Below are 56,182 nucleotides of genomic sequence, written 5' to 3'. Positions count from 1 at the left end.
GGGGTCGCCGCGACCATTCTCGCCAGCCTGGTGTGGGGCTGACCGCGGGCGGCACACCATGAATCTGGCGTCGCGCCCGCCGACGGCGCGGGCGATGCTGGCCCTGTCCCCAGGGGAAGCCCCTTCCATGCCCGTCCATCCACGCCCTGCCCGCCTCGCCCGCGTCCTGCCCGTGCTGCTGCTGTGCGCGCTGGTGGCCGGCTGCGCCAGCGTGCCGCGCTCCGAGCGCGAGCTCGCCCGGCTCGGCTTCTCAGGCGACCGCTCGGCGGAGCTGTTCGCGCGGATCGGGGCCGAGCCGACCAACGCCCGCCTGCACTACGACAACGGCCGCTACCTGCTCGACCGCGGCCGCCGCGGCGACCTCGAGGTGGCACGCGTGGCCTTCGCCAACGCGGCCCGGCTGGCTCCGGACTGGTGGCAGCCGCAGTTCGCGCTGGCGATCACCGACTACCGCCTCGGCAACCACCAGCAGGCGCTGGCCGGCTACGTGGACGCGATGGGCCTGCGCGGCGGCTGCGACCAGCTCTGCTACGGGCTCGCGCTCGTGGCCTGGCGCGCGGGCGAGTTCGGCCTCGCCGCGAACGCGCTCGCGGAGGCGCGCCGCACCGGCGCGCCCGCCGGCGACGCGGCGCGGGCCGCGGAGGCGTTCGTGTCGGCCGGGCTCGCCGACGGGCAAGGCGCCCGCCCGGCGGCGGAGGTGCGCGCGCGCCTGTATCCCGCGCCGCTGCCGGCCGAGGCCGACCACGCCGCCGGCAACGTCTCGATCGACGCCTACGTCATCCGCCAGAGCCGCGACAGCAACAGCCACGCAGGCATCAACCTGCTCAACGCGCTGGAGCTGCAGTTCGGCGGCACTCTGGTCAACACCTACGAACGCGACGACGACGGCGCGACCCACGCCACCGAGCGCAACATCGAGGTCACCGTCCCGAGCGTCAGCTACGCGCTCAACATGGCCTCGCTGGCGCGCGGTTCCTTCAGCATCGAGGCCAGCCCCAGCGTGGTCGCGGTCCCGGGCTCGACCTCGCGCTTCTTCGAGGGCAGCAGCGTGCTGATCGTGCCTGCCGGCGACGAGACCGAGCCGCTCGAGCGCGACGTCGGCGTGGACCTCAAGGTCACCCCGAACGAGGTCGGCGACGGTTACGTCGACCTGACCGCGATACTCGAGCTGTCCAACCTGTCGGCCAACACCGTCGGCGGCGTCAACGCCACCGTGCTGCAGACCGAGAAGACCTCGGCCGAGGCCACCGCGCGGATCCCGTTCGGGCGCGCGATCGCGCTCGGCTCCGGCGCGACCATGAGCGTGCGCGACGCCGACAGCGGCACGCCCGGGCTGTCGCGGATTCCGGGTATCGCGAAGCTGTTCGGCACCGAGCAGTCGAGCGCGCGCCGCAGCGACGTGCTGGTGCTGATCACCGCGCGCCGCGGGGTCGAGCCCGGCGCCGCCGCGGCCCCGGACGGCGATGCGCTGTCGCAGGCGCTGTTCGGCCGCCCGGCCGCCGACATCGCCCGGATCTCGCGTTTGCCGTCGCAAGCGCCGAAGATCGCGTTCGAGGCCTGGCTGTGAAGGGTGGCGCCATGGAAACGATCCGCATCCTGCTCGTCGAGGACGACCCGCCGACCCGGCGGCGCCTGCACGAGGCGCTGGCATCGGATCCCGGCTTCGATGTGGCGTCGGTGGACAACATCGCCGACGCGCGCGCGGCGATCGCGGCCGACCCGCCGAAGGTGCTGGTCACCGACCTGGAGCTGCCGGACGGCCACGGCACCGCGCTGACCGCTGAAGTGCGCGCGAACCACCCGGGGATCGAGGTGCTGGTGATCTCGGTGCTGTGCGACGAGCGCAACGTGGTCGCCGCGATCGCCGCCGGGGCCAGCGGCTACATCGTCAAGGACGCGCTGCCCGAGGACATCGGCGACACCGTGCGCCAGGTGCTGCAGGGCCATTCGCCGCTGTCGGCGGCGATCGCACGCTACATCCTGCGCCGCCTGCAGCCGGACACCCCGCGCGTGCAGGAAGGCAACGCGCAGCTCGGGCTGACCAGGCGCGAGATCGACATCCTGTGGGGCATCGCCAAGGGCCTGACCTACAACGAGATCGCCGACGGCCTGGGGATCTCGCGCAAGACCGTGCCCAACTACATCAAGAGCATCTACCGCAAGCTCGAGGTCAACAGCCGCGGCGAAGCGGTGTTCGAGGCGCTCACGCGGAACCTGATCCAGCTGTAGCCGCGCCCGCCTCGCCCGGCAGCCGCGGCGGCAGGTCGAGCAGCACGCGGGTGCCTTCCGCTCCGCTCTCCACCGACAGCGTCGCGCCCAGCGCGGCAGCGCGCTTGTGCATGTTGCCCATGCCGTAGCCGCCACGACGGGCGCTGGCGCCGCCGCGCCCGGAGTCGCGCACTTCCAGGCGCACGCCATGCCCCGGCAGTGGCGAGGCGCCGGCCACGAGCGCGATCGTCTCCGAGCCCGAGTGCTTGACCGCGTTGTTCACCGCCTCCTGCAGGATACGGTAGATCGCCAGCGTGGTCGCCGGCGCCAGCCCGGGCAGGTCGGGCAGGTTGCGCGCCTGCCAGTCCAGGAACACGCCGGCGCGCCGCAGTTGCGGTTCCACCCGATCGCGGAACGCCGTCAGCATCATCGCCAGGTCGTCGCCGACGTCCTCCATCGAGTCGATCACCAGGCGCAGGTCCGCGAGCGCGCGGCGGCTGGCCTGCGCCACCTCCTCGCTGGTGTCGCCAACATTGCCGTCGGCGCCCGGCCGCCGCTGCTCGCACAGCGAGATGATGGACACCAGGTGGCCGGCGATGCCGTCGTGCAGGTCGCCCATCAGGCGCATGCGCTCGGCCTCCAGCGTCGCCTTGCGCACGTGCGCCTGCTCGCGCTCGAACGCGGCCCGCAGCTCCATGCGCGCGGCCGCGACGTCGCGGTGCAGGCGCGCGTTGAAGGTTTCCAGCAGCGACAGCCCGTCCGAGAAGCGGCGCAGCAGGATCGCGCCCATGAGCATCACCAGCAGCGGCCCGTTGAAGCGCGCCAGCAGGACGTAGCCGCGGTCGAGCACGCCCGCGGTCACCAACTGGTCGCGGGTGGCCAGCGACAGCAGCACGGCGATGGTCGCGAGCAGGGCCAGCGCGCTGCGGTCGCCGCCGCGGATGCCCGCGCGCCACATCTCCCATAGCGCCACCGCACCCAGTCCCAGCGCAAGCGGCACGAACAACGCCGGGACCAGCAGCGTCGACCAGGCCGCCGGCAGGAGCTCGAAGCTCAGGTACATCAGCATGGCCGGGAGCAGGAACCAACGCGTGCGCACCGGCGGCGTGCGCCCCACCAGCCGCCAGGTGAACGGCAGCAGCAGGCAGGCGCCGAGGAAGCGCAGCACGTTCACCGGCAGCAGGAACTGCGCGCCGAAGGCGCCGGCGATCACCGGCGACAGCGAGGACAGCGCGAACCCGAGCGATATCGTCGCGCACAGCAGGTAGAGCTGGTCGTGGCGCCGGGTCAGCCAGATCATCAGCATGATCGCGCCGATCGCGAACAGCGCGCCGTCCATCAGCCGCGGCAACGCCACCACCAGGAAATGCGCCGCCTCGTGGTGGTCGCGCAGTTCCGCGTCCGGCCCGAAGTACACCGGCCCGACGGCACCGGCGCCCATCCTGCCGCCGAGCGCCAGCTCTAGGGTGTTCCCGCCCGGCCGCAGCATCTGCTCCGGCAACGGCACCAGCTGCGGCGCGCCCTGCCCGAGCCGCAGCGAGGTCTGGCCGCGGGTGCTGTCGATGACCGGCACCCCGTTGAGCGACACCTGCAGGCGTCCGGTGAACTGCGGGATGTACAGCGCCTGCAACGCGCCGCCTGCAGGGTCGTGCTGGAAGCGGATGCGGTAGAGGCGGGTGCATTCGCCGCGCGCGTGGCAGTTGCCCAGCAGCTGCATCGGCACCGGGCCGGATTCGCCGCCGTCGGCGGCGACCAGCATGGCGCCGTCGAAGCGTTGCACGCCGGGGCCGGCCACGTTCGCGCCGACGTCCATCAGGCGCCCGAATGCGAGCAGCAACAGGCAGGCGCCGAGCAGCAGCGCCGCCAGGTGCAGCCATGGCATGTTCGCCGGGGTTGGCGCACGCACGCCCACCGCGAACTCCGACATGCCTTCCCCCGTCCCCATCAGTGGCGACGATGATGGCGACCGGCGCCCGCCACTGCAACCCGCGTCGCCGCGGAAACCCCGACGCCTATTGCAGCAGGCGCGCGCGCAGCCAGTCGCCGCGCTCCGCCGGCGCGGTGCGGATGAGTTCGTCGCGCAGCGCGCCGCGCGCCTGTGGCGGCGTGCGTTGCGACAGCGTCGCGAGGTCGCGCACCTGCGCCGGCGGCAACGCGTGCAGGACCTGCAACAGCGGCTCGCGTTGCGCCGGCGGCACCTGCATCAACAGCGGCGCGAGCCCCTCCCACTCGGCGCCGAGCACCGGCCCGAGCAGCCAGCCGCGGCGGATGTCCGGCGGCAACGCGGCGAATTCATCGCGCAATGCCTGGCGCTGCTCCGCAGGCAGGCCTGCGAAGGTGCGCGCCGCGGAACGCACGAGCGCCTGCCGGTCCACCGGCATGGCGCGCCACGCCACCCAGGCTTCGCGCAGGCGCGCACGCTCGGCCGCGGGCAACGCTTCCCAGGCGTCCACGCGCGCGCGCAGCGCGAGCTGCCGGTCCGCAGGCATCGCACGCAGCCACTGCGCACGCGCCTGCAACTGCTGGCGCGCCTCGGGCGGCAGCGCCGCCATGCGCGACTGCACCGGCGGCGGCAAGACCGCGATCGCGACGCCTGCGAGCGTGCAGCACGCCAGCACGGCGATCAGCAGCAGCCAGCGACGTTCAGCGCCCACCGTCGCCCTCCCCGCCGCGGCTGCGCGCGTCCCGCGACAGCCGCGCCGCGTACCACGCGTACAGCCCGAGTTCGTCGACCACGGCCGCGTCCTCCGCGTTCGCCAGCTGCTCCAGGTCGGGGTGCGACAGCAGCACCAGGTCGGGCTCCAGCGGCACCGCCGGGGCCTGGCTGGGCGGAAGCGGATCGCTCTCGGCGCGCGCCAGGTCCGGCGGCCCGTCCGAGTCCGGCGACCCCGGCAGCCGGAGCGGCAGGAAGGTCGCGGCCAGCGCCAGCGCGCAGGCGGCGACGCCGGCCCAGAGCCAGGGCGTGGCCCGGTGGCTGCGAGCGGTGCGCGCGGGCGCCGGAGGTGCCGGGAGCGTCGGGAGCGCCGCCGCGGGCAGCGTGTCCAGCGCCTCGCGCAAGGCCTGTTGCCGGGCCTGCCAGGCGAGCGCGTCGTGGCGGCCGTCGGCCAGGCACGGCAAGGCCTCGCGCAATCCCGCGTGCGCGGCGGCCGGCGCCACGCCGAGCGCGGCCGCCACCGCGGCGGGCTCGAGCCCGCCGACCAGCCGCAGCAGCACCGCCGCGCGCGGCCCGTTGCCGAGCTCGCCCAGCCAGTCCAGCCCGGCGGGCCAGCGCGCGCCGGGCGCCGGCGCGCGCAACGCCGGGTGATCCACCAGCAACCCCCAGTAGCGCACCGGCCACTGTTCCATCGGCACGTCCGCGGACATCGGCAGGAAGGCGCGGGCGGCCGCCTCCGCGATTCCGGCCGCAGCCTCCTGGTCCCCGGCCTGCAGCCAGGCAACGAGCACGGCACGTCGCTGCACGCCGCGCAGGAAGGCGGCAGTGGCGGTGGAGGGTCGCGACGGGGGCGAGGGGTGACGCGCGGTCATCGGTGGGGCTTCATGGCCGGGGCATGATAGCCAGCCCCCCCGTCACGGCCGGTTTGACGCGGATCCGCGCCAGAATGGTTGTGCACAGCAGTAACGCGGCTCCGTAGACGAATCGTTCACCCTGTCGCCGGCGACCGGCCTTCACCATGTTCCACGCGCAAGCCATTGATTCTATTGCACTTTGATCGAATGGTAATTTTTTCGCCATCTTCACTTTCGTGCGGGAACAAAGCTGTTTGCAGACTGAACGGTGCCGGACATGCACAGGGTTATCCACATGCTGTGTGGATAAGGACAAAAGCCTTTGGCGGACAGGCGTTTGCGGCATTCTCCTAGTCGGAGACGGCAAGAGTTGAACGCAAGTCACACCCCGCGACCGGCGCTCGCGACGGCCCGCTAGACTCTTGCCGATGCTTCCGACCTGCCAGGTTGCGTTGCCGCTTCCGCTGCCGCAGCTGTTCGACTACGCCCTGCCCGATGCCGTCCGCGCCGACCCCGGCCTGGTCGGCCGGCGCGTGCGGGTGCCGTTCGGGAACGGCGAGAAGGTCGGGGTGGTGGCCGGCCTCGGCGGGCCGGCGGACGTGGCCCTGCGCGCGGGCGAACTGCGCAGGGTCTCCGAACTGCTCGACGATGCGCCGCTGCTGGACGGGGAACTGCTGGCCTCGCTGCGCTGGCTGGCGCGCTACCTGCACGCGCCGCTGGGCGAGGTCCTGGCCACGGCCTTGCCGGCGGCGCTGCGCCGCGGCAAGCCCGTGCCAGCGGCCGATGCCAGGCCGCGGCGGCGACGCTGCGCAGCCCCGGTCGAACCCGTGGAACAGGTAGCGGCACCGGTCCCCAACCCGGACCAGCAACGCGCGATCGAGGCGGTGCTGGCCGCCGCCGGCGGCTTCGCGCCGCTGCTGCTCGACGGCGTCACCGGCAGCGGCAAGACCGAGGTCTACCTGCACGCGATCGCCGACTGCCTGGCGCGCGGCCGCCAGGCGCTGGTGCTGGTGCCCGAAATCGGCCTGACCCCGCAGCTGCTGGCGCGCTTCCGCGCGCGGCTCGGGGTCGAGGTGCACGCGCTGCATTCGGGGCTCCCCGATGGCGAGCGCGCGCGCGTCTGGGCGGCGGCGCGCGGCGGAGTGGCGCGGGTGGTGGTGGGCACGCGCTCGGCCGTGTTCACGCCCCTCCCCGAGGCCGGGCTGCTGGTCGTGGACGAGGAGCACGACGGCAGCTACAAGCAGTTCGACGGCATCCGCTACCACGCGCGCGATTTCGCGCTGGTGCGCGGCAAGGCGCTCGGGGTCCCGGTGCTACTGGGCAGCGCCACGCCCTCGCTGGAATCGCTGCACAACGCGCGCCAGGGCCGCTACGCCCACCTGCGGCTGCCGCACCGGGCCGGGGCCGCGAAGCCCGCACCGGTGCGGGTGATGGACGTGCGCAAGCTGCCGCTGCAGGCTGGCCTGTCGCCGCGCCTGCTCGACGCGGTGCGCGCCGCGCTCGATGCCGGCGGCCAGGTGCTGGTGTTCCGCAACCGCCGCGGCTACGCCCCGGTGCTGCTGTGCCACGACTGCGGCTGGAGCGCGCATTGCCGGCGCTGCAGCACCGAAGAGAAGCCGACCGCGATGACCGTGCACGCCGGTGGCCGCCGCCTGCAGTGCCACCACTGCGGCGCGCGTCAGGCGGTGCCGCCGGCCTGCCCGGACTGCGGCGGCCTCGCGCTGCAGCCGCAGGGTGCGGGCACCGAGCGCATGGAGGAACTGCTGGCCGAGCGCTTCCCGGACGTGCCGGTGCTGCGCGTGGACCGCGGCAGCACCGGCAAGCGCGACGCCATGGAGACGCTGCTGGCCGGGCTCGGCGACCGCCCTGGAATCCTGGTCGGCACGCAGATGCTGGCCAAGGGCCACGACCTGCCCAACCTTACGCTGGTGGCGGTCGCCGGCATCGACGAGGGCCTGTTCTCGGCCGACTTCCGCGCCGGAGAGAAGCTGGCACAACTGCTGGTGCAGGTGGCCGGACGCGCCGGGCGCGCCGAGCGCGCCGGCGAGGTCCTGCTGCAGACCCACCACCCCGAGCACCCGTTGCTGCAGGTGCTGGTGCACGGCGGCTACCACGCGTTCGCCGAGGCCGAACTGGCGCAGCGCGAGGCCGCCGGCTTCCCGCCGTTCGCGCATCTCGCGCTGCTGCGCGCCGAGGGCAAGCACGCCGACCCGCCGATGCAGTTCCTGCATGCGGCCAAGGCCCTGCTGCGCGACGGCGAGGTCGCGGTGCAGGGCCCGTTGCCGGCGCCGATGCCGCGACGCGCCGGCTACCAGCGCGCGCAGCTGCTGCTGTCCTCGTCCTCGCGCCCCGCGCTGCACGCCGCCCTCGACGCGGCGCTGCCCGCGATCCGCGACTCGAAGGAGGCGCGCAAGGTGCGCTGGTCGCTCGACGTGGACCCGGTGGACCTCTACTGAGCGCGGGAGCGGGGCTCTACGCGGCGCGGTCCACGCGGCACGCGTAGCAGCCGCGACGCGCGTTGTGCACGTGCAGGAACGCGACCTCGGGGTCGGCGAAGAAACGCTCGATCAATGCCTCCAGGCGCGTGCCCTCGTCGACTTCGGCATCGCGCATCCAGCCGCCGGCGTCGTAGGCGCGCACCGACAGCAGGCGGCTGCGCTGCTGCTCCGGCACCCGGTTGCGGAACACCGCCGCACGGGTCGCCGCCTCGCGCACGAAGATCGGGCCGCCCGAACGGTAGGGCGTCGCCACGTCGAGGTGCGGCCAGTGCAGCAACAGCAGGGTCTCGCCGGGCGCGGCGTCCTCGAGGGTCACGCGGCAGGGATAGCCCGGGCTGGCATCGGCCACGACGCGGGAGGCGCCGCGCGCGCGCAGCGCTTCGTCGTCGAGTGCGAACAGGGGAAGGAAGGGTCCGGGCGGCAACCCGCTGACGAGGTAGTCCATGGCCGTGTCCATCAGTGGATGGACACAGGGTGCGCGCGGCGCGGCTAGCGCGATATCCGGTTCTTGCGGATCAGGCTGCGAACAGGGCCTTCATCTTCTTCAGCGCGTTGGCCTCGATCTGGCGGATGCGCTCGGCGCTCACGCCGTACTCGTCGGCCAGCTCCTGCAGGGTCGCCTTGTTGTCGGCGTCGAGCCAGCGGCGGCGGATGATGTCGCGCGAGCGCTCGTCGAGCGCGCGCAGTCCGTCGCGCAGCAGTTCGAGCTGGTTCTCTTCGTGGTCGGTGCGCTCGTAGGCCTGCGACGGATCCTCCTCCGGCGCGACCAGGTACGCGGCCGGTGCCGGCGGCGCGTGGTCGTCGCTGTCGTCGGCGGTCATGTCGAAGCCGATGTCGCGGCCGGACAGGCGCGACTCCATCTCCATCACCTCGCGCTCGGAGACGTTGAGGTCGGCGGCGACCGCGCGCACCTCTTCCGCGTTGAGCCAGCCCAGCCGCTGCTTGCTCTTGCGCAGGTTGAAGAACAGCTTGCGCTGCGCCTTGGTGGTGGCGACCTTGACGATGCGCCAGTTGCGCAGGATGAACTCGTGCATCTCGGCGCGGATCCAGTGCACCGCGAAGCTGACCAGGCGCACGCCGACATCCGGGTCGAAGCGCTTGACCGCCTTCATCAGGCCGATGTTGCCTTCCTGGATCAGGTCGCCGAGCGGCAGGCCGTAGCCGTTGTAGCCGCGCGCGACATGGACCACGAAACGCAGGTGCGACATCACCAGCTCGCGCGCCGCGTCGAGGTCGTCCTCGTCGCGGTAACGGCGCGCCAGCGCCTGCTCGTCCTCGGCCGAGAGCACCGGGATCCGGTACACCGCGCCGATGTAGGCGTCCAGCGAGCCGATCGCACCGGGGATCGGCAGGTTGTTCGCGACCAGGGCCTGGGACATGGAGGTTTCGCTCATGTGCTTGATTCTACCGTGGCCTTGTTGGACAGAGGGCAACGGAAATGGTTCCCGCCGTTTCGCCCATGGAACAACGGACTGGGGGCGCCCGGGTCAAGCTTCAAGGGCCCCCGCCGGGGGCAGGGCCCAGTCGATCGGGGCTTCGCCCCGGCGCGCCAGCCAGGCGTTGGCCGCCGAGAAGTGCCCGCAGCCGATGAATCCGCGGTGGGCGGACAGCGGCGAGGGGTGCGGGGCCCGCAGGACCCGGTGCCGCCGGGGGTCGATGCGGGCGCCCTTCTTCTGCGCGTAGCTGCCCCAGAGCAGGAACACCAGGCCCTCGCGCTCCTCGGCCAGGGCCTCGACCACGCGGTCGGTGAAGCCCTCCCAGCCCTTGCCGGCGTGGGCGCCGGCGCGGCCGTCCTCCACGGTCAGGACGGCGTTCAGCAACAGTACCCCCTGGCTGGCCCAGGGCAGCAGGCAGCCGTGGCCGGGCGGCGCGATCCCGAGGTCGCGCTGCAGCTCCTTGTAGATGTTCTGCAGCGACGGCGGCACCGGCACCCCGGGCCGCACCGAGAAGCACAGCCCGTGGGCCTGGCCCGCGCCGTGGTAGGGATCCTGGCCGAGGATCACGACCTTGGTGGCGTCGAACGGGGTGGCGTCGAGCGCGCCGAAGATCTGCGGGCCGGGCGGGTAGATGCGCGCGCCGGCGGCCTTGCGCTCGCGCAGGAACCCGGCCAGTTGCTGCATCTCCGGACCCTGCAGGTAGTCGCCCACCCGCGCCTTCCACGAGGGCTCCAGCCGGATGCGGTCGTCGGCCATGGCTCAGCCGGCGAAGTCGCGCTGCTCCGGCAACCGCGACACGCGCAGCTGGAACAACACCTTGGTCACCAGCAGGCGTTCCTCGATCGGCTTGAGCACGAGGTCGTTGGCGCCTTCCCGCAGGAGTTCGGACTGCTTCTCGCGGTTGTCGTCGCCGGTCATCACCAGCACCGGCAGCGCGCGCTTGCCGAAGCCGAGCGGTCCGCGCACCTGGGCCAGCAGGTCGCGGCCGCTGAGCTCGCCCTTGAGGTAGACGTCGGTGAGCACGATGTCGGTGCCGACCGCGCCGCGGGCGTGCGCCCCGCTCAGGTAGTCGAGCGCGCCCTCGGCGTCGGTGAAGTGCAGCACCTCGAGCTCCTGGCGCTCGAGCATGCGCTTGGTCGCGGCGGCGACCACGCGGCTGTCCTCCACGTAGAGCACGCGCGCGCCGGGCACCGGCTCGGGCTGCACGTAGCCGCGGATGAACGCGGCCAGCGCCTGGTGCCCGAGCGACTTGTCGAAATAGTCGGTGATGTCGTCGTTGAGGCTGCGCGCCTCCAGCCGCGACTGCACGTCGCCGGAGACCACGATCACCGGCACGTAGCTCTGCCCCGCCGCCTCGCGCACCGCATGCGCCAGCGCGGTACCGTCGCCGTCGGGCAACAGCAGTGAGGTCGTCACCAGGTCCACGGGGCCCTCGGCGAGCATCTCGCGCGCCTCCGCGAGGCCGCCGCAGGACAGCACCTGCGCGCCCGGGAGCTCCCTCAGCAGCACGTCGCCGATCAGCTTGCGCACCAGCCGGGACCCGTCAACCACCATCACCCGCGGGGCGTCGCTGACCACGTGGCGGAGGGTATCGGCTGCGTCGGCGTGGGCTTCCATCAGGTCTCGGTCGGTCGGGTCTGGCGCAGGTAGTGCCCGGTCACGATGCCGGCCCCGAGCCAGCCAAGCAAGGCCGCGCCGGCGACGACGGCGAGCGCGGTGGACGCATCGAAGCCACCGAGCGCGAAATTGCTGCCGTAGCTCGCGGCGAGTTCGGCCAGCGGCGCGCGCAGCGCCAGCGCCGCTGCGGTGAGCAACGCGATCGCGATCACGCCGGCGGCGACGCCGTACCACGCGCCCAGGTACAGGAACGGGCGCCGGATGAAGCCGTCGGTCGCACCGAGGTGCTGCAGCACCCCGATCTCCTCGCGCCGCGACTGGATGTCCAGGCGCACGGTGTTGCCCACCACCAGCAGCGCGCCGAGCCCGAGCAGCAGCGCCAGCACCAGCGCGACGCGGTTGCCGAAGCGCAGCCAGCCGTCCAGGCGCTGGCGCCAGACCGCGTCGTGCTGCACCAGTTCGGCCTCGGGAAGCTGCGCCAGCGAATCGGCGAGCAGGGCTTCGTCGCCGCGCGGGCCGACCACCAGCACGCTCGGCAGCGGGTTCTGGTCGAGCGCGTCGAGCGCATCGCCGAGGCCGGCGGCGCGCAACTGCTCGACGCCCTGCTGCGGCGTGCGCAGTTCCACCGACGCCACGTCGTCGCGGCCACGCAGCTCGTCCGCGAGCGCCTGCGCACGAGCGGCATCCACGTCGTGCTGCAGGAACACGCTGATCTCGCGCGACTGCTGCACCTCGCCGGACAGCCGCGCCATGTTCGCCAGTACCAGCCACAGCCCGAGCGGCAACGCCAGAGCCACCGCCATCACCCCGACGGTCAGCACCGTGGCCCAAGGCTTGCCGAGCATGCGCCCGAGGCTCGCGGTGAAGCTGTACGCGTGGTGGTCCAGCCACGCGCCCACCCCCGACCGCCGGGCGCCCCCACCGTTCCCCGTTCCCTGTTCCCCGTTCCCGCTCCTGCTACTCATCCGCCAGGTCCTCGGGCGCGATGTCGTCCACCAGCTGGCCCTGCTCGAGCACCAGCACGCGCTTCTTCATGCGCTTCACCAGGCCGAGGTCGTGGCTGGCCACCAGCACGCTGGTGCCGCGCTCGGGCAAGGCCGCGAACAGCGCCATGATTTCCGCGGACAACCCCGGGTCGAGGTTGCCGGTCGGCTCGTCGGCCACCAGCAGCCGCGGCTCGCCGACCACCGCGCGGGCGATGCCGACGCGCTGCTGTTCACCGGCCGAGAGCTGGGTCGGCAGCGCGCGCTCGCGCTCGGCCAGGCCCAGGCGCTCGAGCACCGAGCGCACGCGCTTGCCGATCTCGCCGCGCTTCACGCCGCGCAGCACCAGCGGCAGCGCGACGTTGTCGAACACGCTGCGGTCGGACAGCAGGCGGTGGTCCTGGAACACCACGCCGACCTCGCGCCGGTGCATCGGCACCCGGCGGCCGCGCACCTTCAGCAGGTTGCGGTCGGCGAAGAGCACGGCGCCGCGGGTCGGGCGCTCGGCCAGGTGGATCAGCTTGAGCAGCGTGCTCTTGCCGGCGCCGGAGTGGCCGGTGACGAACAGCATTTCGCCCGGTTGCACTTCGAAACTGACCTCCGCCAGCGCGACATGCCCCCCGGGGTATTGCTTGCTGACGTTGTCGAAGCGCAGGACCGCCATGCGGCGATTCTAGCCCTGCGCCCCCGCTCAGTGTTGCGAGCGGGGCGCGCGGGTGACCAGCGACTTGAGGCCGCGGCCGATCCGGGTCAGCAGCGACGGCGAAGAGGGCGCGGGCGCTTCCGGCGGCTTCGGGCGGGCGGGCGCCTGCTTGCGCTGGCGCGGGGGGCGCGGCTGCTGCGCGGGACGCGCGTCGCCCTGCTGGCGTGCCGCCTGCGGCTGGCCATTCGACTGGCCATTCGACTGCACGTTCGCCTCGCCACCCTCGACGCGCTTGCCGCGGCGGCGGCGGCGGCGCTTGCGCGCGGGACGCTCGCCTTCGGCAGCCGGGGTCGCGGGCGTCGCGGCGGCCGCTTCGGGCCGGGCCGGCGCGGGCGCCGCGCCCGCCTCGCCGGCGGCACCCTCGGCCGCGGCCGGCTGGCGCCGGCGCGTGCGCGGGCCGCGCTCGCCGCGCTCGCCGCCTTCGCGGCGCGGGCCGCCACCGCGACGGCCGCCGCCACGGCGCTCCTCCTCGGCCGCGCGCTGCTCGCGCGCCTCGCGGAAGATCTCGCCCACGCTCTCGCCGTCCTCGTCGGGCGTGCGCTCGCGGGGTGCGCGCGGCAGGGCCACCAGCAGTTCCGCGGTCACCGGCTCGACCGGGATCTTCTGCTCGATGTAGGCCTCGATGTCCGGCAGCGACATCGCGTAACGCTCGCAGGCGAAGCTGATCGCGTCGCCCTCGGCGCCCAGCCGCGCGGTGCGGCCGATGCGGTGCACGTAGTCCTCGGCGTCGAACGGCAGGTCGTAGTTGTAGACGTACTGCACGCCGTCGATGTGCAGGCCGCGCGCGGCGACGTCGGTGGCGACCAGGATCTCGAGCTGGCCGGCCTGGAACTTCTTCAACAGGGTCTCGCGCTTCTTCTGAGGCACGTCGCCGGAGAGCACGCCGACCCGGTAGCCGGCGCGCTCCAGCGCGCGCGCCACGCGCTCGACGAACGCCTTGGTGTTGACGAACACCATGGTGCGCGCGCCCTCGCTGCGCGAGAGCAGGCCCAGCAGCAGCGGCAGCTTCTCGTCGTCGGCCGGCAGGTACATGCGCTGGCGGACCTTGGCGTTGGTGATGTACTCGCTCTCCACCACCACCTTCTCGGGCTCGTTCATGTGCTCGTAGGCGAGCTCGAGCACGCGGTGGCTGAGGGTGGCCGAGAACAGCAGGGTCTGGCGCTCGGTGCGCGCCGGCATGCGCCGCAACAGGAAACGGATGTCCTTGATGAAGCCGAGGTCGAACATGCGGTCGGCCTCGTCCAGCACGCACACCTCGCAGGCATGCAGGCTGACCACCCGGTGCTGCTTCACGTAGTCGATCAGGCGCCCGGGGGTGGCGATGATCACGTCGGCGCCGGCCTGCAACTGGCTGCGCTGCTTGTCGTAGTCCACGCCGCCGTAGACCAGGGCGAACTTGAGGCCGAGGTCGGAGGCGAACTTCATCGCGTCCTTGTGGATCTGGATCGCCAGCTCGCGGGTCGGCGCCAGGATCAGCGCGCGCGGGTCCTCCGGCTTGCGCTCGGCCAGCGCCGGGCGCGTCAGCAGGCGGTTCACCACCGTGACCAGGAACGCCAGGGTCTTGCCGGTGCCGGTCTGGGCCTGGCCGGCGACGTCGCGGCCGGCGATGGTGATCGGGAGGGTCAGCGCCTGGATCGGCGTGCAGCGGGTGAAGCCGGCGCCCTCGAGCCCGGACAGCAGGTCCGGGTGCAGCTCGAAGGACGAAAAGGCGATATCGGTCAGGGGCTTGTCGGTCATGCGGGGGAATGCAGGTTCCGTATTGGATGGCGCGGCGCGCGGTCGCGCTTGCGCGGGGGGCTTCGTGGAAGCAGACTGCCGTCAGGCGCCCGGGGGACGCGCGAAGCGCCCTGGTCCCGCGGGAAAACGCCCCAGTCTACCAGCAACCGCCGCGATCTCCGCGGCCGACCGCCCTGTTTCCCCGAGGAGCCCCCATGAACGACACCGTCATCCACGCCACCGACGCCGATTTCGACAGCACGGTCCTGCAGTCCGGGGAACCGGTGCTGGTCGACTTCTGGGCGCAGTGGTGCGGCCCCTGCAAGATGATCGCGCCGGCGCTGGACGAGCTGGCCCGCGACTACGCCGGCAAGGCCAAGGTGGTGAAGGTGGACATCGACCAGAACCGCAACACCGCGATGAAGTACCACGTGCGCTCGATCCCGATGCTGCTGCTGTTCAAGGACGGCCAGGTCCAGGCCACCCAGATCGGCGCCGTCGGCAAGGCCCAGCTCAGCCAGATGATCGACAAGGCGCTCTGAACGCCTGAACCGCCGCCGCGCCGCCGGTTGCTCCCCGGCCGGCGCGGTGCTAGTTTTGGCGGGCCGGCACCCCGGCGCGCCTCCGGCCGCCCTGCTGCCGCACCCCGTCCCTGCTCCATTCCCTTCCCCGCCCGCATCCCGGGCGCTCGCATCCGAGCGAGGAATCGCACTTGTCCGACACCACCACCGCTCCCGAGGGGAGCGACACCGGCGGGACCGCCGAAAAGCGCGTGCGCAAGCGCGCCGCCAAGGCCGACGCCGGCACCACCCAGAACGAATCCGCCCGTGGCGAAGCCGCCGCTGAGCAGAAGCCTGCCGCCGAGCCGGCCTCCGCCGCCCCGGCCTCCCAGCAGGAGTCCGCGCAGCCCCAGGGCGGCGACGGCGACGACGGCAACGCGCGCGGCAACCAGCGCGAGGGCCGCGACCAGCAGCGCGATGGGGGACGCCACGGCAACCGCCGCGACCGCTTCCGCAACCGCCGCGACCGCAACCGCGACCGCGGCCGCGACGACGGCCTGCCGCGCGACGACAACGGCAACGAGCCGCAACAGAGCCGGCCGATGGCCAACATCCCCGAGGGTTTCCCGCAGTACTCGCTGGGCGACCTGAAGCGGATGCCGGCGCAGAAGCTGCTCGACATCGCCGAGCAGCTCGGCATCTCCGAGACCGTGGCCCGCGCCCGCAAGCAGGACGTGATCTTCGCCCTGCTCAAGGTGCTGACCCGCACCCCCGAGGGCGTCGCCGCCGACGGCGTGCTGGAAATCCTGCCCGACGGCTTCGGCTTCCTGCGCGCGGCCGAGGCCAGCTACCTGGCCGGCCCCGACGACACCTACATCTCGCCCTCGCAGATCCGCCGCTTCAACCTGCGCACCGGCGACCACCTGTCCGGCCGCATCCGCTGGCCCAAGGACGGCGAGCGCTACTTCGCGCTCAACGTGGTCGACGAGATCAACGGCGAGCCGATCGAGGCCTCCAAGAACAAGGTCCTGTTCGAGAACCTGACCCCGCTGTTCCCGCGCAAGCGCTTCCGCCTGGAGCGCGGCGACGGCTCGACCGAGGACATCACCGGCCGCATCCTCGACCTGATGGCGCCGCAGGGCAAGGGCCAGCGCGCGCTGATCGTCTCGCCGCCGAAGGCCGGCAAGACCATGATGATGCAGCAGGTCGCCACCGCGATCACGACCAACCATCCGGACGTGCACCTGATCGTGCTGCTGATCGACGAGCGCCCGGAGGAAGTCACCGACATGCAGCGCACCGTGCGCGGCGAGGTGATCTCGTCCACGTTCGACGAGCCGGCCGCGCGCCACGTGCAGGTCGCCGAGATGGTGATCGAGCGCGCCAAGCGCCTGGTCGAGCACAAGAAGGACGTGGTGATCCTGCTCGACTCGATCACCCGCCTGGCCCGCGCCTACAACAACGTGGTGCCGAGCTCCGGCAAGGTGCTGACCGGCGGCGTGGACGCCAACGCGCTGCACCGCCCGAAGCGCTTCTTCGGTGCCGCGCGCAACGTCGAGGAAGGCGGTTCGCTGACCATCATCGCCACCGCGCTGGTCGACACCGGCAGCAAGATGGACGAGGTGATCTACGAGGAGTTCAAGGGCACCGGCAACTCCGAGGTGCACCTGAACCGCCGCATCGCCGAGAAGCGCGTGTACCCGGCGATCGACATCAACCGCTCGGGCACCCGCCGCGAGGACCTGCTGATCGAGCCGGAGCTGCTGCAGAAGATCTGGATCCTGCGCAAGCTGCTGCACGGCATGGACGAGATCGGCGCGATGGAGTTCCTGCTCGACAAGATGAAGAGCACGAAGTCGAACGACGAATTCTTCGCTTCGATGAAGCGCTGACGAAAGCCTTGACGAAAAAGGGCGCCCCGCGGGGCGCCCTTTTTCTTCGTGCGGCCGTGGGCCGCGCGGCTACAGGAACGAGCCGACCACGTCCTCGAGCAACCGGAACGGCGAGTCCAGCGGCTGCACGTCGCCGTCCTTGAGGCCGGCGATGTGGGCCGCGGCATCGGCGTCCGGCCTGGCCCACGGCGCCGGCTGGTACGGGCCGGGTTCGTAGGCGCGCCAGCGGTCGGCGGCGGCCACCCCGGTGTTGATCACGAACTCGACGGGCACGCGGATCGAGCTGGCCAGCGGTTCGCCACCGAGCCTTGCGCCGGGCTCGAAGCGCCATTTCCGCGCAGCCCGCGTCGCGGCGGCGGCGAACACCTCGCGCCAGTGCTCCTTGCGGCTCTCGGACTGGGTGCTGCGCTCCAGGTCGACCCGCTCCACGTGCACCCGCTCGACGCCGCCGTCGTCGTCGAGCTTCAGCACCAGCGTCACCTTGCCGGCGACGCGCTCGCGCAGGGCCGAGTCCGGATAGCGCGGCGGCGCCATGCGGGCCGTGCGTCCCGGCGAACCGAAGGCCACGCGCTCGATGCGGAACGCCATCCGCTCGTCGTCGAGCGGCACCAGCGCGAGCTGCACGTTCATGTTGGCCTGCGCGGCCACCGGCTTGCCGTCCACCAGGATCGGTTCGAACCGCCACTCGCCGATCTGCTCGTGCAGCGCGGCCGTCACCTCCGGCAGCCCCAGCTCCGAGTCCAGGCTGTAGTCGCTCACGCTGCCGTCGGGGGCAATCTCGATCTGGCCGCTGACATTGCGCTCGAACTGCACCTGGGTGTCGCCGCTGTCACCGGCGTGGGCGGCCAGCGGCAGCAGCAACGCCGCCAGCAGCATCGCGAATCGATTCATGGCGCTCTCCCTCTCCATGGACTGCGTGTGTCCGAAGCATAACAGCCGCTCCCGGGGGCACCGCCGGGCTGGCGCATAATCCCCGGCGGAGGCCCGGATGCACGAAGGCGGACTCGAACTCGCGCTGGTGTTCCTGCTCGCCGCGGTGGTGGCGGTGCCGGTGTTCAAGCGCTTCGGCCTCGGCGCGGTGCTGGGCTACCTGGCGGCGGGCGTGGTGCTGGGGCCGCACGGCCTGCGCGTGGTCCGGAACGCGGAGCCGGTGCTGGCTGCCAGCGAGATCGGGATCGTGCTGCTGCTGTTCGTGATCGGCCTCGAGCTCTCGCCGGCGCGGCTGCGGGTGATGCGCCGGCCGGTGTTCGGGGTGGGCGGCCTGCAGATGGGGCTCACCGCGCTCGTGCTCGGCGGGGTCGCGATGGCGCTCGGGCTGGACTGGCGGGCGGCGCTGGTGGTCGGCTCGGGACTCGCGTTCGCGTCCACCGCGATCGGACTGCAACTGCTCGCCGAGCGCAAGGCGCTGGCCAGCGAGCACGGGCGCCTGGCCTTCGCGATCCTGCTGTTCCAGGACCTCGCGGCGATCCCGCTGCTCGCGCTGATCCCGCTGCTCGGCCACGCCGTGGACGCCGGCGCCGTGCAGCCGCTGTGGCTGGCGGTGCTGAAGGCGGTCGCGGCCATCGCGGCGCTGGTGCTCGGCGGCCGCGTGCTGCTGCGCCACGTGTTCCGGATCGTCGCGCGCACGCGCATGCCGGAGGTGTTCACCGCGACCGCGCTGCTGGTGGTGCTCGGCAGCGCCTGGCTGATGCAGCTCGCCGGGTTGAGCATGGGCCTGGGCGCGTTCCTGGCCGGCGTGCTGCTCGCGGAGTCCGAGTTCCGGCACGAGATCGAAGCCCAGGTCGAGCCGTTCCAGGGCCTGCTGCTGGGGCTGTTCTTCATGGCGGTGGGCATGAGCATCGACCTCGCGCGGGTGGTGCGCGAGCCGCTGCTGATCGAGGCCGGCGTGCTGGGCCTGTTGGCGGTGAAGTTCGCGATCCTGTTCCTGCTCGGGCTTCGTCCCGGCCGCCTGGACGCGCGCGGCGCGCTGCTGCTGGGCAGCGTGCTGGCGCTGGGGGGCGAGTTCGCGTTCGTGGTGTTCGGCGAGGCGCTGCGGGCCGGTTTGATCGATGGCGTGCTGCGGGATCGCCTGGTCGCGGTGGTCGGCGTCACCATGGCGCTGACGCCGCTACTGCTGATCGCGATGACCCGGCTGCTGCGCGAATCGCCCGGGCGACGCGAAGCGCGCCCGTTCGACGACATCCCGGACCAGCACCCGCAGGTGCTGGTCGCCGGCTTCGGCCGCTTCGGGCAGATCGTGGCGCGCCTGCTCGGCGCCCAGGGCATCCGCTTCGTCGCGATCGAGAACAGTCCGGAACAGGTCGAGTTCATGCGTCGCTTCGGCAACCCGATCTACTACGGCGACCCGGCGCAGCCGGCGCTGCTGCGCGCGGCCGGCGCCGCCCACGTGCGCGTGTTCGTGATCGCGATCGACGACATGCAGTCGAGCCTGGACGCGGTGCGCACGATCCGGCGGACCTATCCGGACACGCTGGTGTTTGCGCGCGCCCGCAACCGCCGCCATGCCTGGGAGCTGATGGACCTCGGCGCGGAAGTCGTGCGCGAGACTTTCCACTCGAGCCTGAAGATGGGCGAGCGCGTGCTGGTGGCGCTGGGCGCGCCGGCGGAGGTCGCGGCACGCCGCGCCGAGCGCTTCCGCGAGCACGACGAGAAGCTGCTGCGCGCGCAGTACGCGGTCAACGACGACGAGGCGGCCTTGATCCAGACCTCGCAGGACGCGCGCAGGGAATTGGAGCAGCTGTTCGCCGCCGACCGCGGCGAGGGCGTGCTCGGCGGGATCGTCGCGCCGAAGGATCCGGAAGGGGGCTAGCGGGGCTCGCGCAGGAAGCGCGCCATCGACACGCCGGTGCTGCCGGGCGCGTACTCGGCGGCCACGTCCACGAAGCCGCGCATGACCGCGATCTCGCGCGGGCTGCGGTTGAGGTTGTCGCGCAGGTCGGGGTTGCAGCCGGCGCGCAGCAGCCGCTGGGTGACCCGCAGCAGGCCGTGCAGCGCCGCCAGGTGCAGCGGGCCGAAGCCGCGCGGATCCTGCACGTCCAGCGCCACCTCCTCGTCGAGCAGGCGCTCGAGCGCGGTCAGCAGCACTTCCTCGTCGCAGGCGGTGCCGGGCTCGGCGCGCGCGCCGAGCAGCAGCAGCAGCGGGGAGACGCCGCCGGCGGCGCTGGCGTCGGCATCGGCGCCGGCCAGCAGCAGGGTGTCGAGCAGCGCAAGCAGCCGCGGCCGCTCGCGCGCGGTGAACCCGAACAGCACCGCGCAATGCAGCGGCGTCAGCCCCTGCGCGTCGGTCGCGTGCACGTTGGCGCCGGCCTGCAGCAGGCGCGCGCACAGGTCCGGCAGGCCGAGCGCGGCCGCCAGCATCAGCACGGTGACGTCGCCGGGCAGCCGCTGCTCCAGGCCGGCGCCGGCCTGCAGCAGGCGTTCGACGATGTCGCCCTGGCGCATGCTCACCGCCGCCGACAGCGGGGTGGCGCCGGTGTGCGCGGCGCGTTGCGGATCGGCCTTGCGCTCGAGCAGCAGTTCGACCACCGCGCGGTGGCCGCCGCCGGCGGCGCGCAGCAACGCGGTGCAGCCTTGGGCATCGGGGGTATCCACGTCGAAGCCGAAATCCACCAGCTTGCGCACCGCCCCCGCGTCGCCGACGATCGCCGCCGCCGGCAGGTCGGTCGCCTGCAGCGCGCGCCCGGGCAGGCGCCAGCCGCGCCATTCCAGCCACTCGACGATGTCGCGGCGGCCGCTGGACAGGGCCACGCCGAGCGGCGTCTGGCCATCGGCTGCGCGCACTTCCGGCGAGGCGCCGTGCAGCACCAGCAGGCGCACCGCGGGCTCGCGCCCGAGCGCGGCCGCCAGGTGCAGCGCGGTCATGCCGTGGCTGTCGCGGGCACCATGGTCGGCGCCGGCGGCGAGCAGCCGCGCGGCCAGCCGCATCCAGCCCAGCCGCACGGCCAGCGCGAGCACCGGGTCGCCGGTGGGCGACGCGCCGAGCGGGTCGGCGCCGCGATCGAGCAGCTCCAGCGCCATCGGTTCGAGCATGCGCGCCGCCGGGTCGCCGCGCAGGCAGGCGTCCATGAAACGCGCCAGCCCGCCGGGCCCGGAAGGCGGCACCGCGCGATCGAGCAGCAGCCGGATCGCAGGCGCCGCGTCCGGCCCGCGCTCCAGCAGCGCGGTCATCGCGTTGTGCCCGCCATGCACCCGGGCTTCCGGGTCGGCGCTGCGATCGAGCAGCCAGCGGATGCGCTCCACCGACGGTTGCGCGTCCTCGTCGAGCAGCAACTCGCCAAGTTCCGCCGGCGAGAGCAGTCGCGCCAGCACCGCGTTGCCGTGCTCGAAGCGGCCGGCGCGCAGGGCCTCGCGCAGGGCTTCGCGCGGATCGGGCTCGTCGGCCGCGGCCTCCTCCGGCGCGGCCCCGTCCTGCCCGTCGCCGGCCTCTCCGTCGAGTGCGTCGGTCGCGCCTGCCACCGGGAGCGGATACGACGGATCCAGCAGCGCCACCAGCGGCCAGCGCCGCGCCTGCGCGGCGTGGTCCACGGCGCGCAGGCCCTCCTCGTCCACCGCGGCGGTGTCGGCGCCGCGCTCGAGCAGCGCGCGTGCCACCTCGATGTTGCCCGCGATCGCCGCCTCGTGCAGCGCGGTGCGGCCGCGCGCGTCGCGCGCATCCACCTTCGCCTTGTGCTTGAGCAGCAGTTGCACGCCGGCGGCCTCGTCCTCGTCGCTCGCGGCGGCGGCGAGCAGCGCCGGCGTCGCGCCCTCGGCCTCGGGCTTCGCGCCGCGCTCGAGCAGGAAGCGCGCCAGCCGCCAGTTGCCGGCCGCGCAGGCGACGCCGAGCGGGGTCAGCCCTTCGTCGTTGATCGCTTCCAGTTCCGCCGCGGCATCGCGCAGCAGCGCGGCGACGCCGGGATCGGAACTGCGCGCGGCGTGGTGCAGCGGCGTGTTGCCGTCCTGGTCACGCGCGCGCGGGTCGGCGCCGTTGGCGAGCAGGGTCATCACCGCCTCCGGGCGACCATGCCAGCTATCGCGGGTCGCGGCCAGCAGCGGGGTCAGGCCGGCGTGCGCCGCGCCCAGGTCGACGCCACGCGCGATCAGGGCGCGCAGCAGGCGCAGGTCGGGCAGCACCGCGGCCAGCACCGGCAGGCTGCGCTGGTCGCGGTCGCCGGGCGGTGGCGGGACCTTCGGATCGGCGCCGGCCTCCAGCAGCGCGAGCGCGCGCTCGACGCGGCCGGTACGCGCGGCCTCGTACAGCGCGGCGACCGGATCCTGCCCGTCCTCCAGCAGCATGCCGGCGGCTGCATCCACCTCGGTGTCTTCGGCGTCATCCGCCATCACCTGCACCGGCAGCGGCAGCGCCGGCGCCGGGGGAATGCGGCGCAGCTGCCAGTGCAACAGCGGCGACAGCAGCGCGCCGGCGACCGCGACGCCCCAGCGCGCGCCTTCGGGCAGCAGTGCCTCCCAACCCAGCAGAAGTGGCAGCGCCGCCAGCGCGGTCACGGCCAGCGCCGCGCCGAGCCCGCGCCAGTCCCCGACGTCGAGCCCCGCGAGCGCGCGCCAGTGCGCGGCGAGTCCGCCGCCATCGCGCTCGACGCCCTGCCACAGCGGCCAGGCGCGCCACGCCGCCAGCAGCGCCAGGCCGAACACCAGGCTGGACGCGAACGCGGCACCGAGGCTGCCGCCCTGCAGCAGCGCCGACAGCGGCCAGGCCATCAGCAGCGCGAACAGCAGCGCGCTCCCGGCCCACAGGCACAGCAGCTCCAGCGGACCGCGCCAGTCGTCGAGCAACCCGCGCCATGGCCGGCGCCAATGCAGCGGGGCGAGCGCGAACGCCACCTGCGCCGGCACGGCAGCGGCCGCGGCGATGCCGCCGAAGCCCGCGGCCAGGACCAGCAGCGCACCCGCGGCCAGCAGCGCGGCCGCGGGCCAGCCGGGTGCCTTGCGCGCCTCAGGCATCGGTCCCCCAGTCATCGCTCATCGGGTCGGTGTCGCTGGCCGGCGGGAACTGCAGGTGGAAACCGCGCAGCGCCAGGTTCTCGCGCACCACCGCCGGGTCCTCGCGCGCGAGCTTGCGCTCGGGGGTGAGCTCCACCTCGAGCACGAACTCCAGCTTGCCCAGCTGCGTGCGCAGCGGCTCCGGCAGGCGGCCGAAGTCGTCGCGGGCCGCCAGGTACACATAGGTATCGGCCTTTTTCAGGCTCTTGTAGACGTGAGCGTGCATCGCCCCGGGTTCGCGTGGGATGCAAGGATTGTGTCGGAAATCGCCCGGCTTGGGGGAAATCAGCGTTCGCGCGGCGGCGCGGCCAGTTCACGCGCGTCGAGCATGCCGTCGCCGTCCGCGTCCTGGCGGCGGAAGGCATCGGCGAGACGCGCCAGGTGCCCCTCCCGGGTAATCGCCGCGCCGCGGCCCCCGGGCAGTTCCGACGCGCGCAGCACGCCGTCGCCGTCGCGGTCCATGGCGGTGAAGGCGTAGCCCATCCAGGCCTGGTATTCGGCCAGCGACACGCGGCCGTCGCCGTCGGTGTCCATGCGCGCGAGGTAGTCGGCGGTGGCCGTGACCTGCGCCGAGGCGGCGCCACTGCACAGCAGCAGCGGCGCGAGCCAAGGCCAGGGGAGGTCGCGGCGCAAGCGCCGCTCCTACGCGGGCTGCAGCGAGTAGCCCTTGAGCCGGGCCGAGAACTCCTGCAGCGCGCGGATGCCGGTGGCCTCGGCCTCGTGGCACCAGGCCTGCAGCGCGTGCAGGGTGTCGCTGGCGTTGTGGCTGCGCGCCTCCAGCACCGCGGCCAGGCGGCGACGGTATTCGACCAGCGTGCCGATGCGCGGGCGCTGCTGCACCCAGGCGTCGAGCTGGGCGCGCGCCTCGGGCTTCAGCCAACGGCCGTCGTCGGCCAGGCCCTTGCGCAGCTTGCGCGGCAGCAGCGCACGCAGCCTGGCGCCGGCGGCGGCCGCCTCCTCGCGCAGCGCCGGCTTGAGCACCTTGCGCTGGTAGTCGGTCATCGCCTGGAAGCGGATCGCGAGCAGCGCCTTGAGCGTGTCGCCGTCCGGCACCCGGATGTTGGGGCGCACGTTCAGGGTCGGCGCGACCCGCAGCACCTTGGCCAGGCCAAGCTTCTGCAGGCCCCGGATCACCAGCCAGCCGGCGTCCACCTCGAAGCGGCGCAGCGCGAACTTGGCCGAGGACGGGAACGCGTGGTGGTTGTTGTGCAGCTCCTCGCCGCCGATCCACACGCCCCAGGGGCTGAGGTTGGTGGCGGTGTCGTCGGTGACGAAGTTGCGGTAGCCCCACCAGTGGCCGAGGCCGTTGACCACGCCGGCGGCCCAGAACGGGATCCACAGCATCTGGATCGCCCACACCGCGACGCCGGCGAAACCGAACAGCGCGAAGCTGATGAACAGCAACAGGGTCGGGCCCATGGTCGCGTGCGGGGTGTACAGGCGGCGCTCGATCCAGTCGTCCGGGCAGCCCTTGCCGTACTTCTCGATCGACTCGCGGTCGGCGCGCGCTTCGCGGTACAGCTCGACGCCGCGCCAGAACACCGTGCCGATGCCCTTCTTCACCGGGCTGTGCGGATCCTCGTCGGTTTCGCACTTGGCGTGGTGCTTGCGGTGGATGGCGACCCACTCGCGGGTGACCATCGAAGTGGTCAGCCAGCCCCAGAAGCGGAAGAAGTGCGCGACCGCCGGATGGAAATCGACGCCACGGTGCGCCTGGCTGCGGTGCAGGTACAGGGTGACGGTGAAGATGGTCAGCTGGGTGGCGACCAGCAGGTAGACGGCAAGCGCAAGCCAGCCTGGCTGCAGCAGGCCGCCGGCGAGGAAATCGAGCAGGGAAGCGGGCATCGTGACTCCGTGGGGGCGGCGGGCAGGAGCGCCGGCCGCGCGTCCCATCATGCCAGTTGGGGATAATGCCGGGATGAACGGAGCGCACGGAAACACCGCCGCCCAGCCGCGCCGGGCCCTGGTCACCGGGGGCAGCGGGGCGATCGGCGCCGCCATCTGCCGGCGGCTGGCCGCCGACGGTTTCCACGTGGTCGTGCACGGCAACGCCAACCGGACCCGCGCCGAAGCGGTGGCCGCGGCGATCCGCGAGGCCGGGGGGACCGCCGACGCGGTCGCGTTCGACGTCGCCGACGCCGCTGCGACGGCTGCCGCCATGCAGGCGCTGCTCGCGGACGGGCCGGTGCAGGTGGTGGTCAACAACGCCGGCATCCACGACGACGCGCCGATGGCCGGGATGGACGAGGCCCGCTGGAAGCGGGTCGTGGACGTGTCCCTGCACGGCTTCTTCCACGTCACCCAGCCGCTGCTGCTGCCGATGGCGCGCGCCCGCTGGGGGCGGATCGTCAGCATCTCGAGCGTGGCCGCGGTGCTCGGCAACCGCGGGCAGGCCAACTACGCCGCGGCCAAGGCGGCGCTGCATGGCGCCACCCGCTCGCTGGCGCGGGAGATGGCCAGCCGCGGCATCACCGCCAACGTGGTCGCCCCGGGCGTGATCGGCGGGGGCATGGCGGACGAGGCCTTCGACGCCACGCGCATCCGCGAGCTGGTGCCGGCCGGCCGCGCCGGGACCCCGGAGGAAGTCGCCGCCGTGGTCGGCTTCCTGTGCTCCGACGCCGCCGGCTACGTGAACGGCCAGGTGATCGGGGTGAACGGCGGCATGGCGTGACGGTGTGCCACGGTTCACGCAATCCAGCCCCGGCAGGGCCTAGAGTCGGCGGCATGCGCAGGATCCTTCCATTGCTGCTGTTCGCCGCCCTGCTCGGGGGCTGCGCCACCACCTCGCACGTGATGCTGTCGCCGGCGCGCCCGGCGATCTCGCCGGAACTGGTGCAGGTCTACACCGCGCCACCGCCGCGCTACATCGAGATCGCGCTGCTGGAGACCTCCAGCGGGCCGTTCACCTACGGCGAGCAGAACAAGGCCAACGCGGTGATCGCCAACCTGCGGCGCGAGGCCGCCAGCCTCGGCGCCAACGGCGTGCTGCTCACCGACACCGCCACCGGCTACCGCGGCGGCGGCGTCAACGTGGGCGTGGGCGGCGGGCGCTTCGGCGGGCGCACCCACGTCGGCGGCGGCGTCGGGGTGGACATCAGCCCGACGCAGAAGCACGCGCGGGCCGTGGCCATCCTGGTCACCCCCTGACTGTAGGAGCGGCGCTTGCGCCGCGGCCGGGGAAAGGCTCGCCGCCATGGCGGCTCCCGCTGGTCGCGGCGCCAGCGCCGCTCCTACAACGTCCAGTTGGCAGGTAGCAGCGGTTCCGCTGCCGCGTCCGGGTCGCACATCGCCTCCAGGCCGTGGTCGGCGATGCCGGGCTGGTGCCGGCGCGCCTGCGCCAGCAGCTCGCCGGCCAGCGCGCGCATGCGCGCCACGTTGGCGCGGATGCGTTCGATGAAGGCGTCGTCGTCCAGCTCGTCGCGCAGGGCGCCGTTGAGCCCGCGCGCCCAGTCGATCGCGTGCTGGTCGAGCCAGCGCCCGTCCTCCATCGCGTCGCGGCCGTCGCGCAGCCCCCAGTCGCGCAGCAGCGCCTGCATGCCGGCGTTGAGCGCGCTGCCGAGCAGGAACACCGGCTTCAGCCGGCCCATCACCGGCAGCACCGCCTGGCGCCCGCCGAAGTACACCGGCGCCAGCAGCGACCAATAGAACGCGTAGTCCCACATGATCTTGAGCGGCATCACCAGCGCGTTGCCGAAGATCGGGTACTGGTCGCGGTACAGCGCCAGCGCGTTCTCGTAGAAGGCGAAGTAGAGCTGTTCGTAGATCGGCGCGTACGCTTCGAACGGCTCCCCGGCACGATCGGCCAGCACCAGCTCGGCGACGTAGGTGTTGCTGAGCGCGATGAAGTCGCTGCCCGGGGAATAGAACGGGTCGAGGAACGCGCCTGCCTCGCCGGTCAGCGCCCAGCGCTCCTTCGAGAACACCTGCCGGCAGCCGTGCGAGAACCCGCGCAGGAAGCGGAAGTCCTGCAGCTTCGCGCCGCTGGCCTCGAGCGCGTCCGCCGCCTGCGGCTGGTTGTCGCGCAGCCAGGCCATCGCAAGTTCGTGGGTCTTCATCGTCTCCAGCGGATGCATGCGCGCGTCGCAGACGATGCCCAGCGAATGGCTCCCGGACGCGAGAGGAATCAGCCAGAACCAGTAACCCGGCCCGCACAGGTGGTTGGTCGAGCGCCAGCGGTCCGGCGGCGTGCAGCGCGCCAGCCATTCCGGGTCGTCCGACCAGTCGTTGATGTCGATCCGGCCGTCCACGCGCCACCACGCGGCGTTGGCGTCATGGCCGTTGCGCTCGGCCAGCCCCAGCTTGCGCTTGAGCAGCCCGGCGCGGCCGGAGGCGTCCACCACCCAGCGCGCCTCGGCGACGTGGGTGTCGCCGCCGCGCTCGAAGGTCACCCGGTGCGGCGCTCCGCCGCTGCCCATGTCCACGCCGACCACGCGCGCGCCGTCGCGGAAGTCCACGCCCTGTTCCAGCGCGTGGCCGCCGAGGAAGTTCTCGAAGCGGCCGCGGTCGAGCTGGAACGATCCGGTCGGCAGGCCCTGGCCGACGCCGAGCTCGGTGCAGCGGTCGAGCGCCCCGCTGCGGTGGTTGAAGAAGTAGCGCAGCCCGAACTTGGCGAGCTGCTCGCGCTCCAGGTGCGCGCGCAGCCCGAGCACGTCGGCGAAGTAGTGCGCACCGCATTCGACGGTGGATTCGCCGACCTTGAACGCGGCCTCGGCCACCGGGTGCGGGTTGCGCTCCAGCACCAGCACGTCGATCGCGGGATCCCGCTGCCTGAGCTGCAACGCGAGCGTGAGCCCGGCAAGTCCCCCGCCGAGCACCACCACGTCGCGGGCGGGCATGGGGTTCAGCCCGCGCGCTGCATGCGCGCGCCCCCGCAGGGAACGGCGAACTCTCCGCTCGGGTCATGCACCAGCGGCGGATTGGCGCGGATGCTGCGGTAGACCGCGACCAGGCGGCCATGGCGCAGCACCTGCAGCACGATGTGGCTGGTGATCCGCCACAGGTCGCGCAGCGGGCGGAAATGGCTGGCGCGGAACTCCTCGTCCGAGTGCACGCACTTGTAGCGCGACTCGATCGGCACCGAGACGCAGCGCGTGTCCAGCAGCCGCGCCGCCGAGATCAGGATCTGCGCCTCGAACACGAAGTCCTCGCCGGGCACGTCGTCGAGCGCGGCCACGCGTGCCGGGTAGAGGCGCTGCCCGCTCTGGCTGTCGGCGACCTGGTAGCCGGTGCCCCAGGCGATGCCCCAGTCGCCGAACTCGTTGGCCAGGCGGCGGTGGATCGGCTGCTGCGAACGCTTGCGCAGGCGCGCGCCGATCACGATGTGGCCCGGGTGGCGGTTGGCCGCTTCGATCATGCGCGGGATGTCGCTGGCCTGGTGCTGGCCGTCGCCGTCCATGGTCAGCACCGCGCGCGCGCCCTGGCGCAGCGCCTCGCGGAAGCCGTCGCGCAGCGACGCGCCCTTGCCCATGCGCCGAGGATGCCGCAGCAGCGTGATCGGCAGGTCCGCGAGCTGGGCGACGGTGTCGTCCTCGGAGCCGTCGTCGACCACGATCACCCGGGTGCATTGCGCGAGCGCGCCCTCGACCACGCCGCGGATGCGCAGCGCTTCGTTGAGGGCCGGGATCACCACGGCGATCTCGGTCGGCTCGAGCCGGCGCGGTTCGAGCTGGCGCGATTCGTGGTGGCGTGGGTCATCCATGGGCAATCTCCACCCGCAACGATTGCGACGGGCCTGCGTGCAGGGACACCAGGTCGTCGCCGCGGGCGAGCGCCTGGAACAAGGGCAGCATCGGTGCCATCGCGTTGCCGCGCAGGCGCTCCGCCAGCGGACCCTCCGGCGACGGCGCGGCGCCTTCGACCAGGGTCGCGCGCAAGCGCGGCATCCCCGGGCCGGGCTCCGCCACCAGCACCAGCGCGGCGCCGAGCAGGCCTTCGCTGCGCGAGACCAGCGCCAGCGGACCCGCAGAGGGACTGTCGTATGCGGCCAACAGCACGGCATCCTCGCCGCTGGCGAGCTGCACCAGCGATTCCAGCAGCCCCTGCGCGAAGCTGGCGTCATGGCTGCTGATCGCGGTGGCCGGGGCGTGGCAGCCGGCGCCGATGGTCCAGTAGCCGGCGGCCGCGTTGTGCACCGAATTGTGGAAGCGCGTGGGCGACATCGCCGCGGCATCGCTGGCGAGCGTGCTGCAGATGTAGTCGGTGATGCCGAGGTCGCCGTGGGTCGAGGCGAACACGGAAGCCAGCTGCGCCGGATCGCGCCCGGCGGCCTCGCACGCCGCGAGCGCCACCTCCAGCGCCACCGCCACCGAATCCGGCGCGCGCCGGCGCTCGTTCGGCGGCAGCAGGCGCGGCGACGGCCGCTTCGGCGCGTCGTCCTCCAACGCGCCCTCGCCGACGAAGCGCCGGGCGGCCTGCCAGGACGTCAGGCCATCGGCCCAGAAGCCGATGCCGGCGATGCCCGCGACCAGCCCGGGTCCGCGTTCGCGCCATTCGCGTTGCATGGCGGCGATCGCCTCCATCCGGTTCATGCCGCCACCGCGAACAGCAACGAGCAGTTGTTGCCGCCGAAGCCGAAGGAATTGTTCATCGCGTAGCGCACCGGCCGCGCATCGTTGTCGAAGCGCACCTGCGGGCCGCAGCCCGGGTCGGCGGTGCTGCTGTTGAGCGTGCCCGGCAGCAGCCCGTGCTCCAGCGCGAGCAGCGCGAACACCGACTCGACGATGCCGGCCGCGCCCAGGGTGTGCCCGGTCCAGCCCTTGGTCGAGCTGGCGTGCAGCGTGCGCGGGAACACCGCCGCGACCGCCGCGGCCTCGACCGCGTCGTTGGCCGGCGTGGCGGTGCCATGCAGGTTGAGGTAGCCGACCGAACCCGGCTTCACGCCGGCGCGCGCCAGCGCCTGGCGCATCGCCAGTTCGGCGCCCAGCCCCTGCGGATGCGGGGTGGACATGTGGTGCGCGTCGCTGGATTCGCCGTAGCCGCGCAGGGTCGGCGCGCGCTCGCCCGGCGCGGCGCGCTCGAGCAGCGCGAAGCCGGCGGCCTCGCCGAGCGACAGCCCGTCGCGCGCGGCGTCGAACGGCCGGCACGGCTGCGCCGAGACCAGCCCGAGCGAGTTGAAGCCGTAGAGCACGCTGCCGCACAGGGTGTCCACGCCGCCGACCAGCGCCGCATCCACCACGCCGGCATTGATCAGCCGGGCCGCCTGGGCGAACACCTTGGCGCTCGACGAGCACGCGGTCGCCACGGTCACGCAGGGGCCGCGCAGCCCGGTCGCCGCCTGCACGAAGCCTCCCAGTGAATGCGGGGTGTGCACCTGCGGCCGCTGCAGATCGGGCGGGAAGGCGCCGCCTCCAGCGCGCGCGTAGGCCTCCTCGGTGGCGCCGATGCTCGAGGTCGAAGTGCCGAGCACGATCGCGACCCGGGTGGCGCCATGGCGCTCGCGCGCCGCGTCGATCGCCGCGGGCAGGCCGTCCTGTTGCAGCGCCAGCCAGGCCAGGCGGTTGTTGCGGCACTCCCACTGCGCCAGCGACGGCGGCAGCGGGGCGTCCTCGACGCCGTCCACGCGCCCGATCCAGGTCGCCAGCGCGGCGTCGCCGAAATCGTTGCGGCGCAGCCCCCCGCGCCGCGCCCGCAACGCCGACAGCTGCGCAGCGCGCCCGTGACCGAGCGCGGTGGTGGCAGTGTGGGCGCGGATCGCCAGCGGCGGCATCGGATGCGTCGTCGACGTTGGCGGCACGCAGGACTCCGGGGGCTCGATTGCCGCGAGTATAGCCAGCGCCCCGGTGGGCGCCGGCGTGAAGGGGCAACCAATAGCACGGTCGGCGCCCCGCACCCCGGGTTAGCATCGGCGCAGGCGATGCCCGGCCCGCGTCGCGGGGAACATGCAAATGCACCACACCAAGACGATGCTGGCGGGCGCCCTGCTCGCCGCCGCCACCCTGCTGCCGGCGTCGGCGGCCGCGCAGGGCAAGGTCCTCACCGACGCCGACTACGCCCGCGCCGAGCGCTTCGTCGGCTACAACACCACGCCGCTGGTGGACCACATGGTCACCCGCGTCACCTGGCTCGGCGACGACCGCTTCTGGTACCGCGACCACGACGCCGGTGGCGACAGCTTCCGGGTGATGGACGCCAGCACCGGCCAGGCCGGCTTCGCGTTCGACCGCGACCGCCTGGCCGCGGCGCTGGCCAGGGCCACCGGCAAGCCGGTGAAGGCCGACAAGCTGCCGGTCACCGGGTTCAGCATCCGCGACGACGGCGGCTTCGAGATCGACCTCCGCGGCACCCGCTACCTGTGCGACGCCGACGCCGGCGGCTGTACCGAGGTCGCGCGCAAGGGCGGCGAGGAGCCGGGCGTGCGCTCCCCCGACGGCCGCTCCGAGGCCTTCATCCGCGACTGGAACCTGTGGGTGCGCGACATCGCCACCGGCGAGGAGACCCAGCTCACCACCGACGGCAGCACCGACTACGGCTACGCCACCGACAACGCCGGCTGGACCCACAGCGACCGCGCGATCCTGGTGTGGTCGCCCGACTCATCGAAGATCGCGACCTTCCAGCAGGACCAGCGCCGGACCGGCGAGATGGTGCTGGTGAAGACCGTGGTCGGGCATCCCGAGGTCGAGCGCTGGAAGTACCCGCTGGTCGGCGACGAGCACGTCACCATGATCGAGCGCGTGGTGATCGACGTCCCGACCCGCTCCATGGTGCGGCTGCAGATGCCGCCGGACCAGCACCGCTCCACCCAGTGCGACGACGTCAGCTGCTTCGGCGGCTGGGAGGACGTGCAGTGGGCGCCGGACGGCAGGACCCTCGCGTTCGCGTCCAGCTCGCGCGACCACAAGGACGTCTGGCTGCGGATCGCCGACGTCTCGACTGGCCAGGTCCGCGAGGTGATGCACGAGCACGTGCCGACCTGGTTCGAGAGCGGCATCAACGCGATCAACTGGCGCTACCTGCCCGGCAGCGACGAGATCCTGTGGTGGAGCCAGCGCAACGGCTGGGGCAACCTCTACCTGTACGACGCCACCAGCGGCAAGCTGAAGCACGCGGTGACCACGGGCGACGGCAACGTCACCAAGGTCGTGCACGTGGACGCCGACAGCCGCACCGTCTGGTTCGAGGGCGTGGCCCGCACCCCGGGACTGCACCCGTACTACCGGCAGCTGTTCAAGGTCTCGCTGGACGGCGGCGAGCCGCAGTTGCTGACTCCCGAGGCGGCCGACCACGCGATCACCATGTCCCCGGACGGCACCTACTTCGTCGATGCGTACTCGACGTCCTCGGTGCCGCCGGTCACCGTCCTGCGCCGCGGCAACGACGGCAGCACCGTCGCCACCGTCGCCGAGACCGACATTTCGCGCCTGCTGGCCACCGGCTGGGTGCCGCCCGAGGAGTTCACGGTCAAGGGCCGCGACGGCACCACCGACCTCTACGGGATGATGTTCAAGCCCACCGACTTCGACCCGTCGAAGCGCTACCCGATCGTGGACTACGTGTACCCGGGCCCGCAGGCCGGCTCGGTGCGCGGCTACGGCTTCTCGCCGGCGCAGGGCGACCACCAGGCGCTCGCCGAACTGGGCTTCATCGTGGTCGCGATCGACGGCATGGGCAGCCAGCCGTGGCGCAGCAAGGCCTTCCACGACGCCTACGCCGGCGACATTGCCGACAACACCCTGCCCGACCAGGTCACCGCGCTGAAGCAGCTGGCCGCGCGCCATCCGTGGATCGACATCGACCGGGTCGGCATCTGGGGCCACTCCGGCGGCGGCAACGCCACCGCGGGCGCGATGTTCCACTACCCGGACTTCTTCAAGGTCGGCTGGTCGGAGAGCGGCAACCACGACAACCGCAACTACGAGGACGACTGGGCCGAGAAGTGGCAGGGCCTGCTGGTCACCAACGAGGACGGCAGCACCAACTACGACACCCAGGCCAACTGGCGCTACGCGAAGAACCTCAAGGGCAAGCTGATGCTGACCCACGGCACTCTGGACGACAACGTGCCCCCGTCGAGCACGCTGCTGGTGGTCAAGGCGCTGATCGAGGCGAACAAGGACTTCGACCTGATCATGCTGCCCAACGCCCGCCACGGCTACGGCAAGGACACCCCGTACATCATGCGCCGCCGCTGGGACTACTTCGTCCAGCACCTCGCCGGCAACACCCCGCCGGCCGAGTACCGGATGCAACCGCCGGCGAACTGACAGAAGCTTCTAGCCACAGATTCCACAGATTAAAAAAGGATTGGGCCCGCGCGAGCGTCAACTCGCGCGGGCCCAATGTTTTTAGATCCTTTTCAATCTGTGGAATCTGTGGCCAAAAGAATGTGTCACCGAGCGCGCTGGTTGAAGAGGATCTTCTTTTCGTCGTCGGTCATGGGTTGGCCGGCGTTGGGGTTGACGGTTTTGGACAGGGCGTAGGCGCGCCTGGTGGCGGGGCGCTCGGCGATGGCGGCGTGCCAGCGGCGCAGTTCGGGGAACGGCTGCAGGTCCAGCGGCGCCTTGTCGTAGGGGTTGATCCACGGGTAGGCGGCCATGTCGGCGATCGTGTACTCGTCGCCGGCGATGAAGGCGCGGCCGGCCAGGCGCTTGTCGAGCACCCCGAGCAGGCGTTCGGCCTCGCGGCCGTAGCGCTCGATCGCGTAGGGCACCTTCTCCGGCGCGTAGACGTTGAAGTGCCCGTGCTGCCCGGTCATCGGGCCGAGCCCGCCGACCTGCCAGTACAGCCACTGCAGCGTCTCCCAGCGGCCGCGCAGGTCGCGCGGCAGGAAGTGCCCGGTCTTGTCGGCCAGGTATTCGAGGATCGCGCCGGACTCGAACACGCTGAGCGGCTCGCCGCCACCCTCGGGGGCGTGATCGACGATCGCCGGCATCTTGTTGTTCGGGGAGATCCGCAGGAACGCCGGCTCGAACTGCGCCCCCTTGCCGATGTCCACCGGCACAATCCGGTATTCCAGCGGCGCGCCGGCCTCGGCCAGTTCCTCCAGCAGCAGCGTGACCTTGTGGCCGTTGGGGGTGGGCCAGTAGTACAGCTCGATCATGGCGGGCTCCTCGCGGTGTGGGGCCCACCAGCCTAGCGCGGGACACGGGCGGGCGTTTACCCTTGCGCGCTTTCCGCCCGAAAAACGCCACCATGTCCGAAGCCCGCCCCGCGGTCGCCCCGCGCCCCCTGAGCCCGCTGTCCGCCCTGATCTTCTCCTCGCGCTGGCTGCAGCTGCCGCTGTACCTCGGCCTGATCCTGGCCCAGGCCGTGTACGTGTTCCTGTTCGCCAAGGAACTGTGGCACCTGATCCACGAGGCGGTGACCCTGAGCGAGCAGGACATCATGCTGATCGTGCTCGGGCTGATCGACGTGGTGATGATCTCCAACCTGCTGGTGATGGTGATCGTCGGCGGCTACGAGACCTTCGTCTCGCGCCTGAACCTGCAGGGGCATCCGGACCAGCCGGAGTGGCTCAGCCACGTCAACGCCTCGGTGCTGAAGGTCAAGCTGGCGATGGCGATCATCGGCATCTCCTCGATCCACCTGCTGAAGACCTTCATCGAGGCCGGCACCCTGGGGCTGCCGGTGTGCGCCTCTGTGCCCGCCGGCACGGCGTGCACCCGCTTCAGCGAGGCCGGCGTGCTGTGGCAGACGATCATCCACTGCGTGTTCATCCTGTCCGCGGTCGGCATCGCCTACACCGACAAGGTGATGCACGCGACCACCAGCCGGCGCGAGCAGCACGCCTGAGGAAGAACCCGGCCTGAGGAAGAACCCGCGCCGCTAGAATGGCGCGATGGATGTCTCCCACCTGCTCGACGGGCTGAACCCGGCCCAGCGCGAGGCCGTGACCGCGCCTGCCGGGCACTACCTGGTGCTGGCCGGCGCGGGCTCGGGCAAGACCCGCGTGCTCACCCACCGCATCGCCTGGCTGCACGAGGTGCACGGGGTCCCGGTGCACGGGATCCTCGCGGTCACCTTCACCAACAAGGCCGCCGCCGAGATGCGCGGCCGCGCCGAGCAGCTGCTGCAGCGCGACGGCCCCGGGCCGGGCGCGCGCGGCATGTGGATCGGCACCTTCCACGGCCTCTGCCATCGCCTGCTGCGCCTGCACTGGCAGGAAGCGAAGCTGCCGGAAGGCTTCCAGGTGCTCGATTCGGACGACCAGCTGCGCCTGGTCCAGCGCGTGGTGCAGCAGCTCGAGCTCGACGAGGCGCGCTTCCCGCCGCGCCAGATCGCGTGGTGGATCAACAGCCAGAAGGACGAGGGCCGGCGCCCGCAGCACCTGCAGCCGGCCGCCGGCGACGCCTGGCTGGAAGCGATGCAAAAGGCCTACGCGCTCTACCAGGAGCGCTGCGACCGCGCCGGGCTGGTGGACTTCGCCGAGCTGCTGCTGCGCGCGCACGAACTACTGCGCGACAACGCCGCGCTGCTGGCGCACTACCGGCGCCGCTTCGGCGAGATCCTGGTGGACGAGTTCCAGGACACCAACGCGATCCAGTACGCGTTCGTGCGCGTGCTGGCCGGCGCCGAGGGCCACGTGTTCGTGGTTGGCGACGACGACCAGGCGATCTACGGCTGGCGCGGCGCCAAGGTGGAGAACGTGCAGCGCTTCCTCGCCGACTTCGGGTCTTCCAACGGCGGCGGCGCGACCACGCTGCGGCTGGAGCAGAACTACCGTTCCAGCGCCAACATCCTCAACGCCGCCAATGCGGTGATCGCGCACAACCCGGACCGCCTCGGCAAGCAGCTGTGGACCGACAGCGGCGAAGGCGAGCCGATCGACCTTTACGCGGCCTACAACGAGATCGACGAGGCGCGCTTCGTGGTCGAGCGCATCCGCCAGTGGGTGCGCGACGGCGGCTCCCATGGCGACACCGCGATCCTGTACCGCAGCAACGCCCAGTCGCGCGCCTTCGAAGAGGCGCTGCTGGGCGAGGAGATCCCGTACCGGGTGTACGGCGGCATGCGCTTCTTCGAGCGCGCCGAGATCAAGGACACCCTCGCCTACCTGCGCCTGGTCGCCAACCGCGACGACGACGCCGCCTTCGAGCGCGCGGTCAACACCCCGGCCCGCGGCATCGGCGAGCGCACCCTGTCCGAGGTGCGCCAGCGCGCGCGCGCGGACGGCGTGTCGCTGTGGGAGGCCGCGCGCCGCTGCGCCACCGGCGACGCGCTGGCGGCGCGCGCCCGCAACGCGCTGGGCACGTTCCTGGCGCTGATCGACGCGCTGGACACCGAGGTCGCGGAACTGCCGCTGCAGGAGAAGATCGACCACGTGCTGGCGCGCAGCGGGCTGCGCGCGCACTACGCCGCGGAGTCGAAGGGTTCGCTGGATTCGCGCACCGACAACCTCGACGAACTGGTCTCGGTCGCCTCGCGCTTCGTGCAACGGGACGACGACGAGGAATCGGCGGCGCTCAGCGAGCTGGTCGCGTTCCTGTCCTACGCCGCGCTCGAGGCGGGCGAGGGACAGGCCCAGGCGGGCGAGGACGGTGTCCAGCTCATGACCCTGCACAGCGCCAAGGGACTCGAGTTCCCGCTGGTGTTCCTGGCCGGGCTCGAGGAAGGCCTGTTCCCCAGCGGACGTTCGCTGGAAGAGAGCGGGCGGCTGGAAGAGGAGCGCCGCCTGGCCTACGTCGGCATCACCCGCGCGCGCCAGAAGCTGGTGCTGAGCTACGCCGAGGCGCGCCGCATCCACGGCGCCGACATGTACGGCATCCCCTCGCGCTTCCTGCGCGAGATCCCGGCGCCGCTGCTGCACGAGGTGCGGCCGCGGGTGAACGTGTCACGGCCGATGGCCTCGTCGCTGCCGCGGCGCGACCGCGGCCACGCGCCGGTCGAATCGCCCGGCATCAGCGTCGGCCAGAACGTGCGCCATCCCAAGTTCGGCACCGGCTTCGTCACCGACGTCGAAGGCAACGGCGCGCACGCGCGCGTGCAGGTGAACTTCGACGAGGCCGGGAGCAAGTGGCTGGTGTTGGCCTACGCGAACCTGCAACCGCTATGACTTGCTGTGCCAGTCGCCGTCGTCGCCCTTCTCGTACTTCTCCTTGACCGCCGACCACGCCACCTTGTGCGCGGTTTCCTCGCGGCTGGCGTCGCCGCGGCGCTCGTCCGGGTCCTGGTATTCGTCCCAGGCGCTGTTGAAGGCTTCCTTGTAGATCTCCTGCGCGTGCTTCGGCAGGTGGTCCTGCACCGGTTCGGGCAGGTCGTTCAGTCGCTTGTACGGCATGGCTCGGTCCTCCTCGGTCCGTTGCCGCCGATGCTGCGGCGGCGGCCATGAACTGCCTGCGAAGCCACCGTGAAGCCCGTGTCACGCACCGTGGACGCAACGCCGGCTAGCGTTTCCCGGACCCCAGTCAGGAAGCAGCCGACGATGGCCACCAGGAAAGCCAGCCCGAGCGGAAAGCCAACGCAGGCGGCGTCGAAGCAGCGCGGCATCCAGCGCGACATCGATCCCCGGAACGCGAAGAAGAAGGCCGCGAAGAAGGCGGCGAAGAAAGCCGCGAAGAAGGCCGGCAAGTCCAAGCCGGCGGTGCAGGCCGGGCCGCGCCGGCAGCCGGAGAATCCGCTGCCGAAGCAGCGCCAGCGCAAGCCCGGGCAGGAACACGCGCTCGATCCCCAGCCGCGCTTCCTGGCCCCGGATTACCGGGGCAGCGGCAAGCTCGACGGCATGGTGGCGCTGGTCACCGGCGGCGACTCCGGCATCGGCCGCGCGGTGGCGGTGCTGTTCGCGCGCGAGGGCGCCGACGTCGCCATCACCTACCTCAGCGAGGACCGCGACGCCGCCGACACCAGGCGCCACGTCGAGGCCGAGGGCGCGCGCTGCATCGCGCTGGCCGCCGACGTGAAGGACCCGCGCGCCTGCGAGGCCGTGGTGAAGGAGGTCGTGCACACGTTCGGACGCCTGGACGTGCTGGTCAACAACGCCGCCTTCCAGATGCACGCGCACGCGCTCGAGGACATCACCGACGAGCACCTGCAGGAAACCCTGCAGACCAACATCGCGGGCTACTTCCACATGGCGCGCGCCGCGCTGCCGCACATGACCGAGGGCGCCAGCATCATCAACACCGGCTCGGAGACCGGCATCTTCGGCAACGGCAAGCTGCTCGACTATTCCGCGACCAAGGGCGCGATCCACGCCTTCACCAAGTCGCTGGCGACCAGCCTGCTCGGGCGCGGAATCCGCGTGAACGCGGTCGCGCCGGGGCCGGTGTGGACGCCGCTGAATCCGGCCGACCGGCCCGCGGAGGACGTCGCGAAGTTCGGGCAGGACAGCGACATGGGCCGGCCGGCGCAGCCGGAGGAGGTGTCGCCGGCCTACGTGTTCCTGGCGGCGCCGGTGTGTGCCTCGTACGTCAACGGGGTGGTGCTGCCGGTGATGGGCGGGCCGCGCGGCTAGCGCGTCCGCCTACCAGCCGTAGAGCTTGAACCAGGTGACCGGCGCTTCCTCGCGCGGATCCAGGCGGCCGTCGCCGTCGCGGTCCACGATGTAGTAGGTCACGCCGCGCGTCGGCACCACCTTCACCATCACCAGCTGGCCGCCGACCCGGTACTCGTGGATGACGTCGCCGTTGTCGGCGGTGCGCACGGCCTCGACCGCGCCTTCCGGGACCGGCGGCGGGTCGCCGGCGGTCTGCGGCACCGGCAGGGCTTCGCCACTGCTGGCGCAGGCGGCCAGCAGCAGCACGGCGACGGACGGCAGCAGTAAGCGCATGGCGGGGCTCCTTGGCGGGTCCACCCGATTATGCCCCGCCCCGCCGCGTAGAATCGGTGCATGCCCGAGCAGACCCCGCACCGCCTCGTCCTGATCGACGGCTCGTCCTACCTGTACCGCGCCTTCCACGCGCTGCCGCCGCTGTCCAACGCCGCCGGCGAGCCCACCGGCGCGCTGTTCGGGGTGGTCAACATGCTGCGCGCCACGCTCAAGGAGCAGCCGGACTGCGCCGCCTTCGTGCTCGACGCCCCCGGCAAGACCTTCCGCGACGACCTCTATCCCGAGTACAAGGCCAACCGCCCGCCGATGCCCGACGACCTGCGCGCGCAGGTCCAGCCGATGTGCGACATCGTGCAGGCGCTCGGCTTCCCGATGCTGAGCATCCCCGGGGTCGAGGCCGATGACGTCATCGGCACCCTGGCGCTGGAGGCGGCGCGCGAGGGCAGCCACGTCACCATCTCCACAAGCGACAAGGACTTCGCACAACTGGTGCAGGCGTTCCCCAGCGGCGGCCGCATCGAGCTGGTCAACACCATGAGCGGCAGCAAGCTGGACAGCGACGAGGCGGTCGTCGCCAAGTTCGGCGTGCCGGCCGCGCGCATCGTCGACCTGCTGGCGCTGATGGGCGACGCCATCGACAACGTCGTCGGCATCGAGAAGTGCGGCCCCAAGACCGCGGCCAAGTGGCTCAACGAGCACGGCGACCTCGACGGCGTGATCGCCGCGGCCGAAGGCATCAAGGGCAAGATCGGCGACAACCTGCGCGCCGGGCTGGAGCGGCTGCCGCTCAACCGCGAGCTGGTCACCATCAAGACCGACGTCGCGCTGGACGCGCCGGCGCGCTCGCTGGCGCTGCGCCCGCGTGACGTCGAGGCGCTACGCGCGTTGTACACGCGCTACGGTTTCAACCAGGCCCTGCGCGAGCTAGAGGGCAACGCTGCCGCCGAGCCCGCCCCGGGCGCGGCCGGCAAGCCCGGCGCGATGCGCTCGACCGCCGCCGGCTACGCGCGCGCCGCGGCTGCACCGGCGCCCGGGATCGACCCGGCGCTGTCCGCCCCCGGCGAGCACGAGACCGTGCTCACCCGCGCGCAGCTCGACGCCTGGGTCGCAAGGCTGGACGCCGCCGAGGAGTTCGCCTTCGACACCGAGACCGACTCGCTCGACGCGCTGTGCGCGAAGCTCGTCGGCCTGAGCCTGGCGGTGGAGCCGGGCAAGGCCGCCTACATCCCGGTCGGCCACGACTATCCCGGCGTGCCGGCGCAGCTGCCGCTGCAGGAAGTACTGGACGCGCTACGCCCGGCGTTCACTGATCCTGGAAAGCGCAAGATCGGCCACCACGGCAAGTACGACCTGCATGTACTGCGCTGCCACGGCCTCGAGGTGCGCGGCTACAACGACGACACGATGATGGAGAGCTTCGTGCTCAACGCCACCGCGACCCGGCACGACATGGACTCGCTGGCGATGCGCTACCTCGGCTACAGGACGGTCACCTACGCCGACGTTGCCGGCAAGGGCGCCAAGCAGATCCCGTTCCCGGCGGTGGCGATCGACGACGCCACCCGCTACGCCGGCGAGGACGCCGACGTCACCCTGCGCCTGCACCGCACGCTGCGCCCGAAGCTGGCGGAGGAGCCGGCGCTCGATCGCGTCTACCGCGAGATCGAGATCCCGCTGGTGCCGGTGCTCGAGCGGATCGAGGCCAACGGCGTGCTGGTGGACATGGACGAGCTGCGCCGGCAGTCGGCCGACCTGTCGCGGCGCATGCTCGAACTGCAGCAGAAGGCCACCGAGCTGGCCGGCCGTACCTTCAACCTGGACTCGCCCAAGCAGGTCTGCGCGCTGCTCTACGACGAGCTGAAGCTGCCGGCGCTGGTGAAGACGCCCTCCGGCCAACCCTCCGCCAACGAGGAGGCGCTGGAGGCGATCGCCGACCAGCACCCGCTGCCGCGCGTGATCCTCGACTACCGCGGCCTGGCCAAGCTGCGCAGCACCTACACCGAGAAGCTGCCGGGCATGGCCAACCCGGACGACGGCCGCGTCCACACCAGCTTCCACCAGGCCGGCGCCGCCACCGGGCGGCTTGCGTCCAGCGACCCGAACCTGCAGAACATCCCGATCCGCACCGAGGACGGGCGCCGCATCCGCAAGGCCTTCGTCGCGCCGGAGGGGCGCCGCATCGTCGCCTGCGACTACTCGCAGATCGAGCTGCGGATCATGGCCCACCTGTCACAGGACCCGGCGCTGCTGCGCGCGTTCGAGTCCGGTGCCGACATCCACCGCGCGACCGCGGCTGAAGTGTTCGGCAAGCCGATCGACGCCGTGGACGCCAACGAGCGCCGCGCCGCCAAGGCGATCAACTTCGGCCTGATGTACGGCATGAGCGCGTTCGGCCTGGCCAAGCAGCTCGGGATCGCGCGCGGCGAGGCGCAGGACTACATCGCGCTGTACTTCAGCCGCTACCCCGGCGTGCGCGACTTCATGGAGAGCACGCGCCAGCAGGCGCGCGACCGCGGTTACGTGGAAACGGTGTTCGGCCGGCGCCTGTACCTGGCCGACATCCACGCGCGCAACCAGGGCCTGCGCGCGGGCGCCGAACGCGCGGCGATCAACGCGCCGATGCAGGGCACCGCGGCCGACATCATCAAGCGCGCGATGATCGACATCGACGGCTGGCTGGCAGGCCATCGCGAGCGTGCGCTGATGGTCCTCCAGGTCCACGACGAGCTCGTGTTCGAGGTCGACGAGGGCTTCGTCGAGGCCCTGCTGGCCGAGGTCCCCCGGCGGATGACGGCGGCGGCCGAATTGCGGGTGCCGCTGGTGGTCGATTCCGGGGTCGGAAAGGACTGGGACGAGGCCCATTGAGGGGCCTCCGGGCGGCCAAAACCCCATTCAGGCGGCCCTTCTGAATCATTCCTGAACCCGCCGGTTCAGTGGTCGCGATCTTCACGAACCATCCATGTCGGTTCTGGTCATATAGGCCGCGACGGATGCAAGGTCCGTCGCAGAGATCATCTCCCCTCCCCTGGAGTGATCCCGGAACGGAAACCCCTCCCCAGGTTCCGTTCCCCGGCCCCGCTAGCCTTCCCCCTGGCTATGCGGGGCTTTTTTATGCGCCGCCTTTTGGCGACGCATAAAAACCCAAAGTTTTGGCTCGGGTGGTTCTCGCGCAATCGACTGCTGCGTTGGCCAAAACTTTGGGCCCCGGCTAGTGCTGACATCCCCCGCGCCTGTCGGCGCGCCCCCCTTGGGAAGGGGGGCTCTCAGCCATGGGACTTCGCGGTCGGTCCGGACTTCATGGGTCGCCCACGCGGGGTGGCGCTTAGTGGTGGCCTTGTCGGACTGGGAGCTGGGCTGTGTCGGAGTGGCTGGAGCTGAAGATCCCGTGGTGGGAGATCGTTTTGCGGGCGTCGATCGTGTACTTCGTGCTGCTCGCGCTGCTGCGGGTATCGGGCAAGCGGACGGTGGGGCAGTTCACGCCGTTCGACCTGCTGGTGCTGGTGCTGCTGGGCGATGCGGTGCAGGGCTCGATGATCGCGGGCGACGAATCGCTGCAGGGCGGGCTGATCCTGGCGTTCACGCTGCTGGCGTGGAACCGGCTGGTCGGCTTCGTCACCGCGCGCAGCGAATCGGTGGCGCTGGTGGTCGAGGGCAAGGAGGACATCCTCGCGCGGAACGGCACGGTGTTCGAGGAAGCGCTCAAGAAGGCGGACTTGACCCGGGACGACCTGCAGGAGGCGATGCGGGACCACAGCGTGCCGTCCATCAACAAGATCCGGTTGGCGGTGCTGGAGAAGGACGGGACGATCACGGTCCTCGGGATGAAGGATGCGAAGTCGTCGTAGCGGGTCGCGGCGCGAGCGCCGCTCCTACAGTTCGGTGAGCCAGTCGCGGGGGCGGAGGTAGTCGGCGAGGCGGGCTTCGGGGCTGCCGGGTTCGGGTGAGTAGCCGTATTCCCAGCGGACCTGCGGCGGGAGGCTCATCAGGATGGATTCGGCGCGGCCGCCGGACTGCAGGCCGAACAGGGTGCCGCGGTCGTAGACCAGGTTGAACTCGACGTAGCGGCCGCGGCGGTAGAGCTGGAAGTTGCGCTGGCGCTCGCCGTAAGGGGTATCGCGGCGACGTTCGACGATCGGCAGGTACGCGTCGAGGAAGCCGTCGCCGACCGCGCGCATGTAGGCGAAGTCGCTGTCGAAGTCGCCGTGCAGGTCGTCGAAGAACAGGCCGCCGACGCCGCGCGTCTCCTTGCGGTGCTTGAGGTAGAAGTACTCGTCGCACCAGCGCTTGTGCGCCTGGTAGCGCTCCTCGCCGCCGAACGGCTCGCACAGGTCGCGGGCGACGCGGTGCCAGTGCAGCACGTCCTCGTCGAACGGGTAGAACGGGGTCAGGTCGAAGCCGCCCCCGAACCACCAGGCCACGGTCTCGCCGTCGCGCCGGGCGGTGAAATGGCGGACGTTGGCGTGGGTGGTCGGCAGGTAGGGATTGCGCGGGTGGAACACCAGCGAGACGCCGGCCGCGCGCCAGGAGGCGCCCGCGAGTTCCGGCCGCGAGGCGCTGGCCGACGGCGGCAGCTTCGAGCCGGAGACGTCGGAGAAGCCGATCCCGGCCTGCTCGAACACGGCGCCGTCGCGCAGCACGCGCGTGCGCCCGCCGCCGCCTTCCTTGCGCTCCCAGCGGTCCTCGGCGAAGCGCGCCTGGCCGTCCGCGGCCTCGATCGCGGCGCAGATGCGGTCCTGCAGCCCGGTCAGGTAGTCGCGGACGGAATCGAAGTCAGCCATCGCCCTTCACGTGCTCGTCGAACAGCTCGAGGATGCGCCGATACTCGTCGTACCAGGCGTCGGCGTGCGTGAAGCCGTGCCGCTCCAGCGGGTACGGCGCCACCCACCAGTCGTGCTTGCGCAGCTCGATCAGCTTCTGCACCAGGTCCACCGTGTCCTTGAAGAACACGTTGTCGTCGATCATGCCGTGCGCGATCAGCAGCGCGTCCTGCAGGCCCTCGGCGTACTCGATCGGCGAGGAGCGCTGGTAGGCCTCGGGGTCGAGCTCGGGCGTGTTGAGGATGTTCGAGGTGTACTCGTGGTTGTACTGCGCCCAGTCCACCACCGGGCGCAGCGCGGCGCCGGCCTTGAACACGCCCGGCTCGCGGAACAGCGCCATGAAGGTCATGAAGCCGCCGTAGCTGCCGCCGTAGATGCCGGCGCGGTCGCGGTCGCCCTGCTTCTCCGCCACCAGCCACTCGAGGCCGTCGAGGTAGTCCTCGAGCTCGGGGTGGCCCATGTTGCGGTAGATCGCGGTGCGCCAGTCGCGGCCGTAGCCCTCGGAGCCGCGGTAGTCGAGGTCGAGCACGATGTAGCCGCGTTGCACCAGCAGGTTGTGGAACATCTGCTCGCGGAAGTACTCCGGCCAGTGCATGTCCGCGTTCTGCAGGTAGCCGGCGCCGTGCACGAACATCACGATCGGGTAGCGCCTGCCCGGTTCCGGGTTGGCCGGGCCGTAGTACTTGCCCCAGATCGGCGCGGCGCCGTGCCGCGACGGCACCTGCACGCGCTGCGGTTCGATCCAGTCGACGGCGCGGAACTCGGGGGTGCGGGTGTCGGTGAGCGCGCGCGCGGTGCCGCCGCGCGCGTCGACCACCGCGAGCTGCGGCGGCAGGTAGTCGGCGGAATAGCGCAGGAGCAGCCTGGTTCCGTCGGGCGATTGCGTGAACGACTCGACGCCGTCGAGCGCGGTCAGTTCGCGCACGTCGCCGCCTTCCAGCGGCACCTCGCAGACTTCGTAGTCCACCGGGCTGGCGCGGTTGCAGAGCACCAGGAAGCCGCGCCCGTCGGCGGCGAGCACCGGCCGCGAGGCCTCCCACTGCCCGCGCGTGTGCTGCACGGCGCCGCCGCTGCCTGCGGTATCCAGTGTGTACAGGTGCGAATGCCCGCTCTCCTCGGACAGATACCAGAGCGTGCGGTTGTCCGGCAGCCAGCCGAAATCGTTGAAGCCCCAGTTGATCCAGGCGTTGTCGCGCAGCCGGTGGCGGCTGTGCAGGGTGGCGTTCTCCGGGCCGACGGTCGCGATCCAGCGGTCCTTGTTGTCCACCGCGCGCAGCAGCACCGCGGCCTGGCGCGAGTCGCCCGACCAGTGGATCGCCGGGCCGGTGCCGTCGCCGTCGGTCTCGACCCGGATCGCGCGGTGGCCCTGCAGCGGCTTCTTGCCGGCGGCGGCGCGGAGCCCGGCCAACGGGTCCTCGCCGGCCCCAGGCAGTACGCCGAAGTCCAGCTTGCGCGGCTCGCCGTCGGCCATGTCCACCACCCACAGCGTGTGCGGCAGCGGCGCGTTGCGGCCGACCCGCGTGCGCACTTCCTCGAACTCCTCGTAGCCGGACTCGGTGACGTAGCGCGGCATCTTCCCGGCCTTCCCGGTGTCGGCGCCGGCCTCGGTGGTCACCACCAGCAGCCAGCGTCCGTCGGGCGAGAGCGCGCTGTCGGCGACCTGCACCTCGTCGCCCAGGTACACCGGCGCCGGCGCGCGGGTGGGATCGGCGGCGCGCCAGGCGTCGTGTTGCTCGCGCGCGGCGTCGCGGCGGGCGCGATCCTCGCGCAGGGTGTCGATCAGCCGCAGCTGGCGCTCGCGCAGCGCGTCCTCGTCCGGCGGCGTTCCCGGTGCGTCCTCGGCGCGGATCACCGCCGCCTGCACCACCGCACCGCCCGGCGTGCGCCGGTACCAATCGTTGCCGACCCGCCACACCAGCGAGCCGTCGTCGCCCCAGCGCGGACGCGATTCCTGGTCGTTGCTGCGGGTCACCTGCAGCAGCGCGCCGTTGCGCAGGTCGCGCACGAACACGTCGCCGTTGCGGACGAAGGCCATGCGCGTGCGGGTGGCGTCGTAGACCGCGCCGGAGGCGTCGAGCGTGGCGCGCTCGGCGCCCTCGACCAGCCGCGGCGCGCTGCTGCCGTCCACCGGCACCTGCCAGGCATCGCGGACGATGCCGCCCTCGCGCTTGCGCTCGTACTGCGCGGCGCGCCCGTCCCAGGCCCACCAGTAGTCCTCGACCGCGTTGCCGATCCAGTCCGGATCGGCCATCACCTGCTCGAGGGTCAGCGGCGGCGCCGGCGCGGGCAGGGCCTGGGCGAAAGCGCTGGGCGCGCTGGACAGAAGCACGCTGGACAGAAGCACGGGCAGCAAGGCGGCAAGCGGCAACGGACGACGCATCGGCGGGTTCCCCGGTCAGGCGCAAGGCGACCGCGCGATTCTAGCGGCTGGGCCCGCGCGGCGCCCCGGCCGGAAGTCGTGTGCGCGGCGTGGACGTCGCGGTAACGGCCGGGGCGCACAATGGGCGTGCGGCGCAGTCCCCCGCGCCGCGGGGAGAGGCCCGTGTTGGACGCACTGCTGCTGTCGAGGATCCAGTTCGGCTTCGTCATCACCTTCCACATCCTGTTCCCGGCCTTCACCATCGGCCTGGCGCACTGGCTGGCCTTCGTCGAATGGCGCTGGCTGCGCACCCGCGACGACCGCTGGCGCGACATCTACTTCTTCTGGCTGAAGATCTTCGCGGTGTCGTTCGGCATGGGCGTGGTCTCCGGCATCGTCATGAGCTTCCAGTTCGGGACCAACTGGGCGGTGCTGAGCGAGCGCGCCGGCGCGATCCTCGGGCCGCTGCTGAGCTACGAGGTGCTGACCGCGTTCTTCCTCGAGGCGACCTTCCTCGGGGTGATGCTGTTCGGCTGGCGCCGGGTCTCCGACCGGCTGCACTTCTTCGCCACCTGCATGGTCGCGCTCGGGACCCTGCTCTCGACCTTCTGGATCATCTCCGCCAACAGCTGGATGCAGACGCCGCAGGGGCACGTGATCGACGCCGCCGGCTTCTTCCAGCCCGCCGACTGGTGGGCCATCATCTTCAACCCGTCGTTCCCGTACCGCCTGGCGCACATGGTGCTGGCGGCGTTCATCACCACCTGCTTCGTGATCGGTGGCGTCAGCGCCTGGTACCTGCGCCGCGGCGAGCACCGCGACGCGGCCGTGCGCATGCTGAAGCACGCGGTGGTGTTCGCGGCGATCGCGGTGCCGCTGCAGATCCTCGCCGGGGACCTGCACGGGCTCAACGTGGCCGAGCACCAGCCGGTGAAGCTGGCGGCGATCGAGGCGCACTGGCACGAGGGCGCGCCCGGCGAGGGAACGCCACTGGTGCTGTTCGCGCTGCCGGACGCGCAGGCGGAACGCAACGACTACGAGGTGGCCGTGCCGCGCCTGGGCGGGCTGATCCTGGCCCACGACTGGAACGGCACCTTCCCGCCGCTGACCGCGGTGCCGCCCGAGGAGCGGCCGCCGGTGGCGCCGGTGTTCTGGTCGTTCCGGGTCATGGTCGGCATCGGCATCCTGATGCTGGTGCTGGCCTGGGGCTCGCTGTGGGCGTTGCGCCGCGGCACCCTGGCCACCTCGCGCTGGCTGCTCGACGGCTGGCGGCTGCTGAGCCCGTCGGGCTTCATCGCCCTGCTCGCTGGGTGGTACGTGGTCGAGATCGGGCGCCAGCCGTACGTGGTCTACGGACTGCTGCGCACCAGCGAGGCGGTCAGCCCGAACATCGCCGCGGCCGCGGTGATGACTTCGCTCATCGTCTACGCGATCGCCTACGCGGTGATCTTCGGCGCCGGCATCTGGTACCTGCGCAAGCTGATGCTGGTCGGGCCGGTGCCGCAACCGCCCAAGGACACCCGCGGCGGCGAGAAGACGCCGGCGCGGCCGCTGTCGGTGCCCGACGAACCGGTGGACGCGCCCGCCACCCGGCAGGAGGTGCAGTCATGAGCCTCGACCTCGTGCTTCCGGTGCTGTGGTTCGGCGTGATCGGCTTCGGCGTGCTGATGTACGTGCTGCTGGACGGCTTCGTCCTCGGCCTCGGCATCCTCGCGCCGTTCGCCGAGGACGGCGCCCAGCTCGACCACATGATGAACACCGCCGCGCCGATCTGGGACGGCAACGAGACCTGGCTGGTGCTCGGCGGCGCCGGCCTGCTGGCGGCGTTCCCGCCGGCCTACGCGCTGCTGCTGTCGACGCTGTACCTGCCGGTGCTGATGATGCTGATCGCGCTGATCTTCCGCGGCGTCGCCTTCGAGTTCCGGTTCAAGGCGACCCGCGGGAAGCCGTTCTGGGGCGCGGCGTTCTCGGTTGGTTCGATCGTGGTGGCGTTCTCGCAGGGCGTCATCCTGGGCGCGCTGGTCGAAGGCCTGCCGCGCGACGCCGGCCCCGGCTTCGCCTCCGCGTTCGCGTGGTTCAGCCCGTTCTCGATGATGACCGGCGTGGCGCTGGTGTTCGGCTACGCCCTGCTCGGCGCCGGCTGGCTGGTGCTGAAGACCGAGGGGTCGCTGCACCGGCTCGCGCGCACCATGACCCGGCCGCTGGTGCTGGTGGTGGTCGCGTTCATGGGACTGGTCAGCGCCTGGCTGCCGTTCCTCGACTCGCGGATCATGGCGCGCTGGTTCGAGGGCGGCAACTTCTGGTGGCTGGCGCCGGTGCCGCTGCTGGCGCTGTGGAACGCCTGGGCGCTGTGGCGCGCGGCCGCCGCGGAAGGCCGCGACTGGCATCCGTTCGTGCTCACCATGAGCTTCTTCGGGCTCGGCTTCGCCGGGCTGGTGCTCGGCATGTGGCCGAACATCATCCCGCCGGACATGAGCATCTGGGACGCGGCCTCGCCGTCGTCGTCGCTGGTGTTCCTCGGCGTCGGCATCGTGATCCTGCTGCCGGCGATCCTCGGCTACACCTGGTGGTCGTACAGCGTGTTCCGCGGCAAGATCGAGGCCGACAGCGGGTACCACTCGCATTGAGTGGCGCCCGCCGGCGGCCCCGCCGCGCGCATCACCAGATGCGCACGCGCTCCGCCGGCGCCAGGTACAGGTCCTGGCCCGGCTTCGGATCGAACGCCTCGTACCAGCCGTCGATGTTGCGCACGGTCTGCGCGCGCCAGCGGCCGGGCGAGTGAACGCCGCCCACCACCTGCCCGCGCAGCGCCTCGTCACGCGCCTTGTTGCGCCACGCCTGGGCGAAGGCGATGAAGAAGCGCTGCTGGCCGCTGAAGCCTTCCAGCTCCGGCGCCGGCTCGCCGCCGAGCGAGTTGAGGTAGGCCTGGTACGCGACCTCGAGGCCGGCGAGGTCGGCGATGTTCTCGCCCAGGGTCTGCTCGCCGTTGATGTGCAGGCCCGGCAGCGGCTCGTAGGCGTCGTACTGCGCCGCCAGCTTGCGCCCGGCCTCCTCGAAGTGGGCCATGTCCTCCTCGCTCCACCAGTTCTCGAGCTTGCCCTGCGCGTTGAAGTCGGCACCGAGGTTGTCGAAGCCGTGCACGATCTCGTGCCCGATCACCGCGCCGATCGCGCCGTAGTTGGCGGCATCGTCGGCGTTCGGGTCGAAGAACGGCGGCTCCAGGATCGCGGCCGGGAAGTTCAGCGCGTTCTGCAAGGGCAGGTTCACCGCATTGACCGTCTGCGGGGTCATCCACCACTCGCCGCGGTCGGGCGCCTTGCCGAGCTTGCCGCGCTGGTGGCGGTACTCGGCCAGCGCGGCGCGCTGGGCGTTTCCGAGCGCGTCGTCCGCGCGCACCTCGAACCCGGAGTAGTCGCGCCAGGTGTCGGGGTAGCCGACGCTCACCTGCATCGTGCGCACCTTCTCCTTGGCGACCGCCTTGGTCTCCTCGCTCATCCAGTCGAGCGCGTCAATGCGCTCCGGGAACACCGCGAGCAGGTTGTCCACCAGCTGCTTCACTTCCGCGCGCGACGACGCCGGGAAGTAGCGCTGCACGTAGCGCTGGCCGATGGCGTCGCCGAGCGCGTTGCCGACCGCGGCCAGCGCGCGCTTGTCGCGTGCGCGCTGCTGCGGCACGCCGCTGAGCGTGGTGCCGAAGAAGCCGAACGACAGGTCGGCGTAGGCCTTCGGCAGCAGCGGCGCGGCCTCGTTGAGCGCATGGAACGTCGCCCAGGCCCTCCAGTCCTCCAGCGACGCGTCGGCGACGAGCTTCGACAGCCGCGCGATCGCCTCCGGCTGCCACGCGATCACCGTGTCCTGGTCCTGCAGGCCGGCGGCGCGGAAGTACGTCGCCCAGTCGAGTCCCGGCGCCTTTTCGGCGAAGGCATCCATCGCCCAGGCCTCGGCGTTGTGCGCGTCCTGGGTCTCGATGATGGTGGCCTGCGCCTTCGCGATCCGCTCCTCCAGCGCGTAGGCGCGCTTCGCGACCGCGTCGGCGTCCTCGATGCCGGCCTGTTCGAGCAGCGCTGCCATGTACTCGCGGTACTTGCCGCGGATGTCCTGCATCGCCTTGTCGCCGGAAACGTAGTAGTCGCGGCTGGGCATGGCGGTGCCGCCCTGCAGCAGGTAGGGGCGGTTGTGCTCCGGATCCTGCAGCCCCTGGGTCACGAACAGGCCGAACAGGTTGGGCGTGTGCAGGTCGGTCGCGTTGAGCGGGTCGACGTCGGCGCGCAGGTGCTCGCCGAGGTAGGCGGCGAGCGCGGTGCGGTCGTCGATCGCGGCGATGGCGTCGAGTTGCGGCTGCACCGGTTCCAGCCCGCGCTCTTCGATGGTGTCGGTGTCCATGAACGCGGCGTAGTAGTCGGCGATGCGACGCTCGTCGCTGCCGGGTTGCGGATCGCCGTCGATGATCGATTGCACCAGCTCCGCGGTGCGTTGCTCGGCCTTGTTGAACACCTGCAGGAAGATGCCGGTGCTGGCGCGGTCGGCCGGGATCTCGGTGGTCTCGCGCCAGCCGCCGTTGGCATAGGCCTCGAAGTCGTCGCCCGGCTGCACGCTGGTCTCCATGCCGGCGATGTCGATGCCGATCACCGGCTCCGCCGGGGTCGCCGCGATGTCCGGCGCCTGGTCGGTGGCGGCCTGGGAATCGGTCGGGGCGGGCGAGCAGGCGCACAGGGCGCAGATCGCCATCGCCAGCAGGGTCGGTCGCATCGCGCGCATGTCAGGTCCCTCTTGTCGGCAAGGATGCCCATCTTGGACCCGCCGGCGTGATGGCCGAATGGGACAGAAGTACCGGTCTGCGGCAGACTGGCGGCAGGAGGTCCCCGCCATGTCCCAGCCGGAGCGTTACCCCGTCCCCGCGGCCTTCGCCGCCGCCGCCAACCTCGACGCCGACGGCTACCGGCGGCTCTACGCACGGTCCATCGCCGATCCGGACGGCTTCTGGGCCGAAGCCGCCGGGCGCCTGGACTGGATGCGCAGGCCCACGCGCATCCGCGAGGCCAGCTTCGACGCCGACGACTTCCACGTCCGCTGGTACGCCGACGGCCGGCTCAACGCCAGCGTCGAGTGCCTCGATCGCCACCTGGCCGCGCACGGCGACAAGGCCGCGATCGTGTTCGAGCCGGACGACCCGGCCGCGGACCCGCAACGCATCAGCTACCGCGAGCTGCACGCGCGCGTGTGCCGGTTGGCCAACGCGCTGCGCAACCTCGGCATCGGCAAGGGCGACCGCGTCACCATCTACCTGCCGATGATCCCCGAGGCGGTGGTGGCGATGCTCGCCTGCGCGCGCATCGGCGCGGTGCACATGGTGGTGTTCGGCGGCTTCGCCCCGCACTCGATCGCCGACCGCATTGCCGACTGCGGCAGCAAGCTGGTGATCACCGCCGACGAGGGCTGCCGCGGCGGCAAGCGCATCGCGCTCAAGGCCAACGTGGACGCGGCGCTGAAACTGCCCGGCACCAACAGCGTCGAGACCGTGCTGGTGGTGCGCCACACCCGCGGCGTGGTGGACATGCAGATGCCGCGCGACCGCTGGTACGACGCGGTGCTCGACGGCCAGCCAGACACCTGCGAGCCCGAACCGATGGACGCGGAGGACCCGCTGTTCATCCTCTACACCTCCGGCAGCACCGGCAAGCCGAAGGGCGTGCTGCACACCACCGGCGGCTACCTCGTGTTCTGCGCCTACACCCACGAGTGCGCGTTCGACCTCAAACCCGACGACGTGTACTGGTGCACCGCCGACGTCGGCTGGGTCACCGGGCACAGCTACATCGTCTACGGCCCCTTGGCCAACGCGTCCACGGCGGTGGTGTTCGAGGGCGTGCCGACCTGGCCGGACTGCTCGCGCTTCTGGCAGGTGGTGGACAGGCACGCGGTCACGATCTTCTACACCGCGCCGACCGCGATCCGCGCGCTGATGCGCGAGGGCGACGACTGGGTGCGCGCCACCTCGCGCTCGTCGCTGCGCCTGCTCGGGACGGTCGGCGAGCCGATCAACCCGGAGGCCTGGCGCTGGTACCACGACGTGGTCGGCGACGGCCGTTGCCCGGTGGTGGACACCTGGTGGCAGACCGAGACCGGCGGGATCATGATCGCGCCCCTGCCCGGCGTGGTCGACGCCAAGCCCGGCGCCGCGATGCTGCCGTTCTTCGGCGTGCGCCCGGCGCTGGTGGACGGCGACGGCAAGCTGCTCGAGGGCGAGGCCGAGGGCAACCTGGTGATCCTGGACTCGTGGCCAGGGCAGATGCGCACCGTTTACGGCGACCACCAGCGCTACATAGACACCTACTTCAGGACCTTCCCGGGCACCTACTGCACCGGCGACGGCGCGCGCCGCGACGCCGACGGCCACTGGTGGATCACCGGCCGCGTGGACGACGTGATCAACGTCAGCGGCCACCGCATGGGCACCGCCGAGGTCGAGAGCGCGCTGGTCGCGCACGAGGCGGTGGCCGAGGCCGCGGTCGTCGGCTTCCCGCACGACATCAAGGGCCAGGGCATCTACGCCTACGTGACCCTGAAGGAAGGCGTCGAACCCAGCGATGCGTTGCGCGCGGAACTGGTGCAGCAGGTGCGCGGCGACATCGGCGCGACCGCCACGCCCGACCACATCCAGTGGGCGCCGGCGCTGCCGAAGACCCGCAGCGGCAAGATCATGCGCCGGATCCTGCGCAAGATCGCCGAGAGCACATCGTCTAACGTCAGACCCGACCAGCTCGGCGACACCACCACGCTGGCCGATCCGTCGGTTGTAGAAGCGCTGGTCGCCAATCGCCGGGGTGCGTCGTGAGCGCCGTGGGCCTGCGCCTGGACGACCCGGGGCTGCTGCGCATGCAGTGCCCGGTCGGCGGCGTCTGGCGCGATGCCGACGGCGGAGCCAATTGCGAGGTCACCAACCCCGCGACCGGCGCGGTGCTGGGAACGGTACCGGACATGGGCCCGGCCGAGACCCGCGCCGCGATCGAGGCCGCGCACGCCGCGTTCCCGGAGTGGGCCGCGCGCACCGCGCAGGAACGCGCCCAGGTATTGCGACGCATGCACGCGCTGATGCTCGAGCACCGGGAGGACCTGGCGCGGCTGATGACCGCCGAGCAGGGCAAGCCGCTGGCCGAGTCGCGCGGCGAGATCGCGTATTCCGCCGCGTACCTGGAATGGTTCGCCGAGGAAGGCCGGCGCATGTACGGCGAGGTGATCCCGCCGCACGCCGCCGACCGGCGCATCGTGGTGCTGCGCCAGCCGGTCGGCGTTGCCGCGCTGATCACGCCCTGGAACTTCCCGTCGGCGATGCTCGGGCGCAAGCTCGGCGCGGCGCTGGCCGCCGGCTGCACCGTGGTCTGCAAGCCGGCGCTGCAGACGCCGTTCTCGGCGCTGGCGCTGGCGGTGATCGGCGAGCGCTCGGGCCTGCCGCCGGGCGTCATCAACATGGTCACCGGCAGCGACGCCGCGGCGATCGGCGAGGCCATGACCTCGCACCCGAAGGTGCGCAAGCTGAGCTTCACCGGATCCACCAAGGTCGGGGCGCTGCTGATGAAGCAGTGCGCCGAGGACATCAAGCGGGTCTCGCTCGAGCTGGGCGGCAACGCACCGTTCATCGTGTTCGAGGACGCCGACCTCGACGCCGCGGTCGAAGGCGCGATCGCCAGCAAGTTCCGCAACACCGGGCAGACCTGCGTCTGCGCCAACCGGCTGTTCGTGCACGACGCGGTGTACGACGCTTTCGCCGACAAGCTGGTCGCCGCGGTCTCGAAGCTGCGCGTGGGCGACGGCCTGCAGGGCGAGACCGACCAGGGCCCGCTGATCGACGCCAAGGCACTGGAGAAGGTGGAGGCGCACGTCACCGACGCGCTGGCCAAGGGCGCCAGCGTGATGCTCGGCGGCGAGCGCCACCCGCTCGGCGGCACCTTCTACCAGCCGACCGTGCTGCGCGACGCCGGCATGGACATGCTGCTGGCGCGCGAAGAGACCTTCGGCCCGGTAGCGCCGCTGTTCCGCTTCTCCGACGAGGCCGAAGCCATCGCCATGGCCAACGACACCGAGTTCGGGCTGGCCGGCTACTTCTACACCCGCGACCTCGCCCGCGCCTGGCGCGTGGCGGAGGCGCTGGAGTGCGGCATCGTCGGCATCAACACCGGCCTGGTCTCGACCGAGGTCGCCCCGTTCGGCGGCATCAAGCAGTCGGGCATGGGCCGCGAGGGGTCGCGGCACGGGCTGGAGGACTACACGGTGCTGAAGTATGCGTGCATCGGGGGGAATTGAATCGCGCGCAAGGCGCGCTCCCACAATGAAGAAGGCCCGCTTTCGCGGGCCGTCTTCTTACTTGATCTTGCCTTCCTTGTAGATCACGTGCTTCCGGACGACGGGATCGTACTTCTTGATCTCCATCTTGTTCGGCGTGTTCTTCTTGTTCTTGTCGGTCGTGTAGAAGTGACCGGTGTCGGCGGTGGAGATCAGGCGGATCTTGTCGCGCTTGGTTGCCATGGCTCAATCCTCCTCAGATCTTCTCGCCGCGGGCACGCAGCTCGGCCAGGACCGAGTCGATGCCGTTCTTGTCGATGGTGCGCAGGGCCTGCGCGGAAACCCTCAGCTTGACCCAGCGGTTCTCGCTGGCCACCCAGAAGCGGCGCTCGTGCAGGTTCGGCAGGAAGCGGCGGCGGGTCTTGTTGTTGGCATGCGAGACGTTGTTGCCGCTCTGCACGCCCTTGCCGGTGACTTGGCATACGCGGGACATATCGAACTCCTCGGAGCGCACCATCGAAGGTGCCAGTGGTCGGCCCCCATAGCCCGGGAGCCTTCGGCCTCGCAGGGCGCCGGAGGGGTCCAGAAGCGCAGCGAGCCGGCAATTATGCACCAGAAATCAGGCGGATAGCTAGTGGCTGGCCTTGTCCCGGTTCCAGCCGCGGTGGCGGATGTCCAGGTACAGGCTGTAGGCCGCGGTGAACGCCGGGAACAGGTTCTGGACGATCCCGACCGCGTCCTGCTTGTGCGAGAACAGGAAGTAGCTGAGGGTCATGCCCGAGCCGAGCAGGCTCATGTACCAGAACAGCCGTGGAATCACGGGCTTGCGGTGCTTGCGCGAGGCCCAGAACTGGACCAGCCAGCGGCCGCCGAACATCAGCGCGCCGGTCAGGCCGATCAGCTTCCAGGGGGACATGTACAGCCCGGTCCACTCCAGCCACTGGATCGGGTCGTTCATGAAGTCGCCGGAGCCGGGCGCCAGCATCATTCCAGTTCCTCCGCCGGGGTCACCTTGCCGCGCCGGATGAGCCAGGCGACCCCGCGCAGGTCGCTGATCCCGACCAGGGCCCGGTTCAGGTTGTTGTACTTGGAGACGCCGGTCGCGCGGTGGCGGTGGTTCACCGGCACGCTCACCGAGCGGTGGCCGGCGCGCTGCATCAGCGCCGGCAGGTAGCGGTGCATGTGGTCGAAGTACGGCAGTTCGAGGAAGGCCTCGCGCTCGAACAGCTTGATGCCGCAGCCGGTGTCCGGGGTGGCGTCGCGCAGCATCCGCGAGCGGATCGCGTTGGCCAGCTTCGAGGCGATGCGCTTGCTGCCGGTGTCCTTGCGGTCCACGCGCCAGCCGGCGAACAGCTTGACGTCCGGCTCGGCGCGGTCCCGCTCGGCCAGCAGCTTCGGGATGTCCGCCGGGTCGTTCTGGCCGTCGCCGTCGAGGGTCGCGACCCAGGCGCCGCGCGCCGCCTTCACGCCGGTGCGGATCGCGGTGCTCTGCCCGCTCTGGTGCACGTGCCGCACGACGCGCAGCTCCGGGACTTCGGCCTTGAGCGCGCGCAGGCGCTCGAGCGTGGCGTCCCGGGACCGGTCGTCCACGTACACGATCTCGAAGTCCACGCGTCCACGCAAGGCGGCGACGATCTCGCCGACCAGCGGCGCGACGTTGTCTTCCTCGTTGAACACCGGAACCACCACCGACAACGCGGGTCCAGCCATGTCAGCTCCGTCAGCCAGCAGTCCCGCGCAGGCGCTCGAGCACGCCGTCGAGCGCCTCGAGGTCGGCGTAGTGGATCACCAGGCGGCCCTTGCCGCCGCGTCCGTGCAGCACGTTGACGCGCGAGCCCAGGGTTTCCGACAGCTCGCGCTCGAGCGCGACGATGTCGGCCTGCGGGCGCGCCTTCGCGGCCTTCGCGGCCTTGCCGGTGGCCGGCACCTTGCCGGCCGAGAGCTGCTGCACGCGGTGCTCGACCTCGCGCACCGACCAGCCGTGCTC

The 56,182-nt window shown here is 71.8% G+C and carries 48 protein-coding genes and 1 pseudogene (2 of these 49 running past the window's edge); 19 read left to right on the top strand and 30 right to left on the bottom strand.

Annotation, left to right across the window (positions count from 1 at the left end; genetic code table 11):
• From E4F25_RS08980 to E4F25_RS08970, 3 genes are all read left to right on the top strand, one after another.
• Nucleotides 1-42, top strand: the end of a protein-coding gene (locus tag E4F25_RS08980) for a DUF3667 domain-containing protein (protein ID WP_181168252.1). The gene continues 891 nt to the left of window position 1, outside the view; only the last 42 of its 933 coding nucleotides appear in the window; its start codon lies beyond the left edge, outside the window; the stop codon is at nucleotides 40-42.
• Between the two features lie 85 nt (nucleotides 43-127).
• The gene (locus tag E4F25_RS08975; RefSeq protein WP_181168251.1) at nucleotides 128-1,567 is read left to right on the top strand and encodes a hypothetical protein; all 1,440 of its coding nucleotides are present in this window, start codon (nucleotides 128-130) and stop codon (nucleotides 1,565-1,567) included.
• An 11-nt stretch (nucleotides 1,568-1,578) separates the two neighbouring features.
• On the top strand, nucleotides 1,579-2,229 hold the full coding sequence (locus E4F25_RS08970) for a response regulator (RefSeq protein ID WP_140909802.1): 651 nt from the start codon (nucleotides 1,579-1,581) through the stop codon (nucleotides 2,227-2,229).
• On the opposite strand, the gene E4F25_RS08965 is transcribed toward E4F25_RS08970, so the two are convergent.
• The 3 genes from E4F25_RS08965 to E4F25_RS08955 form a co-directional block, all read right to left on the bottom strand.
• The gene (locus tag E4F25_RS08965) at nucleotides 2,204-4,135 is read right to left on the bottom strand and encodes a sensor histidine kinase (RefSeq protein ID WP_140909801.1); all 1,932 of its coding nucleotides are present in this window, start codon (nucleotides 4,133-4,135) and stop codon (nucleotides 2,204-2,206) included. The two genes, E4F25_RS08970 and E4F25_RS08965, sit on opposite strands and share 26 nt — an antisense overlap.
• Before the next feature lie 85 nt (nucleotides 4,136-4,220).
• Nucleotides 4,221-4,862 (bottom strand): DUF3106 domain-containing protein, encoded by a 642-nt coding sequence (locus tag E4F25_RS08960; protein WP_181168250.1) that lies wholly within the window; start codon nucleotides 4,860-4,862, stop codon nucleotides 4,221-4,223.
• On the bottom strand, nucleotides 4,852-5,733 hold the full coding sequence (locus E4F25_RS08955) for a hypothetical protein (protein WP_140909800.1): 882 nt from the start codon (nucleotides 5,731-5,733) through the stop codon (nucleotides 4,852-4,854). The genes E4F25_RS08960 and E4F25_RS08955 overlap by 11 nt, the downstream gene beginning before the upstream one ends.
• Before the next feature lie 410 nt (nucleotides 5,734-6,143).
• On the opposite strand from E4F25_RS08955, the gene E4F25_RS08950 reads away from it, so the two are divergent.
• Complete coding sequence (locus E4F25_RS08950; protein WP_140909799.1) at nucleotides 6,144-8,171, top strand: primosomal protein N'; 2,028 nt, start codon at nucleotides 6,144-6,146, stop codon at nucleotides 8,169-8,171.
• Between the two features lie 16 nt (nucleotides 8,172-8,187).
• Here E4F25_RS08950 and E4F25_RS08945 read toward each other — a convergent pair whose 3' ends face one another.
• The 7 genes from E4F25_RS08945 to rhlB all read right to left on the bottom strand — a co-directional run bounded on the left by E4F25_RS08945 (nucleotide 8,188) and on the right by rhlB (nucleotide 14,689).
• Complete coding sequence (locus E4F25_RS08945) at nucleotides 8,188-8,670, bottom strand: DUF1203 domain-containing protein (RefSeq protein ID WP_246069835.1); 483 nt, start codon at nucleotides 8,668-8,670, stop codon at nucleotides 8,188-8,190.
• A 58-nt stretch (nucleotides 8,671-8,728) separates the two neighbouring features.
• On the bottom strand, nucleotides 8,729-9,607 hold the full coding sequence (gene rpoH, locus E4F25_RS08940) for an RNA polymerase sigma factor RpoH (RefSeq protein ID WP_140909798.1): 879 nt from the start codon (nucleotides 9,605-9,607) through the stop codon (nucleotides 8,729-8,731).
• A gap of 93 nt (nucleotides 9,608-9,700) precedes the next feature.
• Nucleotides 9,701-10,405, bottom strand: a complete 705-nt coding sequence (ung, locus tag E4F25_RS08935; protein ID WP_140909797.1) for a uracil-DNA glycosylase — start codon at nucleotides 10,403-10,405, stop codon at nucleotides 9,701-9,703.
• A 3-nt stretch (nucleotides 10,406-10,408) separates the two neighbouring features.
• On the bottom strand, nucleotides 10,409-11,266 hold the full coding sequence (locus E4F25_RS08930; RefSeq protein WP_140909796.1) for a response regulator: 858 nt from the start codon (nucleotides 11,264-11,266) through the stop codon (nucleotides 10,409-10,411).
• Nucleotides 11,266-12,231, bottom strand: a complete 966-nt coding sequence (gene ftsX / locus E4F25_RS08925; RefSeq protein WP_140909795.1) for a permease-like cell division protein FtsX — start codon at nucleotides 12,229-12,231, stop codon at nucleotides 11,266-11,268. Before ftsX ends, E4F25_RS08930 begins: the two co-directional genes overlap by 1 nt.
• A complete protein-coding gene (gene ftsE / locus E4F25_RS08920; protein ID WP_140909794.1) occupies nucleotides 12,224-12,913 on the bottom strand; it encodes a cell division ATP-binding protein FtsE in 690 nt (229 codons plus the stop codon). Before ftsE ends, ftsX begins: the two co-directional genes overlap by 8 nt.
• 27 nt (nucleotides 12,914-12,940) lie before the next feature.
• Complete coding sequence (gene rhlB, locus E4F25_RS08915; protein WP_140909793.1) at nucleotides 12,941-14,689, bottom strand: ATP-dependent RNA helicase RhlB; 1,749 nt, start codon at nucleotides 14,687-14,689, stop codon at nucleotides 12,941-12,943.
• 194 nt (nucleotides 14,690-14,883) lie between these two features.
• Here rhlB and trxA point away from each other — a divergent pair, with 194 nt between their 5' ends.
• Together trxA and rho are read left to right on the top strand one after the other, a co-directional pair.
• Complete coding sequence (trxA, locus tag E4F25_RS08910) at nucleotides 14,884-15,210, top strand: thioredoxin TrxA (RefSeq protein ID WP_140909792.1); 327 nt, start codon at nucleotides 14,884-14,886, stop codon at nucleotides 15,208-15,210.
• Between the two features lie 362 nt (nucleotides 15,211-15,572).
• A pseudogene (gene rho / locus E4F25_RS08905) lies at nucleotides 15,573-17,060 on the top strand (transcription termination factor Rho); the annotation flags it as partial.
• Nucleotides 17,061-17,129: 69 nt separating this feature from the next.
• Here the strand turns inward: rho and E4F25_RS08900 are convergent.
• A complete protein-coding gene (locus E4F25_RS08900; protein WP_181168249.1) occupies nucleotides 17,130-17,951 on the bottom strand; it encodes a TonB family protein in 822 nt (273 codons plus the stop codon).
• A gap of 97 nt (nucleotides 17,952-18,048) precedes the next feature.
• On the opposite strand from E4F25_RS08900, the gene E4F25_RS08895 reads away from it, so the two are divergent.
• Nucleotides 18,049-19,869, top strand: a complete 1,821-nt coding sequence (locus tag E4F25_RS08895; RefSeq protein ID WP_140909789.1) for a monovalent cation:proton antiporter-2 (CPA2) family protein — start codon at nucleotides 18,049-18,051, stop codon at nucleotides 19,867-19,869.
• Here the strand turns inward: E4F25_RS08895 and E4F25_RS08890 are convergent.
• The 4 genes from E4F25_RS08890 to E4F25_RS08875 are packed head-to-tail and all read right to left on the bottom strand — an operon-like array spanning nucleotide 19,866 to nucleotide 24,881.
• Entirely contained in the window at nucleotides 19,866-22,997 is a 3,132-nt protein-coding gene (locus E4F25_RS08890; protein ID WP_140909788.1) for an ankyrin repeat domain-containing protein, read from the bottom strand. The genes E4F25_RS08895 and E4F25_RS08890 overlap by 4 nt on opposite strands.
• A complete protein-coding gene (locus E4F25_RS08885) occupies nucleotides 22,990-23,262 on the bottom strand; it encodes a YcgL domain-containing protein (RefSeq protein WP_140909787.1) in 273 nt (90 codons plus the stop codon). Before E4F25_RS08885 ends, E4F25_RS08890 begins: the two co-directional genes overlap by 8 nt.
• 59 nt (nucleotides 23,263-23,321) lie before the next feature.
• Entirely contained in the window at nucleotides 23,322-23,669 is a 348-nt protein-coding gene (locus tag E4F25_RS08880; RefSeq protein ID WP_246069833.1) for an EF-hand domain-containing protein, read from the bottom strand.
• A gap of 9 nt (nucleotides 23,670-23,678) precedes the next feature.
• On the bottom strand, nucleotides 23,679-24,881 hold the full coding sequence (locus tag E4F25_RS08875) for a DesA family fatty acid desaturase (protein WP_140909786.1): 1,203 nt from the start codon (nucleotides 24,879-24,881) through the stop codon (nucleotides 23,679-23,681).
• Nucleotides 24,882-24,954: 73 nt separating this feature from the next.
• Here E4F25_RS08875 and fabG point away from each other — a divergent pair, with 73 nt between their 5' ends.
• Nucleotides 24,955-25,707 carry a 3-oxoacyl-ACP reductase FabG gene (gene fabG, locus E4F25_RS08870; protein ID WP_140909785.1) on the top strand — a complete coding sequence of 251 codons (753 nt, stop codon included), beginning with the start codon at nucleotides 24,955-24,957 and terminating at the stop codon, nucleotides 25,705-25,707.
• 53 nt (nucleotides 25,708-25,760) lie between these two features.
• A complete protein-coding gene (locus E4F25_RS08865; protein ID WP_140909784.1) occupies nucleotides 25,761-26,183 on the top strand; it encodes a hypothetical protein in 423 nt (140 codons plus the stop codon).
• Between the two features lie 83 nt (nucleotides 26,184-26,266).
• On the opposite strand, the gene E4F25_RS08860 is transcribed toward E4F25_RS08865, so the two are convergent.
• From E4F25_RS08860 to E4F25_RS08845, 4 genes are read right to left on the bottom strand one after another with little or no spacing between them, the layout of a single operon-like run.
• Entirely contained in the window at nucleotides 26,267-27,871 is a 1,605-nt protein-coding gene (locus E4F25_RS08860; RefSeq protein ID WP_140909783.1) for an NAD(P)/FAD-dependent oxidoreductase, read from the bottom strand.
• 5 nt (nucleotides 27,872-27,876) lie between these two features.
• Nucleotides 27,877-28,734 (bottom strand): glycosyltransferase family 2 protein, encoded by an 858-nt coding sequence (locus tag E4F25_RS08855; RefSeq protein WP_140909782.1) that lies wholly within the window; start codon nucleotides 28,732-28,734, stop codon nucleotides 27,877-27,879.
• Nucleotides 28,727-29,563, bottom strand: a complete 837-nt coding sequence (locus E4F25_RS08850; protein WP_246069831.1) for a beta-ketoacyl synthase chain length factor — start codon at nucleotides 29,561-29,563, stop codon at nucleotides 28,727-28,729. Before E4F25_RS08850 ends, E4F25_RS08855 begins: the two co-directional genes overlap by 8 nt.
• On the bottom strand, nucleotides 29,560-30,741 hold the full coding sequence (locus E4F25_RS08845) for a beta-ketoacyl-[acyl-carrier-protein] synthase family protein (protein ID WP_140910397.1): 1,182 nt from the start codon (nucleotides 30,739-30,741) through the stop codon (nucleotides 29,560-29,562). The genes E4F25_RS08850 and E4F25_RS08845 overlap by 4 nt, the downstream gene beginning before the upstream one ends.
• Nucleotides 30,742-30,919: 178 nt before the next feature.
• Here E4F25_RS08845 and E4F25_RS08840 point away from each other — a divergent pair, with 178 nt between their 5' ends.
• A complete protein-coding gene (locus E4F25_RS08840) occupies nucleotides 30,920-33,238 on the top strand; it encodes a S9 family peptidase (protein WP_140909781.1) in 2,319 nt (772 codons plus the stop codon).
• A gap of 125 nt (nucleotides 33,239-33,363) precedes the next feature.
• On the opposite strand, the gene E4F25_RS08835 is transcribed toward E4F25_RS08840, so the two are convergent.
• Entirely contained in the window at nucleotides 33,364-34,074 is a 711-nt protein-coding gene (locus E4F25_RS08835; RefSeq protein WP_140909780.1) for a glutathione binding-like protein, read from the bottom strand.
• Nucleotides 34,075-34,166: 92 nt separating this feature from the next.
• Here E4F25_RS08835 and E4F25_RS08830 point away from each other — a divergent pair, with 92 nt between their 5' ends.
• Nucleotides 34,167-34,766 (top strand): TIGR00645 family protein, encoded by a 600-nt coding sequence (locus tag E4F25_RS08830; protein WP_140909779.1) that lies wholly within the window; start codon nucleotides 34,167-34,169, stop codon nucleotides 34,764-34,766.
• A gap of 46 nt (nucleotides 34,767-34,812) precedes the next feature.
• Nucleotides 34,813-37,026 (top strand): DNA helicase II, encoded by a 2,214-nt coding sequence (gene uvrD / locus E4F25_RS08825; protein ID WP_140909778.1) that lies wholly within the window; start codon nucleotides 34,813-34,815, stop codon nucleotides 37,024-37,026.
• On the opposite strand, the gene chaB is transcribed toward uvrD, so the two are convergent.
• Nucleotides 37,021-37,251 (bottom strand): putative cation transport regulator ChaB, encoded by a 231-nt coding sequence (gene chaB / locus E4F25_RS08820; RefSeq protein WP_140909777.1) that lies wholly within the window; start codon nucleotides 37,249-37,251, stop codon nucleotides 37,021-37,023. The genes uvrD and chaB overlap by 6 nt on opposite strands.
• A gap of 144 nt (nucleotides 37,252-37,395) precedes the next feature.
• Here chaB and E4F25_RS08815 point away from each other — a divergent pair, with 144 nt between their 5' ends.
• Entirely contained in the window at nucleotides 37,396-38,424 is a 1,029-nt protein-coding gene (locus E4F25_RS08815) for an SDR family oxidoreductase (protein WP_140909776.1), read from the top strand.
• Nucleotides 38,425-38,433: 9 nt separating this feature from the next.
• Here the strand turns inward: E4F25_RS08815 and E4F25_RS08810 are convergent, their stop codons facing one another.
• Complete coding sequence (locus E4F25_RS08810; RefSeq protein ID WP_140909775.1) at nucleotides 38,434-38,739, bottom strand: DUF2782 domain-containing protein; 306 nt, start codon at nucleotides 38,737-38,739, stop codon at nucleotides 38,434-38,436.
• A 60-nt stretch (nucleotides 38,740-38,799) separates the two neighbouring features.
• On the opposite strand from E4F25_RS08810, the gene polA reads away from it, so the two are divergent.
• Together polA and E4F25_RS08800 are read left to right on the top strand one after the other, a co-directional pair.
• Entirely contained in the window at nucleotides 38,800-41,604 is a 2,805-nt protein-coding gene (gene polA, locus E4F25_RS08805) for a DNA polymerase I (RefSeq protein ID WP_140909774.1), read from the top strand.
• Between the two features lie 491 nt (nucleotides 41,605-42,095).
• Nucleotides 42,096-42,584, top strand: a complete 489-nt coding sequence (locus E4F25_RS08800) for a DUF421 domain-containing protein (protein ID WP_140909773.1) — start codon at nucleotides 42,096-42,098, stop codon at nucleotides 42,582-42,584.
• Between the two features lie 24 nt (nucleotides 42,585-42,608).
• On the opposite strand, the gene hemF is transcribed toward E4F25_RS08800, so the two are convergent.
• Both hemF and E4F25_RS08790 read right to left on the bottom strand, forming a co-directional pair.
• On the bottom strand, nucleotides 42,609-43,517 hold the full coding sequence (gene hemF / locus E4F25_RS08795) for an oxygen-dependent coproporphyrinogen oxidase (RefSeq protein ID WP_140909772.1): 909 nt from the start codon (nucleotides 43,515-43,517) through the stop codon (nucleotides 42,609-42,611).
• Nucleotides 43,510-45,936 (bottom strand): S9 family peptidase, encoded by a 2,427-nt coding sequence (locus tag E4F25_RS08790; protein ID WP_140909771.1) that lies wholly within the window; start codon nucleotides 45,934-45,936, stop codon nucleotides 43,510-43,512. The genes hemF and E4F25_RS08790 overlap by 8 nt, the downstream gene beginning before the upstream one ends.
• Before the next feature lie 165 nt (nucleotides 45,937-46,101).
• Between E4F25_RS08790 and E4F25_RS08785 the strand changes: the two genes are divergently transcribed.
• A complete protein-coding gene (locus E4F25_RS08785; RefSeq protein WP_140910396.1) occupies nucleotides 46,102-47,526 on the top strand; it encodes a cytochrome ubiquinol oxidase subunit I in 1,425 nt (474 codons plus the stop codon).
• Complete coding sequence (gene cydB / locus E4F25_RS08780; RefSeq protein WP_140909770.1) at nucleotides 47,523-48,542, top strand: cytochrome d ubiquinol oxidase subunit II; 1,020 nt, start codon at nucleotides 47,523-47,525, stop codon at nucleotides 48,540-48,542. Before E4F25_RS08785 ends, cydB begins: the two co-directional genes overlap by 4 nt.
• 31 nt (nucleotides 48,543-48,573) lie before the next feature.
• On the opposite strand, the gene E4F25_RS08775 is transcribed toward cydB, so the two are convergent.
• Nucleotides 48,574-50,673 carry a M13 family metallopeptidase gene (locus E4F25_RS08775; protein ID WP_140909769.1) on the bottom strand — a complete coding sequence of 700 codons (2,100 nt, stop codon included), beginning with the start codon at nucleotides 50,671-50,673 and terminating at the stop codon, nucleotides 48,574-48,576.
• 109 nt (nucleotides 50,674-50,782) lie between these two features.
• Here E4F25_RS08775 and acs point away from each other — a divergent pair, with 109 nt between their 5' ends.
• Together acs and E4F25_RS08765 are read left to right on the top strand one after the other, a co-directional pair.
• Entirely contained in the window at nucleotides 50,783-52,750 is a 1,968-nt protein-coding gene (gene acs, locus E4F25_RS08770; protein WP_140909768.1) for an acetate--CoA ligase, read from the top strand.
• Complete coding sequence (locus tag E4F25_RS08765) at nucleotides 52,747-54,216, top strand: NAD-dependent succinate-semialdehyde dehydrogenase (RefSeq protein WP_246069829.1); 1,470 nt, start codon at nucleotides 52,747-52,749, stop codon at nucleotides 54,214-54,216. Before acs ends, E4F25_RS08765 begins: the two co-directional genes overlap by 4 nt.
• 57 nt (nucleotides 54,217-54,273) lie before the next feature.
• On the opposite strand, the gene rpmG is transcribed toward E4F25_RS08765, so the two are convergent.
• The 5 genes from rpmG to E4F25_RS08740 all read right to left on the bottom strand — a co-directional run.
• The gene (gene rpmG, locus E4F25_RS08760; RefSeq protein ID WP_140909767.1) at nucleotides 54,274-54,438 is read right to left on the bottom strand and encodes a 50S ribosomal protein L33; all 165 of its coding nucleotides are present in this window, start codon (nucleotides 54,436-54,438) and stop codon (nucleotides 54,274-54,276) included.
• A 13-nt stretch (nucleotides 54,439-54,451) separates the two neighbouring features.
• Entirely contained in the window at nucleotides 54,452-54,688 is a 237-nt protein-coding gene (gene rpmB / locus E4F25_RS08755; RefSeq protein ID WP_140909766.1) for a 50S ribosomal protein L28, read from the bottom strand.
• A gap of 138 nt (nucleotides 54,689-54,826) precedes the next feature.
• Nucleotides 54,827-55,180 (bottom strand): lipid-A-disaccharide synthase N-terminal domain-containing protein, encoded by a 354-nt coding sequence (locus tag E4F25_RS08750; protein WP_140910394.1) that lies wholly within the window; start codon nucleotides 55,178-55,180, stop codon nucleotides 54,827-54,829.
• The gene (locus E4F25_RS08745) at nucleotides 55,180-55,905 is read right to left on the bottom strand and encodes a glycosyltransferase family 2 protein (RefSeq protein ID WP_140909765.1); all 726 of its coding nucleotides are present in this window, start codon (nucleotides 55,903-55,905) and stop codon (nucleotides 55,180-55,182) included. The genes E4F25_RS08750 and E4F25_RS08745 overlap by 1 nt, the downstream gene beginning before the upstream one ends.
• 10 nt (nucleotides 55,906-55,915) lie before the next feature.
• On the bottom strand, nucleotides 55,916-56,182 hold the end of the coding sequence (locus E4F25_RS08740; RefSeq protein ID WP_140909764.1) for a ParB/RepB/Spo0J family partition protein. It continues 645 nt past the right edge of the window; only the last 267 of its 912 coding nucleotides appear in the window; the start codon falls outside the window, past its right edge; it ends in the stop codon at nucleotides 55,916-55,918.

This window comes from Cognatiluteimonas lumbrici, from assembly GCF_006476065.1.
Lineage (GTDB): Bacteria > Pseudomonadota > Gammaproteobacteria > Xanthomonadales > Xanthomonadaceae > Cognatiluteimonas > Cognatiluteimonas lumbrici.
The sequence above is the reverse complement of the archived record's forward strand: the minus strand, read 5'-3'. Positions and strand labels throughout refer to the sequence as shown.

Coding starts and splice junctions, on each gene's coding strand:
- E4F25_RS08975 (WP_181168251.1), top strand. CDS start 128: ATGCCCGTCCATCCACGCCCTGCCCGCCTCGCCCGCGTCCTGCCCGTG.
- E4F25_RS08970 (WP_140909802.1), top strand. CDS start 1,579: ATGGAAACGATCCGCATCCTGCTCGTCGAGGACGACCCGCCGACCCGG.
- E4F25_RS08965 (WP_140909801.1), bottom strand. CDS start 4,135: ATGTCGGAGTTCGCGGTGGGCGTGCGTGCGCCAACCCCGGCGAACATG.
- E4F25_RS08955 (WP_140909800.1), bottom strand. CDS start 5,733: ATGACCGCGCGTCACCCCTCGCCCCCGTCGCGACCCTCCACCGCCACT.
- E4F25_RS08950 (WP_140909799.1), top strand. CDS start 6,144: ATGCTTCCGACCTGCCAGGTTGCGTTGCCGCTTCCGCTGCCGCAGCTG.
- E4F25_RS08945 (WP_246069835.1), bottom strand. CDS start 8,670: ATGGACACGGCCATGGACTACCTCGTCAGCGGGTTGCCGCCCGGACCC.
- rpoH (WP_140909798.1), bottom strand. CDS start 9,607: ATGAGCGAAACCTCCATGTCCCAGGCCCTGGTCGCGAACAACCTGCCG.
- ung (WP_140909797.1), bottom strand. CDS start 10,405: ATGGCCGACGACCGCATCCGGCTGGAGCCCTCGTGGAAGGCGCGGGTG.
- E4F25_RS08930 (WP_140909796.1), bottom strand. CDS start 11,266: ATGGAAGCCCACGCCGACGCAGCCGATACCCTCCGCCACGTGGTCAGC.
- ftsX (WP_140909795.1), bottom strand. CDS start 12,231: ATGAGTAGCAGGAGCGGGAACGGGGAACAGGGAACGGGGAACGGTGGG.
- ftsE (WP_140909794.1), bottom strand. CDS start 12,913: ATGGCGGTCCTGCGCTTCGACAACGTCAGCAAGCAATACCCCGGGGGG.
- rhlB (WP_140909793.1), bottom strand. CDS start 14,689: ATGACCGACAAGCCCCTGACCGATATCGCCTTTTCGTCCTTCGAGCTG.
- trxA (WP_140909792.1), top strand. CDS start 14,884: ATGAACGACACCGTCATCCACGCCACCGACGCCGATTTCGACAGCACG.
- E4F25_RS08900 (WP_181168249.1), bottom strand. CDS start 17,951: ATGAATCGATTCGCGATGCTGCTGGCGGCGTTGCTGCTGCCGCTGGCC.
- E4F25_RS08895 (WP_140909789.1), top strand. CDS start 18,049: ATGCACGAAGGCGGACTCGAACTCGCGCTGGTGTTCCTGCTCGCCGCG.
- E4F25_RS08890 (WP_140909788.1), bottom strand. CDS start 22,997: ATGCCTGAGGCGCGCAAGGCACCCGGCTGGCCCGCGGCCGCGCTGCTG.
- E4F25_RS08885 (WP_140909787.1), bottom strand. CDS start 23,262: ATGCACGCTCACGTCTACAAGAGCCTGAAAAAGGCCGATACCTATGTG.
- E4F25_RS08875 (WP_140909786.1), bottom strand. CDS start 24,881: ATGCCCGCTTCCCTGCTCGATTTCCTCGCCGGCGGCCTGCTGCAGCCA.
- fabG (WP_140909785.1), top strand. CDS start 24,955: ATGAACGGAGCGCACGGAAACACCGCCGCCCAGCCGCGCCGGGCCCTG.
- E4F25_RS08865 (WP_140909784.1), top strand. CDS start 25,761: ATGCGCAGGATCCTTCCATTGCTGCTGTTCGCCGCCCTGCTCGGGGGC.
- E4F25_RS08860 (WP_140909783.1), bottom strand. CDS start 27,871: ATGCCCGCCCGCGACGTGGTGGTGCTCGGCGGGGGACTTGCCGGGCTC.
- E4F25_RS08855 (WP_140909782.1), bottom strand. CDS start 28,734: ATGGATGACCCACGCCACCACGAATCGCGCCAGCTCGAACCGCGCCGG.
- E4F25_RS08850 (WP_246069831.1), bottom strand. CDS start 29,563: ATGAACCGGATGGAGGCGATCGCCGCCATGCAACGCGAATGGCGCGAA.
- E4F25_RS08845 (WP_140910397.1), bottom strand. CDS start 30,741: ATGCCGCCGCTGGCGATCCGCGCCCACACTGCCACCACCGCGCTCGGT.
- E4F25_RS08840 (WP_140909781.1), top strand. CDS start 30,920: ATGCACCACACCAAGACGATGCTGGCGGGCGCCCTGCTCGCCGCCGCC.
- E4F25_RS08835 (WP_140909780.1), bottom strand. CDS start 34,074: ATGATCGAGCTGTACTACTGGCCCACCCCCAACGGCCACAAGGTCACG.
- E4F25_RS08830 (WP_140909779.1), top strand. CDS start 34,167: ATGTCCGAAGCCCGCCCCGCGGTCGCCCCGCGCCCCCTGAGCCCGCTG.
- uvrD (WP_140909778.1), top strand. CDS start 34,813: ATGGATGTCTCCCACCTGCTCGACGGGCTGAACCCGGCCCAGCGCGAG.
- chaB (WP_140909777.1), bottom strand. CDS start 37,251: ATGCCGTACAAGCGACTGAACGACCTGCCCGAACCGGTGCAGGACCAC.
- E4F25_RS08815 (WP_140909776.1), top strand. CDS start 37,396: ATGGCCACCAGGAAAGCCAGCCCGAGCGGAAAGCCAACGCAGGCGGCG.
- E4F25_RS08810 (WP_140909775.1), bottom strand. CDS start 38,739: ATGCGCTTACTGCTGCCGTCCGTCGCCGTGCTGCTGCTGGCCGCCTGC.
- polA (WP_140909774.1), top strand. CDS start 38,800: ATGCCCGAGCAGACCCCGCACCGCCTCGTCCTGATCGACGGCTCGTCC.
- hemF (WP_140909772.1), bottom strand. CDS start 43,517: ATGGCTGACTTCGATTCCGTCCGCGACTACCTGACCGGGCTGCAGGAC.
- E4F25_RS08790 (WP_140909771.1), bottom strand. CDS start 45,936: ATGCGTCGTCCGTTGCCGCTTGCCGCCTTGCTGCCCGTGCTTCTGTCC.
- cydB (WP_140909770.1), top strand. CDS start 47,523: ATGAGCCTCGACCTCGTGCTTCCGGTGCTGTGGTTCGGCGTGATCGGC.
- E4F25_RS08775 (WP_140909769.1), bottom strand. CDS start 50,673: ATGCGCGCGATGCGACCGACCCTGCTGGCGATGGCGATCTGCGCCCTG.
- acs (WP_140909768.1), top strand. CDS start 50,783: ATGTCCCAGCCGGAGCGTTACCCCGTCCCCGCGGCCTTCGCCGCCGCC.
- rpmG (WP_140909767.1), bottom strand. CDS start 54,438: ATGGCAACCAAGCGCGACAAGATCCGCCTGATCTCCACCGCCGACACC.
- rpmB (WP_140909766.1), bottom strand. CDS start 54,688: ATGTCCCGCGTATGCCAAGTCACCGGCAAGGGCGTGCAGAGCGGCAAC.
- E4F25_RS08750 (WP_140910394.1), bottom strand. CDS start 55,180: ATGCTGGCGCCCGGCTCCGGCGACTTCATGAACGACCCGATCCAGTGG.
- E4F25_RS08745 (WP_140909765.1), bottom strand. CDS start 55,905: ATGGCTGGACCCGCGTTGTCGGTGGTGGTTCCGGTGTTCAACGAGGAA.